We start from the raw sequence: 57,671 nt of genomic DNA on the forward strand, positions 1-57,671 counted from the left end.
GCGAATCCCTGATCCGCCTCACCGAGGACGGACGACGGATCGTCGACGAGGTCACCGCCCGCCGCCGCGAGGACATCGCCGCCATCGTCAGCCGCATGGCCCCCGCCCAGGGCCAAGCCCTGGTCGATGCCCTCACCGCCTTCGCCCAAGCCGCGGACGAACCCGCAGCTCCCAGCACCGGCCCTGACGCCTACCCACTCGGCTGGACCGACGACACCACCCACTGATAGTGGGCAGCGCTCCTGGCCGCGCCTCGACCGTCCTGCGGTGAAGCCGAGCAGGCCACGAGGCGGTGCCGGCACGGCGGCGACGGCGGACCACGGAACGCCACCGGACCCTGCCGCGGCCGCACAGGCAGGGGGCGAGAACCACGACAGCCGGCCAAAGGTGTGACGGCGGACCAGATGGAGTCGCGTTCTTCGCCCGACCCGGCACACGAGGGTGTCCTCGTGTCCGCACCCACCGATCAAGGTCGATCGCAGGTCGGCCCCCTAGGCTCGGGCCATGACGCCACCCCTTGCCAGCAGCGCCTTCGACTCGCTCCGCCTCGATGCCGTGCCCGACCAGGAGGCGCTGCGTCGGGCTTACGCGCTCCCCAGCGACGCGGCCGTACGCAAGCAGATGACGGAACTCACCGAACAGACCCGGCGGTTGATCGGCTGCTCATCGCTGGTCCTGGTCGCCAGCACGGACGCCAAGGGCAATTGTGATGTTTCCCCGCGCGGCGGCCCCGCAGGGTTCGTCGCCGTACTGGACGCACGGACGGTGGCGATACCGGACGCCACCGGCAACAAGCGCCTGGACACCTTGCAGAACGTCGTCGCCACCGGTCGGGCCGGGCTGCTGTTCGTCATCCCGGGGCGCACCACGACGCTCAGGGTGAACGGCCGGGCCTGCGTCTCCACCCGCCCGGAGCTGCTGTCGCAGATGACCGCCGTGGGCAAGCCGCCGGCCAGTGCACTGGTGTTGGGGATCGAGGAGGTCTACCCGCACTGCCCCAAGTCGCTGCTGCGCAGCGGGGCCTGGAAGCCGGAGCAGTGGCTGTCGGCGGACTCCCAGCCGACCTCGGCCGAGGTGACGCTGGCCCAACTGCGGATGCCAGGAATGACGATCGCCGACGTCGAGCAGGCCGAGGTGGATTCGCTGAAGTACCGGTACGAGTAACGGGCCGCAGCACGATGCCGACGCTCGTGCGCCGCGTGCTGCTTGCTGCTTGCTGCTTGCTGCTTGCTGCTTGCTGCTTGCTGCGGGCACGGTGGCAGGCAGGTCGGGTGGGTTGGTCGCCGAGCACGGGCGCGGGGAGGACGAACTGCCCGAAGCCTGGCTCACTGACGGCGTCGGCCCGGCACGGCGAGCGGTGTGGAGCGTACCGGCGGGGAAGAGCCGCGTTGGGCCTCATCCCTCCCAGGCGTACACGCGTATCGGATCGAGGTGCAGTTCGTGCGGCCCCATGCAGTCCGCGGCGAGGGTCGCGATGAGGGCCCCGCAGGTGCAGGCCATGTTGCGGCCGCCGGTGCCCAGGGGGCCGCAACAGCCCCAGTGCTGGCCGTCGGTGTTGACCAAGGTCAGGTCGGACATGTCGTCAGGGTGGACGATCGCAGAGTCCCTGGGGCCAGCGGAGACCAGGTCACACAGGTCCGCCCGCATCAACAGGGCTCGGTTGCCCAGGGGGCGCCTGGGCTCGCTCCCGGCCGGCTCGAAGGGGGCGCCCCAGGGTTCCGGATCGATCGCGTAGTAGCCCTGCGGCACCGTCGAGGGGGCGAGGAGCGTCTTCTTGTCACGGTCCTTGTCGTGCTCCGAAACCTCCGGAACGGCGGGCAGGCGTTGGAGGTCCGGCGTGAGTCGTTTGGAGCACTTTGAGCAGTAGAAGACCGTCATGCCTCCATTTTTACCCCAGTCCTTCCCTCAGCCGCTGCGGCGCATGCGCTTGGAGAGACGGGAGCCAGGCGGCGGTAGGGCAGGCGCCGATTCCCCTCGCCTCGCCAGCGCGCACTGAACACGCCGCGGCTGGCTGATCGCGTTCCGAACTGGCTGCCTGTCCCGAAGACAGGGATGAGAATCGAGGCCCAGGACCGCTGACGAAGGCGAGAAGGCCGTGCGGCACACACTGAACCTATGGCGCCAGGAGCTCGGAGAGGTGCCGGACTCCGTCTGGCAACGGACCGAACTCCGCGCGCTGATCCTTGCGAACAACGGGCTCACGGCCCTGTCGCCACGGATCGGGCGACTGCATCGGCTGACGACCCTGGACCTTGGCCACAACGCGCTCACGTCACTACCCGACGAACTGGGTAATCTCAACGGCCTCAGCGACTGCCTGTACGTGCACGACAACCAGCTGTCAGGCATTCCGGAAAGTCTGGGCAACCTGTCCCGGCTGCGTTACCTCAACATCGGTGAGAACTCCCTCGCCACCCTCCCCGAGGCCATCGGGCGGATGACCGGCCTCATCGAGTTCAGGGCACAGCACAACCGGCTCACCACGCTGCCCTACTCCGTTGGCCGACTCCGTAACCTGCGTGAACTCTGGCTTCGAGGAAACACGATCGAGCACTTGCCGCCGTCGACCGCTGAACTGCACGAACTTCGTCACCTGGACCTCCGCGAGAACTCCGTGGCCGAGCTGCCGCCGTCACTGGCCCGCCTCCCGCGGCTCCGTCAGATCGACCTGCGGAGCAACCGTCTCAGTCAACTGCCGGACTGGCTCACCCTGCTTCCCTCGCTGGAGAAGCTGGATCTGCGATGGAACGAGATCGATCCCTCCCTACCGCTACTGGGAGAACTCGAACGACAGGGCTGCGTCGTCTTGGTGTGAGCGGGACGACACGCGATCTCGCACGAAGCGGTGCTGCCGGGTCGGCGCTGCGGGCAGCCGCCGCTGCCCGCGGCGCACGGCGGCCCTAGCTTCCGAGGAAGCGGAGCACCGCCAGGACCCGCCGGTTCGTGCCGCTGTCCCGTGGCAGCCGCAGCTTGTCGAAAACCGCGTTGGCGTACTTCTCCACGGCGCTCTTGGACACGAACAGTTGCTGTGCGATGGCCGTGTTCGTGTGCCCTTGGGCCATGAGGGCCAGGACGTCCCGTTCACGGGCGGTCAGCAGGCTGAGGTCGTCGGCTCGGCGTGAGCGGGTCAGCAGGCGGCGCACGACCTCCGGGTCGAAAACCGTCTCCCCCGCGTTCACCCGCTCCAGTGCGGACAGGAACTCCTCCACCCTCGCGACTCTGTCCTTCAGCAGATATCCCATGCCGCGAGTGTCTGCGGTCAGCAACTCCGCGGCGTATCTGTGCTCGACGTACTGCGACAGCACCAGGACGCCCACCCCGGGGTGTTCGTCCCGTAGCCGCATGGCGGCTCGCAGGCCCTCGTCGGTGTGACTGGGCGGCATGCGCACGTCCAGGACGACGACGTCCGGTGGCCCGGCGGCGACCGCGGCCAGCAACGCCTCCGCGTCGCCGACCGCGGCGGACACCTCGTGTCCCTCATCGGCCAACAGATGGGTCAGGCCCTGGCGCAGCAGCGCCGAGTCCTCGGCAATCATCAGTCGCACGGCAGCTCCGCAACCACTCGTGTGGGTCCCCCCGGCGGGCTGTCCACGTGCAGGTGTCCGTCCAAGGCACGGATCCGGCGTGCCAATCCAGCCAGCCCCGGACCATGAGGGTCGGCGCCGCCGCATCCGTCGTCCTGCACCGTTACGCGTACCAGCCGGGCCTCCTGGCCGATCTCCACGTCGATTCGGTGGGCACCGGCGTGCTTGGCTGCGTTGGTGAGCGCCTCGCGCACGGCGAAATAGGCGGCCGTCTCCACGGCCGGGGCCGGGCGCCAGGACAGGTCGCCGCTGATGTGGACCGGGACCGGTGAACGCTCCGCGTCGTGCGTGAGGGCCTCACGCAGTCCCAACTCGTCCAGCGTGGCTGGATACACCCGCCAGGCCACCTGACGCAGTTCCTCCACCGCCTGCTCGGCTTCGGCCTGTGCCTGCAAGTAGAGTTTCGCGCTGCCCTTGCGGCGCGCTCGTCCCAACAGCATCGCCACGACGACCAGTCGCTGTTGCAGGCCGTCGTGCAAGTCCCGCTCGATGCGGCGCCGTTCGGCATCGACGGCTGCCACGATCCCCGAACGCGTCGCGGCCAGTTCGTCGATCCTCCGACGCATCCGAGCCAGTTCGTCGGGACCGAGGAAGCGCCGCACCAGGCGCCGCTCCCACTCCACGACCGCGGCCAGTCCGGCCAGGTCGAGGAAGAGCAGGAGCAGGCCGGCGGCGAGGAGGTATCCGACGATCGGCCAGGTGGGGCTCATGCCGTCGACGTCCTGGCCGGTCAGCCAGCGGAAGAGTCCGGCGGCGACCGTCCAGCCACCCGCGGTCAACAGCAGCAGTGTCCCACCGCCGAGTATGCCGACGGGGATGCGGCACCACAGGTACGCGGCGGCCCGCCGCGGCACGATGCCCTCCAGGGGGACGGGTTCGCCGCCGAGCAGGGTGGCGACTCGCCGCTGTTCCCATGCGGCCATGCCGATCAGCGGACCGCTGCATCGCGCCACGCCCCAGGCCGCCAGGACGGCGAGCGCGGCGCACACCGAGAAGGCACCGAGCGTGAGACCGGCGACCGTGCGCACGGGCCTCATGCGCGGTGCCGGGCGCTCGGGCGGCGGCGCAACCGCACCAGGAACCAACGGGCAACGGCCAGCACCGCCAGCGCTGCCACCGCTTTGGACACCATTCCCCCGTACTCCTCCACCAGCCGCCAGTTGTCGCCCAGCCAGTATCCCAACAGCACGAACGCGGTGTTCCACACCAGGCTGCCGCCGGCGGTCAGGGCGGTGAAGGCCGGCAGCGGCATGCGCTGGATCCCGGCCGGAACGGAGATCAGGCTGCGTACCACCGGCACCATGCGCGCGAGCAACACCGCAATGCGGCCGCGCCGTTCGAACCACGCCTCGGCGCGGTCGATCTCGTGCGGGCGGACGAGGGGGACGCGGGCGGCGAGCGCACGGGTGCGGTCGCGCCCCAGGAGGGCGCCGGCCCCGTACACGATCCATGAGCCGACGACGGAGCCAACGGTGGTCCAGGCGATGACGGCCCACAGGCTCAGCCGGCCCTGCCCGGCCGCGAAACCGGCGACGGGCAGGACGATCTCACTGGGAACGAACGGCAGCACGGTGTCAACGAGGTTGGTCACCCCCGCGCCCGGGGCGCCGAGGGCGCCCATGACGTCGACCGCCCAGCCGGCGATGCCGCTGGCGGGTTCGGCAGAGGATGCGAGAAGCGGCGCGGAGGCCGGCGTTGCGATCATGCCGCTCACGCTAGGCAGCAGGTCAGCACCACACCATGCGGTTGACCGCCCGACCGCACTGCGGTTTTCCGCAATGAGGACTTGTCCCGGCGATCACGTACGGAGCCAGCTGACCAGGACTGCTGCGGTGGTGGCGCCGAGGAAGACGGAGCCGTGCCGGTCGCAGTGAGTGGCCACGGCCGGGGTGACTGCATTCCGCTGGTGCCCGTTCGACTGGGCTGCGTGTCTTGTACCGCTCGTCCTCGGCGCCGGGCGGCCGTCCGGCACGTGACCTTTGCGTAGGCGGGCGGCTTGACTTCCGGTTTCTCTGGGAGGGTTCGCCGGATGTCCCGGCGCCGCAGGCACTCACAGAAGGCGCCGGCAGTCGCGGTCCTTACCCGGCCTGCCGACCCAACCCGCGGGATTCGAATCAGATGGCGCGGCATCGGCTGAGCAAGCGGACGCGGTCCGCGACGCCCCCAGGCTGCGCGCGGCGGCCGGGGAGCAGCACCGAGTCAGCCGCATGGTGCGGGTCGGCACGGTGAACGCCGCGACGGTGCCGCTGCTCGTGTCGGTGGTGCGTATGCTCCAACGTCGCAGAGCGGACTCCGTGCCACAGGCCGCACAGGACCTGCACGAGGTCTTCGTCCGCCGGGCCCGCGAACTGAACTGCCCCGTCTGACACTTGAACCTATGGACCTTCGTGACGCGGGAGATCCCCCAAGGCGTCCTCGCAGCCGCGGACCCAGTCGTCAAGGTGCTCCCGCGCGACGCCCTGGGTGACCGTCTCCTGGCCGGAGGCGAGACGGCAGTCGATGCTGACTGTCAAGCCAGAACGGGTGAAGGCGGAGGCGGGTGGCGTCCGTCCGTTACGGGTACCGTCCGTGGGTGTGGTGGGCGTGGTGGGCGTGGTGGGGAAATCGCGCTTGGTGCGCTCCTCGGCTGTGCGTTCTCGCAGCTTGGTGGTGAGCCACTGGTATCCCTGCCGGTACTCCGCGGCCCCGGAGACGCCGGTGTTGAAGACCCCGCCTTCCACGATCGTTGCGGTCAGTGCCGCGGCGAGGATCGCCGCGGCCGTGCAGATCAGTGCCGTGCGCGTCTTGCGCGTCATGCGCGTCATGCGCGTCATGCGCGTCATGCGCGTCATGCGCGTCATGCGCGTCATGCGCGTCATGGTCGGTCCCCCCTTGGCAGCTTGGAAAAGGTACCCCTGGCGTCGCGTTGTTCCTGGCTGATGGTCGGACGGGCGGGCGCCCCGAGGGTTTTCCTCAGGAGCAGTCGCTCGGGGTCCAGGTGCCCTGGACCCAGGTGCAGGTGGCCTTCGGGAGCGCCGACTTGAAGAACGCCTCGTACGCGTCGTACACCGAGCTGTCCTCCAGCTTCACGAAGGCCTCGTCGCTGTAGCGCAGGGAGTTGAAGGTGTAGTTGTGACTGCCGGTCCAGAGGATCTTACGGTCCTTCACCTTCGCCGAGCCGTCGTCGTAACCGCCCTTTACCAGGAGGAACTTGGAGTGGAAGGGCGTGGCACCGTTTGCTGACTCGGGGAAGGTGTGCACGACCGGGCCGTTGTACGCGTTGAACGGGGCGGTGAGGGCCGCCTGGGTCTTGCGGGTCGAGCCGTCGGGGCCCTCGGAGGCGTATCCCTTGGGGAGTTGGTGGAGCACCTCGACCCAGCAGCCCTCTTGGTCGAGGGACTGGAGCTTCTTGGCGATCTCGTACCGGCTGAAGAGGTTCATGCCGACACGCACGACGGTCCGGCCGTCCTCCGTGCCCCAGCCGGGCGTGTTGCCCTTGCAGACCACGCCGTCGAGGCGGCTGATCACGGCGTCGGTGGCCGGCTCGGACGGCCAGTCGGGATTCTGCGATGCCTCGGGGAAGAAGTACGCCTTGGCGTTCCCCGACTGGACCGTGCGGTAGTAGTTGTTGTTGGCCTTCATCGCGGCGAGGTCCGAGTGGTACGACGCGTAGCCGTCGTACAGGGCCGAGTTCGCGTTGATCTGGGCCGCGCTGTTCCACGCGCCGTAACCGCCGACGGACGGCCGGGCGTCGAGGTTCTCCGAGGACTGGAGGACGACGTCGGTGGTGCCGTCGGTGAGCTTGGAGAAGAGGAAGAACTTGTTGTGGTTGATCGAGGCGCCGTTCGTGTCGTTCCCGATGCAGCCACGGTGGGCGGGGCAGGAGACGGCATAGGAAGGGGCCGAAGTCGCGCTTCCCAGACGGGACTTCAGGGCGGCGAAGGCCGCGTAGTGCGTGGAACTCTGCCCCGAGATCGAGTCGACGACCACCTTGACGTGCACCCCGCGGTCGGCGGCGGCGTTCAGGGCGGTGGAGACGTCGGTGTCGTTGAAGATGTACATCGCCACCCGGATGTCGGCGCCGGGCGCGGTGCGGCCGATGAGGTCGAGCAGGCGGTTCTTGATCCCGGCCGGCGCGGCCGGGCTGCTGAACACGGCCGACGCACCGGTCTCGGCGGCCTGTGCGGAAGCCGGGGCCGCGGCGGCCCGCGCCCCGGATGCCTGTGGCAGGAGCGCGGCCGCGACGCACAACGCGAGCGCGCAGGCCGCGCGGACCGGCGTACGGCGCAGACCCGGGGCCGGGGATGTGGGTAGTGACATGGGTCCCTCCCTGATGGCAAAGTCGAGACGATATCGGCAACTGCCCGGTGGAACAGCGGACTTGACCGAGGTGCCGCGATGTCGTTGCCCGGCTCGGCCATGGCCATGGCCGCGGTCGAGCGGAGGGGGTCGGGCTGGGGACCGATGCGTTGTGCACGCTCGTTGTTTCCTGCCAGATTGGCTGCCCGTACTCATCAGGGGAGGGGATGCCGGTGGTGGTCGAGTCGGTGTACCGGAGTGAGGATGTACCGATTGCGGACAGGTTCGACGGCTGGAGCGCGCTCGTTGGCCAAACGCACGCGCCGGTGGAAGTGGTCAGCGACCACCGGGAGGACTTCCGTGTCTTCCAACGCACGTTGAGCCTCGGTGCCGTATCGGTGTGGCCGGCGTCGTTCCAACCGGTGCTCTTTCGGCGCACCCCTCAGCTGATCCGGGAGTCGGACCCCGAACGGCTGCACCTCACGCTCCCGCTCAAGGGGACGCTGCACGTCAGCAGGGAGCGAGACGACACGTCATATGGCCCGTACGGCCTGAACGTCGTCAGAACGTCGCATCCCTTCGAGATCCGTTCCATCGAGGGTTCCGATGGCCTCCACACGGGAGTTGGGCTGGAAGTACCTGCAGCGCTGCTCCCCGTTCCTGGCCGTCAACTCGACCGGTTGACCGGGCTGCGGCTGTCGGCGAAGGAGGGAATCGGCGCTCTGCTGGCGCAGTTGCTCACTCAGCTGGCGAACGGTACGCATGCGTACCAGCCCACCGACGGACCCCGCTTGGGGCAGGTCGTGGTGGACCTCCTGTCCGCACTGTTCGCACACGCCCTCGAGGCCGACGCCCTGCTCCCCCCGGAAACCCACCGGCAGACCCTCGTCCTACGCATCCGTGCATATGTCCGGGCGCACCTGCACGATCCGCACCTGACGCCGGCCGGCATCGCCGCCGCACACCACATCTCCACCAGCTACCTGCACCGCCTCTTCCGGCACGAGGACGAGACGGTCGCGGCGTGGATCCGCCGCCAGCGCCTGGACCGCGCCCGCCGCGACCTCGCCGACCCGGCTCTGCGCACCACCCCCATCCACGCCATCGCCGCCCGTTGGGGCTTCCCCCGCGCTGCCGACTTCACCCGGTCCTTCCGCACCGCGTACGGCGTGCCACCCAGCGACTACCGGTCCACGCTTCGGCGTGAGTAGCCGGGCAGGGAGCGGCCCTCGCACTCCCGCCGCTGCTGGGGCGGACGGGGATTCCGTCGTGCGAGGGCCGTTCTCGTGTCCGCGTGGCCACCGGGAGCGCGTGTTACGTGCGGCCCCGGTGGCCGGGCGGGCGGGCTACGCGGGACTTCTGCGCGTCACGGATTCCCGCCGGTTTCCTTGGTGAGCTGGTGGAATCCGCGGTCCAGGGCGGCGTCGGGCAGCAACCGTGCGAGCAGGGCGGCGGTCCGGGCGTCCTTGCCGACGCAGTAGCGGGTCCGGGGCCGGGCGGAGGTCAGTGCACGGAAGACGGTGCGCGCGAAGTCCTCCGGCTGGGTGCTGCTGGATTGCGCGCGTTCTCCGTTCATCCGCAGGAACTCCTCGAAAGGCAGTCGGTACAGGTCGGCGATGTCGTGGGGAGTCTCGTCCAGGATCTTCTCGCCGGTCTCCCGCACCTTGTGCCATATCGGGGTCGCGATCGCGCCTGGCTTCACGACGGAGACCGAGATCCCGAAGGGCCGCAGTTCGCGCCGGAGCGCGTCGCTCATTCCCTCCTTGGCGAACTGCCCGGTCGCGTACGCGCCGAGGTAGGGAATCGCCACGCTGCCCAGCCCCGAGGAGACGTTGACGATGCGACCGCGGCTGCGGCGCAGTTGCGGGAGGAATGCCTGGGTGACGGCGACGGCGCCGACGACGTTGGTGTCCAGCTGTTGCCGCAGCGACGCGGGCCGCACGCACTCCAGCGGGGCGGAGACGCAGGTGCCGGCGTTGTTGACCAGGCCCCACACGCCGTGTTCGGCCACGGACTCGGCGACTTCGGCGGCAGCGGTGCGGATGCTCTCCTCGTCGGTCACGTCGAGGAGGAGGGGCCGCAGTCGCGCCGAGGACGCCTCGGCGCGCAGCTTCGCAGCGTCTTCGGCCCTGCGGACGCCGGCGAAGACGTGGAAGCCGCGCCGTTCGAGTTGGAACGCGCAGTGCTTGCCGAGTCCGGTGGAGGCTCCGGTGATGACGATGGTGCGTCCGGCGGGGCTCAGTGGCTTGGCCTTCTGGTGGAACACGTGGCTTTCCTTCCGTGGTGGGGGGATGCGGTCGCGGATCTGCCGGTCAGTGGCCGGTGTTGGGGGTGTCGGGGGTGTCCGGGGTGTCGGACGTGATGGCGGAGCGCAGGGCCCGGAGGGACGCGTCGGCGAGGTGGTGGGCGCGGGGGGTGGGAACGATGTCGTCGACGTAGCTGAAGTTCCAGGCGAGTTGGCCGTGGGTGGTGATGGCGGTTGCCACGAGGGCGCCGGTGACGGAGATGCCGGCGACGAGTTGGGTGTGGGACACGCGCCAGGGGCCCATGCGGTCGGGGAAGTCGTGGCGACCGAGGTTGGAGAGGGTGAGGTTGAGCGGGCCCTGTTCGTCCATGTAGCGCATGAACGCCTCGCCGTCGGCCGAGGTCTTGGGCCCTGCCTGGTCCAGGAGGTTGACCAGGGCCAGGTGTTCCTCGCGCTGCCGGCGGTCCACCAGGTCCTGGCTGATGGCGCGGGCCATGTCCCACAGGGGTGCGCCGGGCTGGTACCGGACGTGGGTGGGCAGGGTGGCGGCGTAGGTGCCGGCCTCGTCGTAGGGGACGGCCGGGTCCAGGTCGGAGCGGAAGTCGAGCGGGGAGCCGATGGAGAAGTGGGTGGGCTGTTGGGTACCCGCCTCCTGGGCGACGGCGGTGACCATGGCGGCGGCCAGGGCTCCGTGCACGGTGGCATCGTGCCGTTGGCAGGCGCTCGCCAGGAGCCGCAGTTCGTCGGTGGTGAGGGACCTGTGCACCATGAGGGTGCGCCGCAGGTGGAAGGGGACGGGGTGGCTGGGGGCGATGCGTCGTGGCCGGAGTCGGCGGCGCTGCTCTTCGTCCCGTTGCAGGAGGGCGGTGAGGGGGCCGTCCCCTGCCTGGCCCCGGAGGTGGCGCGGCAGCAGGTCCTCGGCGGCGGGCAGGGGCCGGCGCGACGTGGTCGCCGGTTCGTGTCCGTCGGTGAGCTGCGCGGCGATGTCGATCCACTCCCTGAGCAGGGACAGTCCCGTCATGCCGTCGGCTATGCAGTGCGACGACGTCATGATCAGGTCGTGGACGTCCTCGGCGCGCTCGGCGCCCTCCCGCGTGAGCACGACGGCGCGCAGCAGCGGACCGGTGCGCCAGTCGACGCCTTCGGCGAGTTCGCGCTCGTTGACCTCGTGTTCCCATCGCGTGTCGGCGTCGGGGGCGTCGGCCGGCACCTGGACGTACCGCAGCGGAACGGGCTGCCCGGCCAGTGGCCGGAACGCGGCGGCCGCTCCCCCGTCGTCACCGCTGATCGCGACGCGCAGCAGCGGGTGTCGGGCCTGGAGGACGTCCAACGCGCGCCGCAGGAGCGGCAGTTGCAGGTGGCCGTGGAGCCGGGTTCGGATGACGGCGTTGAGCGGTGCGGTCCGGTCGGCGATCCAGTACCAGCGTTCCAGCGGGCTGAGGGTGCGTCGGACGCGGGGTTGCGGGGAGGGAATGCCGGGGAAGGTGAGGGCCTGGGCGTTCTGCCGGGCCAGGTCTTGACGTGGCGTCAGGCGGAAGTAGTCGTCCCTGGCCTGCCGGGTTGCGGGGGTGTCGGCCTGTTCGAGGTCGCTCATCGACCGGGAGGCTTCGACCATGGTGCGGGTGCGGTCGCGGCGGCGTTCTTCGTACGTGCGCAGGGCGAGCGGCAGGTCGTCGCGGGTTCCCGGCTCGGCCAGGGTGTGTGCGAGGACCACGGCGTCTTCGATGGCCATGCCCGAGCCCTGGCCGAGGGTGGTCAGCATGGGGTGTGCGGCGTCGCCGAGCAGGGTGACGGGGCCCGTTCCCCAGCGTGCCAGGAAGGCGCGGTCGCGGGAGGGCACGGCGAGGATGTCGGCGGCGGGGGTCGCTTCGATGACGGCCCGCACTTCGTCGGCCCAGCCGGCGTATGCCTGGGTGATGTCGTCCTTGGTGCCGTCCCAGGCGTGGGAGCGCTCGGCGGGCATGTTCTTGGTGCCCCACCAGTAGACGCGGCCGTGGCCGATGTCGATGAGGCCGAAGCGCTGGCCGCTGCCCCAGTAGTGGCGTACGCAGCCCGGGGTGAGCCGGGGGTGCTCGAAGGGTACGACGCCGAGCCAGCAGACGTAGCCGCTGTCCTGGGAGGTTTCGGGTCCGACGAGTTGGGCGCGGATGGCCGAGTGGAATCCGTCGGCGCCGATGAGCAGGTCGCCGTGTGCGACGCGCCCGTCGGCGAATCGGACGGTGACCCCGGTGTCGTCGGTGTGGAAGCCGGTGGCGATGGCGCCGAGGTGGAGAGGGCAGTCCGCGGTCGCGTCGAGCAGGGCTTCTTGGAGGTCCGAGCGGCTCAGGCAGACGCTGGGTGCGCCGACCTGGTCGCAGACTTCCTTGAAGGGCAGGTCCCTGATGGTCCGGCCGTGCTCGTCCAGGACCAGGAAGGACCCCGCGACCCGGCCGCGCTTGTCCAGGCCGAGGTCGATGCCCAGGGTGCCGAGTGCGGTGAGGGCGTTGCTCATGACCGACAGGCCGGAGCCGGCGGCCCGCAGCTCGGTGGCGCGCTCGTAGACCGCCACGTCGATGCCGACCTTGCGGAGGGCGGTGGCGCAGGTCAGGCCGCCGATGCCGGCCCCGATGACGAGGGCCTTGAGGGGGTGTTGGTCGGGCATGGTCAGTTCTCCTGGTGGGGCCGGTCGGGGGCGGTGCGGATCAGGTCCGCGACGGTCTTCGCCACGTGCTGGACGTGCGGTTCTTCCATGATCGTGAGGTGGTCGCCGGGTACGTCGACGACGTGGAGCGGGCCGTCGGTCATGTCGCGCCAGCCGTTGGTGGGGTCGGTGTGGCGGCTGCCGGCCGCGCCGTGCATCGCGGTGAGGACGTCGGGCAACGGTTCCAGGGCGCGGATCAGGGTGAGTTCCTGGTCCGTTGCCCGGGGCCGGTAGTCGAGCGCCGCCTGCCAGTTCGCCTGGTAGACGCGGAAGAGCCGGCGGATGACGGCCCCGGAGCTGCCGACCGGTAGTACCCCGGCCTCCGTGGCCAGGCGGGCGATGAAGTCGAACTTCTGCTCCAGCGAGGCCAGTTGGCGCGGAATGGCCTGGAGGGGGGAGTCGCCGCCGCGTTCCAGCCAGAGCAGCTCCCAGAAGAACCAGCCCAGCAGCGCGTCGTCGTCGTGGCGGTGGCGTTCGCCCTGGCTGAGGGCCGTGGTGTCCAGGAGTACCAGGTGGTTCACCTCCTCGCCCGCAGCCCGCAGTTGGCGGGCCATCTCGAACGCGACGAAGCCGCCGAAGGACCATCCGCCGAGGGTGTAGGGGCCGTGCGGCTGTATCCGGCGCAGCGCGGTGAGGTAGTTGTGCGCGATTTCCTCGACCGTGTGCAGCGGCGTGGTGCCGGGGTCCGCTCCGGCCGCTTGGAGGGCGTGGAGCGGTTGGTCGTCCGGGAGGTGCCGGGCGAAGCGCAGATAGCACAGGACGTTGCCGCCCATGGGGTGGACCATGAACAGTGGCGGGCGGGTGCCGTGCGGGCGGATGGGCACCAGGGGGTCGTAGGTGGCGATCGCGCTGCCCGCGCGCAGTCGCGCCGCGAGTCCGGCCACGGTCGGGGTCGCGATGAACTCGGCCAGCGGGATGTTCACCCCGTAGCGCTGCTCGATCTGGACCACCAGGCGCATCGCGGTGAGCGAGGTGCCGCCCAGGTCGAAGAGGCTGTCGTGGACGCCGAGGGCGGGCCGGTGCAGCAGGTCCGCGAGCATCTGCGCCAAGGTGCTTTCGTAGGCGTCGCGCGGTTCGTCCGTGGTGGTGTCGGTGGTGGGGGCCAGCGGGCGGCGGCGCAGGGCGGCGTCGTCCCGTTTCCCGCTGGGGGTCAGTGGGAGGCGCGGCGTCCATTGCAGGTGGGAGGGGACCATGTGGTCCGGCAGGGTGGCGCGCAGGTGCCGGCGGATGTCGGTGAGGTCCGCGCCGGTGTCGTCGTCGCCGACGAGGAAGGCGACGAGGAAGCAGTCGCCGTTGTCGTGGTGCCTGGCCACCACCGCGGCGTCGCGCAGGCCCGGGTACTGGCCGGCGAGGGCGTTGAGGGCCAGTTCGACCTCGGCGGGTTCGACGCGGTGGCCGCGCACCTTGACCTGGTTGTCGGCCCGGCCGGCGTAGGCGATCGTCCCGTCCGCCAGCACCAGGGCGAGGTCGCCGGTGTCGTAGAGCAGCTGGTCGCCGTCGGCGAAGGGGTGCGGGACGAAGCGTTCCTTGGTGAGGTCGCGGCGGCCCTCGTAGCCGTCGGACAGGCAGGCGCCGCCGAGGTAGAGGGTGCCGCGCGCTCCGGCGGGCACCGGGCGCAGCCGGTCGTCCAGGACATGGGCCTCGGCGCCGTCGATGGGGCTGCCGATCGGGGGCAGGGTGGGGAAGCCGGCCGGGTCGCCGCTGAGGGTGAAGGCGGTGGCGACGTGGGTTTCGGTCGGTCCGTATTGGTTTTCCAGGACGGCGCCGGGCAGTGCCGCGCACAGTGCGCGGATCTCCTGGGTGATGCGGAGTTGTTCGCCGGAGGAGATCAGCACCTTCAGCGCCCGGGGGGTGATGTCCAGTGCCTGTGCGGTCTCGGCCAGTTGTTGGAGGGCCACGTAGGGCAGGAAGACCCGTTCGATTCCGTCGCGGTCGATGCGCCGCAGCAGACTGGGCATGTCGCGTCGTTCGGCGTCGCCCATCAGGTGCAGGGTGCCGCCGGAGCACAGGGTGGAGAAGATCTCCTGGAAGGAGACGTCGAAGCTGAGCGGCGCGTACTGCAGGGTGGCGCCGCCCGGGGCACCGGTGACGGCCCGGATCTGCCAGGCGACCAGGTTGGCCAGGGCGCGGTGCGGCATGGTCACGCCCTTGGGCCGGCCGGTGGAGCCGGAGGTGAACAGTACGTACGCGGTGCTGTCGGCGGGGACGTGGGACGGCAGGTCCACGAGTGGGTCGGGGGCCGGTTCGGCCGTCGACTCGGCGGGCAGCAGCAGCGCGGGGTCGGGGAGGAGGTGGGCGTGGGCGGCGTGGGCGATGACGCGGAAGGGCCGGGCCTGTTCGAGCATGTGGGCCAGTCGCCGGGCGGGGTAGCCGACGTCGAGCGGCACCACGGCCGCGCCGGCTCGCAGCACGCCCAGGATGACGGCGATCGTCCGGGGGGAGCGGTCCATGGCGATGCCGATGCGGGCCTGGGGCGGGGCTCCGAGTGCGCGCAGGTGGCGGGCCACCGTGTCGGCCTCCCGGGCCAGTTGGGCGTAGCTCCACCGCTCCTCCCCCATCACCAGGGCCGTGGCGTGCGGGGTGCGGGTGGCCTGTCGGGTGAAGCGGTCGACGACGGTGGGGTGGGGCGTGGCCGGGGCGAGGGCCGGCCGGTCGGCGAGGAAGGCGGAGTCGGGCTCGGCGTGCGGGTCCCGCACCATCGTGGCCAGGATCCGTGCGTAGGCGTGGGCGTACAGGCGGACCTGGTCGGCGCAGAGCGTGTCGCCGTCGGCGTCGATCCGCAGCCATACGCGCCCGCCGTCGGGTTCGGTGACCGCGTTGACCAGCAGCCGGAAGTTGGTCTCCTCCCAGGTGCGGAAGGACCGCAGGTGGACGCCCGGCAGGTCGAGGACTTCGGTCAGTTGGTGGAAGTGCACGTAGTTGAAGGCGGTGTCCAGGACGGGGCCGCCGTGGTCCTCCTGGATGGCGCTGAGCGGGTAGCGGCGGTGGGGGTGCCCGTCCCGTTCCTGGTGGAAGGCTTCGCGTGCTACGTCCAGCCAGGTGGCCTGTGCGACGTCGAGGCGCAGGGGCAGGGTGTTGAGGAAGAGTCCCGCGGTGCGTTCGGCGTGGGCGAGTTCGGGTCGTCCGTGGGTGAGCAGTCCGGTGGTCAGGTCGTGGGTGCCGGCGAACACGGCGAGGGTCAGGCAGTGCGCAGCGAACAGCACGGACTTGACCGGCAGGTGCTGTTCGGCGGCGAACTCCCGTAATTCTGCTACGAGTTCGCCGGGGAGGTCGGCACGGTGCGTGACCGGTGCGCGGTCGGCGGTGGGCAGGTGCGCGGTCAACGCCTCGATCTGCAGGGGTGCACAGTCGGCCAGCTTCTCCCTCCAGTACCGCTGTGCCTGCGGGGAGGCCAGTGCCTCGCGCTCGCGCTGCACGAAGGCGGCCGCGGTGGGTGGTTGCGGGTCGTCGACGGGGTCGATGCCCATTCCCAGCCCGTGCGCGTAGTCCTGGAGGAGTTCCTGTAGGAGGGTGGCCACGCTTCCGCCGTCGAGGAGCGCGTGGTGGAAGCTGAGCACCAGATCGACGCCGTCGGGCCGGACGTGCGCCCGGAAGAGGTAGGGCGGTGCCTGGTCGAAGGCGTAGGCGTGGCGGCGGCGGGCGTCGACGTGCGCGCGGACCTCGGCGTCGGCGGCGGTGCCGTCGAGCGGGCGCAGGTCGACGACGTCCAGGCCGCCGGCCGTCTGAGGGTGCACGATCTGCAACGGTTCGGCGAAGCCGGCCAGGGCGAAGGTCGAGCGCAGGGCCGGATGGCGGGCCACCAGTCCGTCGAAGGACCGCCGCAAGACGTCCTCGTCCCAAGGGAGTTCGAGGGTGTACTGAAAGACGTCCTTGTAGGTGGCGGAGGTGGCGTGCTGGCGGCTGTGGTAGATCAGTCCGAGTTGGAGGCGGGTGAGTGGCCAGGCGTCCTGGGCGTCTTCCAGGCGGGCTCGGTCCACGCCGGATATGAGGGCGAACGGGGCGAGGGCCTGGTCGGCGGTGGTCTCCGTCCGGTCGTCGACGCGGGTGGCCAGTCCGGCGACCGTGGGGTTGCGGAGGAGGTCGGTCAGGGAGAACCGCAGTCCCTGCGCCTCGGCCTGGGCACGCACCTTGAGCATGAGGATCGAGTCCCCGCCGAGGGTGAAGTAGTCGTCGTGGACGCCGACGGTCTCCCGGTCCAGCACCCTGGCCCAGACATCGGCCAGCACGGCCTCGGTGCGGTTGCGCGGCCGCTGACCGCTGGTCGACGGGTCCTCGGGCAGGGGCAGCGCGCGGCGATCGGCCTTGCCGTTGGGGGTCAGGGGCACGGCGTCGATCCGTACGAAGGCGGCGGGGACCATGAACGCCGGCAGCGTCCGTGCGAGCAGCTCGCGCAGGTGTGCCGGGTCGATGGTGGCATCGGCGACGTAGTAGCCGATGAGTCGGGTGCCGCGAGTGGGGGTGGTGTGGTCGGTGACGAGGGCGTCGCGTACGCCGGGGGCCGTGCGCAGGGCGCTGGCGACCTCGCCCAGCTCCACGCGGTTGCCCCGGATCTTCACCTGGCCGTCGATCCGGCCGAGGTATTCCAGGGTGCCGTCCGCCAGCCATCGCGCGAGGTCACCGGTGCGGTAGAGGCGACCACCGGCGGCGAACGGGTCGGGGGTGAACTTCTCGGCGGTCAGTTCCGGGCGGTCCAGATACCCGCGGGCGACGCCGACCCCGCCTATGCACAACTCGCCGGCGACGCCGCTGGGTTGGGGCAGGTCGTCGGGGCCCAGTACGTACAGCTGGGTGTTGTCGATCGGCCGGCCGATCGGGATCCGCTCGATGCCGCGGGCGGGGTCGTCGGGGCAGTCGTGGTACGACACGTCGACGGTGGCCTCGGTCGGTCCGTACAGGTTCACCAGGCGCGGCCGGCACCCCGCACCGGATGTGCCGAAGACGTCGTTGAACTGCTCGACGCGCTCGGGTGGCAGGGCCTCGCCGCTGCAGAAGACATACCGCAGCGAGCGCAAGTCCTCGTGTGCCTGCGGTAACGCCTGGAGCAGGTCGAGGAACGGACCGAGCATCGAGGGCACGAAGTGGACGACGGTGACACGCTGTTCGCGGAGGGTGCGCAGGATCTGTGCCGGATCCTGCTGGTCGCCGGGCGGCAACAGGGCCACCGCGGCGCCCTCGACGGCCCACCAGAACAGTTCCCACACCGAGACGTCGAACGAGACCGGCGTCTTCTGCACCAGGACGTCGCCGTCGCCGAGCGGATGGCGTCGCTGCATCCAGGCCAGGCGGTTGACGACGCTGTGGTGCTCCACCATCACGCCCTTGGGGCGGCCGGTCGATCCGGAGGTGTAGATGACGTAGGCCAGGTCACGGGAGTTGCCGAGCGGCGGGAGCGGCGCGCCGCTGGCACGCAGCAGTTCCTCGACGTGCCGCACCGTCGTCCCCGCGGGCACCTCGGTGGCCGGCCGTTCGCCGTCGGTGATCACCACCTTGGCGCGACTGTCCTGGAGCAGGAACCGCACCCGGTCCGACGGATAGCCGGGGTCCACCGGGACGTAGGCGCCCCCGGACTTCAACGCGCCGAGGAGCGCCACCAGCAGGCGGGGTCCCCGCTGCATCATCACCGCGACCCGGTCGCCCGGGCCGACGCCCGCCTCGCGCAGGGACCGGGCGACGCGGTTGGCCCGTTCGTCCAGTTCGGCGTAGGTCAGGCGCTCGCCCGCGGCGTCGATGACGGCCGCCTGGCCCGGGCGGCGCCTGGCCTGCTCCTCGAACAGGCCCTGGAGCGTGGCCTCTTCCGCATAGGGCACGGTCGGCCCGTGACTGCGCCCCGAGGTGAGGTCCGCGTGTTCGACGGCGGTCAGCATCGGCAGGGCCGTCACGGGCCGGTCCAGCGTGTCCACGCCGTGCGTGAGCAGTGTGCCGAGGTGGCCGGCGACCGAGGCGATGGGCAGGTCCTGGTCGAAGACGTCGTGGGCGTAGTCCAGATCGATGCGGAGGTCGGCGGTGTCCTCGAAGGCGGACACCGTGACGCCCAGGGCGTCCTGTTCGTGCGAGGGGGCCATCATGGCCGTCTGCCGCGCCACTCCGGGCAGGGGTGCCGGCCGCGACCAGTGCAGGTAGGAGAGCGTGACGTCGAAGAGCTGGCGGGGGCCGCCGGCGGTGGTGGGAAGTTCGCGCAGGACATCACCGAGTGAGAGCCGTTCGTGGTGCCGGAGCTCGACGATCGCCTGCTGGGTGTCGGCGACCAGTTCCCGCACGGTCCGCCCTCCGTGCGCCGGCAGCCGCAGCGGCAGCGTGTTGGCGAACTGGCCCAGGGTGGCCTTGTGGTGGCTCTCCGGCCGGTTGAGGAAGGGCACGCCGAGGATCGCCTCCGGGCTGCGGTGCAGCCGCGTCAGCCAGGTGCCGAACATGGCGGCGAGGTAGGCGAACGGCGCGAGTCCGGCGGCCCGGACCTGCTCGACGACGCGGCCGTCGACGACGAACGAGTGGCGGCCGCGGCCGTCCCCGCCGGGGGTGCGGGTGAACAGTGCGGGCTCCACACCGGCGAGGGCGTCCCGATGGAAGGCGCGGTCGCGGTCGCCCGCCGCGCCGGCACGGTAGGCCGCCTCCTCCTCGATGAATGCCAGGTAGGAGGACGACGTGCCAGGGGCGGCGGCGCCCTGTCCGCCGGCGCCCGTGGCCCGCGCGTAGTCCTCGGTGATCTCGTGGCTCAGCCGGTTGACGGTCCAGCCGTCGGCGACGATGTGGTGCGCCTTGACGTGCAGATGCGTGACGTCCGGGCCCTCCAGCAGCAGCGTGGCCTCGACCAGCGCGCCGCCCTCGGTGAGCGGCAGTGCCGTCGCCATCGAGCGCCGCATCCACGCGGCACTGGCCGCTGCTGGTTCGGGCTCGCGCGACAGGTCGACCCGGCCGACCCGGATGCCCTCGTCCGCCACCCACTGCACGGGCCGGCCCGTGTGCTCCGCGAACCGCAGTCGGAACGTCGCGTGGCGGTGCAGTGCGCTCTCGACGCAGGCGGCGAGGACGTCGCGGTCGATCGTGCCGCGTAAGCGTTCGTGGAGGACGCAGTTGAACTGCGGCGACTGCGGAGCCTGCGAACCGGCGGCCCAGATGTCCCGTTGATAGGCGGTCAGCGGGCTCTGCGGATGTTGCTGTGCCTGCGCCTGCGGGTCACGGGGGGCTGCGCCGGCAGCGGCTGTCCTGTTCATGATCAACATCATGCCTACTGCACGACGGAAACCATGACAGGCCCCGACGCCGCCCCGCAAAGACGGACGAGTTCACGCCAATCGTCACGAGCGCCCCCTACGCCCGCATACCGACCCCGGCCCCTCCGGGATCAGCAAAATGATCACTCCCGTCGGCCCGGATCGGAGACCCTTCCCCCACCCACCGCCCCACCAAAAGTTGTCCGAATCCGCAACACAGGCAGGTGACTCCCCTCATCCGACGTGCCCGGGCTCCCCAGGCAGGGCTTGCTTCGCTCCTACTGGCGGGCCTCCCCTCCCCCTCCCGAGACGTTGAGAAGTGTTCCGCGCGCGACCCCACCACCGCCTCGACCGGCCGACAAGCCCTCGGGCACAGGCACCGCCCCGCGCCGGCATCGCCCACACCCCTGTCGACTCAGGAGCCCTCCTCCATCAGCTGAGCGACCTCGAAGGCGATGAACTCCGCCGGCCGGACGAGCGCGACGCCGACCTCGACCCGCAGCCCGGCGACCCCCTCGGGCGGGTTGTCGGACTCGTCGCAGATCACGTAGAACGCCTGCTCAGGCGATGCCCCCACCAACATCCCCCGCCGCCACAAACCCGTCAGGAAGCTGGTGACCATGGCCTTCACAGACGTCCGGAGGCGATCGTCGTTGGCCTCGAAGACCCCCCAGTCAGTGCTCTGGCGGATGGACTGCCTGATGAAGTTCACCGAGCGCCGCACATTGAGGTAGCTGTGCTCGATCTCGGTCTCGTCGGAGGCGGCGAGCGTACGGGCTCCCCAGACCAGCAGGCCCGCGCCGGGGAACTTCCGGATCGCGTTCACACCCTGGTCGTTCAACTCGATCTGCTCGACGTCGTCGAGGTCATGGGTGAGGCCGAGCGCGTCGCGGAGGTTCTCGTTCGCCGGGGCCTTGTGCACACCTCGATCCTCGTCGACCCGCGCCCACACACCCGCTACGTGTCCGGTCGGCGGAACCACCCACGAGTCAACCTGCGGGTCGTGGGCGCGGACGTTGATCCACGGGTGGTAGACGGCCGTGTACCGACGCGCCTCGGCGGTTTCGATGCCCAAGGCTTCCGCGGCGTTCGCCGGCGCGGCCCCGTTGGGAAGATGCAGGACCGCGACCCGGTCGGCCATCCGCCGGCAGTGGTCCGCGATCAGCCCGGCGGCCGTGCGGGCCTCCTCCTTCGTCGGCTCGCTCCACAGGTCCGGGGCGACGACGATGGTGATCTCGTCGTAGGACTCCAGCGATGCGAGCGCTCCGGCGAGACCGCCCCTGCCACCGGCGGGCGCCAGATAGCACTCGCCGCCCCCGTTGCCGAACCAGCCGTAGACCGCCGCCCAGAGTTCCTGGGACACCGGGATCGACCGTGTCGCACCACCCGCACCCGAGGCATCCTCCAGCCTCACCTTGTGCGTGAACTCGCTCCACGAGGCGAACCGTGCGGGATGTACCTCGCCCACCGTGGACCGGGCGAGGAACGCCGCGACGGACGTCTTCACGCCGCCGACGAACCGGACCCCCGCAGACTCCTCCCGCACCCTCACGCCAGGCGGTCGCCCCGGCGTTCCCTGCCCTCCGACCTCCACCACGTTGCTCATGCTCGCCCTCTTCCGATTGAAGATCATCGACGGTCGGGCAGCGTAGGCGACTCCGATACCGCACGAGTCCCACTTGCGGGAAATGTCCCCCGCAGGAGCCGGAAACCGTGACGCCTGACCGAACGGTGTGGGCCAGATGCATGGGCGACCCGGGCGCGGGCGCGGGCACTGGTGTGCTCGACTTCGATCGCAGGCACGACGCGGCCGGGCAGCGGCACCGGCAGCTCCTCGCTGCTCGGCTTGTTGCTCCCGAACGGGGTTCAGCCGGTCCGGCAGGTCAGGTCCTTGGCGGGGAGTCTGCCCGTGGCCAGTACGCCATGGCACTCGCATCCTCGTTGTCCGGGGGAACGTCGCCGGCGGAGGTCGGCGGGAGGGGACCTCGTGCCTGTCCGGACGCTGTGGGCTTCTTGCCGTCGGCCGTCTCCTTCAGCCCGGCGACCGGGACGGCGGCCTTCTGGACGCGGGCGAACACGGCGCGCCGAGTGCGGATGCCGTCACCGGTCAGGAGCGCCCCGCCGTCCTCGACGGGGGTGGCGTCAGCCCTGGCCACGGGGTTCCAGAAGGTGTTGCGGACCTCGGCTGGGGTGCGGCCCAGTCCGAACGTCGTGTGCCGCCGGGCCGGCCACCGGGTCCACCGTGTGAAGGCGGTCTCGGCCCGTTCGGCCTTGGCGAGGAACATGCCGCGCCCGTAGCCCGCGGGGTCGGCCGCGCTGTCCAGTACGAACCGGTCGGTCCGCCGGGGGAACAACTGCGTGTAGACGGCGCCGAGACAGGTGCCGTGGGACATCCCCAGGTACGAGATCTTCTCCTCGCCCAGCGCGGCGCGGATGGCGTCCATGTCGCGTGCGGTGTTGCGGTTGGTGAGGTGGCGCAGTGCGTCGCCCGCCGCGGCTCGGCACTTGGCGGCCACGGTACGGGCCCGCCCCACGTCCCTCGCGAAGGTCCCGGCCTGGTACGGGCGCTCGGTGTCCCGGTCGTCGTCGGTCAGACCGCAGCTGACGGGAGAGCTGTGCCCGACGCCCCTCGGGTCGACCCTCTGTCGGGGATCTTGGTTGCGCCGTGAGGTGCAACCAAGATCCCCGACAGAGCAAGTGAGGAATACGTCCCGGCTGCCGCCGGCGGGGCTGGACGCATTCGGAGCAGCCCGAAGCCCCGGCGATTCCGTCCCTTCCCTGCCGAGCTCAGCTCAGCTCGCGGAGCGAGTCGTCCGGCAGGATCCTGGACTTCCCGTCGGCAGTGGCGATGCGGTACGCCAACGGAGCGGACGGGGCATGGCCCAGAAGGTGTTCGGGGTGCCAGATGACCTCGATCAGCCGACCGGTCCCGCCGTCAACGAGGTATTCGTCACCGAGGCGGATCGCCCTGCCGATCAGGGCGGCGCAGTCCGGTTCTGCCAGAAGCAGAGTGTCGAGCGCCCCGCGGGCAACCCGCAGCCCCGCCTCCCATGCGGCAAGCAAGGTGCAGTCCGGGTGCCCCGGGAAGCGGCTCGTGAGGACCGCCGAGGCGGAGGTCACGTACTCCCAGGCGCGTGCCGCGTGGACCAAGTCCGCCCCATCGGGACCAGAAGCCTCGGCGAGCGGCACCGTCGCGAGACGCGTGTCGCACCAGGCGTACCAAAGGCAGCCGGTGGCAACCCGATGCCGCAGTCGGCCCGGCCGTCCACGGACGGCGTCGGTGTCGTAGCCCTCCAGATGCGTCAGGAGAAGCGTCAGCGCGATGACATCACGGGCGGCTCGGCGGGCAGAGTGGTGCTCGGTTGCGGCGACGTCCTTGAGGTACGCATCGGCGGCCCGCTTGGCCTGGAACCATCTGATCGGTATGTGAACCGAGCCCTCTTCGATCACAGCGCCACCCTCCTGACAGTGCTGACGTACCGGTGCCTGAAAGGCTGGTCGACCGGCCCTTTCCCATGGACACGCGAGGGCCCGGACGCGAGGTTCAGACACCACGCGTGTGTTTCGGAGACGGGCACCCGTAAGCCGGGAGTGAGCGGCCCGGACCGGCCCTTGGGGATGACGGCAGCCCGCTGAACCCGTCGCCAAGCTGCGTCCGTGTACCAGGCGACTGAGCCGCCGGCTCTCCGTCCACCAGGAAAGATTCGCGATGACTCATGCCATGACCATGCGCACCCGCCTGATCGCTGCCGCCCTCTCTGTCCCCGTCGCCATGCTCGCGCTCTCCGCATGCGGTGGCGGCGAGGGCAGCAGCGGCAGCACCCAGGAAAAGCCGCCAGGACGCGCAACGCAGGCCGCGCCCACCAAGGCGGGCGTGCCCGTGAACGACGACCGCGGCGCCGGGCAGACGCCCGTCGCCAAGGGGGACACCTGCAATCCCTCTGACTTCTCGCTGGAGATCACCGCCTCCCCGAAGGCAGACGACGGCGGCCAGAGCCGTCTTGTGCTCGCCGTGAAGAACACCACCGACCACACGTGCGCGGTCAGCGGTGTTCCCACCGTGGAGCTCCATGGGCCCGACGACGCGAAGTACGGGCCGGTGTACGAGGTTCCGAGCGGGCCGAAAACCTCCGCTACGGGCAAGGTCGTACGGATACCGGCGGGGCAGTCGGCGGGCGTCGAACTGACCTACCTCAAGGACGAGAACGCGGGCGCCTGGATGCCCACCGAGATCAGCCTCGCGCTGCCCGGGGCGAAGAACGAACCGCTGAAGGCGGCCTGGCCGTCGGCTGATTCCGGCATCACAGCGGGGGCCGTCCAGCGCCAGGACGCGGCGACCTACCCGGGGACGTTCAGCGGCACGTTCTCGCCGCTGTTCTGACCCGGTATGACGCCACTTTGATCTGCTTCCGCTCCGATAGTCGCGGACCGCGGTCAGGCCCGTGTCCCGGGCCCGTCGACGACCGCGACCGCCCCAAGCGGTGGCCGCGACGCGTCCCTACTGCCCGGCGTGCGCGGCCACGGTCCCGAAAGCCCCCGTGCTCGGGACCACCCCGGCCGACGGTCCCCGCCCGTCGGCCGGGGTCGTCGTGTTGCCGTGCACCAGGCGACGCCATGCCCGGATGAACCGCAGACGCACCTGAACGTATTGTTCGCCGCGGCTCTCCGCGAGCACGAACCCGGCCTGACCGCACTCCAGTTGTGTCCCGGCCGAAGCGTGCCCGGGGCCCACATCGATGCAGACGCCAGCGTGCTGTCAGGCCCGCCCTCGCCTCGATAGACTCCTGGCCGCGCCTCGCGGGCGAGGCGATGTCGGGAGGGAACACATGCACATTCGTCTGCTCGGTCCCATGGAACTGCGGACCGAGGACGGTGGTCTCGCCACGATCGCCGGGGCGAAACGCCGTGGCGTACTGGCCCTCCTGGCAATGGAGTTGGGGCGCAGCGTGCCGGTGGAGCGCTTCTTCGAACTGCTCTGGGGCGAAGAGCCTCCCGCCCAGGCCAAAGCGGCTCTCCAGGGGCATATCGCCGCCCTGCGCAAGGTGCTCGCCGGTTCGTCCTTCGAACTCCTCACGCGTGCGCCGGGTTACGTCCTGACCGGCGACCCGGAGGCCGTGGACGCCCTGCGGTTCCAGACCCTCACCGCCCGGGCGGCAGCGACGCCCGACGACAGGCAGGCTGCCCGGTTGATCCGGGAGGCGCTTGCGATGTGGCAGGACCCGGTGCTGGCGGACCTGCCGGACACCCCGTTGCGCCAAACGCTGGCGGATCGCCTGGACGACTCGCGGGTCCGGGCAACGGAGGCGTGGGCCGCGTGCGAACTGCGTCTGGGCAACGGTGCCGTGGTCATCCCCGCCCTGGAGCTCGTCGCCCGCACCGACGGGCTGCGGGAGCCCTCGCTCGCCCTGCTGATGCGGTGTCTGCACCAGGCAGGGCGCGGCTCCGATGCACTCCAGGTCTTCCAGGAGGCGACGATACGCCTCGACGAGGAACTCGGTATCCCTCCCGGCCCGGTGCTCCAGGCCGCCTACGCCGCCATCCACCGCGCTGAACCACAGGCACAGAGTGCGGCGCTGGTGGCTCCTGCCTCCGCGTCGCCCTCCGCAGCCGAACCGGAAACCCAGCCGGAAAGCTTCCCTGCGGCACCCTCCGACGTGGGTCCGCCGGCCACCCGCGGACCCATCCCGCAGATGCTGCCCCGCCAGACCGCTGGATTCGTCGGTCGCACTCGCGAATCGATGTGGCTGGACCAGGAATTGGGTGCGGAGCGCGCCGGCAGCGGTCTGGCCGTCGTGGTCGGATTGGCAGGTGTGGGGAAGACAGCCACGGTCGTGCGGTGGGCGCATTCGGCGGCGGCCGGATTCCCGGACGGACAGCTGTTCACCGACCTGCGCGGCTTCGACCCCTCCGGCCCGATGGACCCCGCGGATGCTCTCGGTGACTTCCTGCGCGCCCTGCGGGTGCCCGAAGCCCGGATACCGGAGGATCCGGACGCACGGTCGGCGCTCTACCGTGAGCAGACCCAAGACCGCCGTCTGCTGGTCGTGATAGACAACGCCGCCACCGCGGGGGACGTGCTTCCGTTGCTTCCCGCCCACCCCGCGTGCGCGACCGTCGTCACCAGCCGCAACGCCCTTGAAGATCTGATCGTCACGCAGGGTGCGTCCGTGCTGCCCCTGGACGTCCTGGCCCCGAAGGACTCCTGGGCTCTGCTGGGCCGGCTGCTGACACCCGAGCGGGTCCGGGCCGAAGAGGACGCGGCGCGGCGCCTGATCGCCCTCTGCGACCATCTCCCGCTGGCCCTGCGCATCGCGGCCGCCCGTCTGGCCACCCGCCCCGGCTGGACCGTCGCCGACCTCGTCGCCGCCCTCGAAGACGAGCGCACGCGGCTGCTCGCCTTGGACATCCAAGGCGCCGTCAGTGTCCGGACCGCCCTGGCCTTCACCCATCGCCATCTGGCCGCAAAGGCCGCCCACCTCCTCGCCCTCCTCACCGCCCACCCCGGCACCGAGGTGGACGCACCCTCCGCCGCCGCGCTGCTGGGCTCCGACATCGCCACCGCCCGCACCGCGCTCAGCAATTTGGCCGCCTACCACCTCCTCGACGAGACCGCCCCCGGCCGCTACAGCCGCCATGACCTCATTCGCCTTTACGGAGCCGAACTCCTTGCCGAACAGGGGCCCGAGGCCCATAGGGAGGCCGTCGCGCGGCTACTGGACTACTACCTGGCCGCGGTTGCCCACGCGGCCGTCCTGCCGCAGCCGCTCAGCCGGGTCTTTCCCCCGCTGGAGTACCCACCGGGCAGCCTTCCCCGCATCACCGGCGTCAGTTCCGCACTGGCGTGGTTCCGCCTTGAGGAAGCGACCGTTCGCCCCCTGGTGCAGACCGCGGCCCGCAGTGGTGAGTACGAACGCGCGTGGCGTCTGGCCGAGTCGTGCAACGGGCTGTACCACGGCGCGGGCCGGGTCGCGGACCGGCTGAAGTGCCTGCGCTCGGGCCTTGCGGCGGCCCGGCACCTCGCGGACCCGGAGGCAATCGCCACGCTGGAGGCGTCGACCGCCTCCGCCCTCATCGAAAGCGGACGGGAGCAGGACGCCCTGGCCCACGCGGAACAGGCCGTCGGCCGTACGACACCGCAGCACGGCCATGTGCACATCCACGCGCTCGCCACACTCGCCCTGGCCCATGCCGTCGTGGGAAACCTGGACCGTGCCGACGGCCTCTCGGAGTCGGCCCTCGCGCTCATCCGCGACACCGGGCTCATGGAGCGCGCGGCCTTCACGCTCAGTAACGCTTCCGCGATCAAGGGGATGTCCGGAGACGCCGAGACCGCGCTGCGTTACGCCCGCGAAGCACGCCAGGCGCTCCGCGACCACCCGGATGCCACCTACCACCTCTCGGCGATGGTCAACGAGGCTCACGCCTTGCAGGACCTCGGACAGCGGGAGGAGGCCGAGGCGGTCTGGACCGAGACGTTGGCGCGCTGCCGATCAGCGGGGAGTCTGCATCTGCATGCGCTCACCGAGCACCACTTCGCCGACTTCCTGCTGGAGGAGGGACGCACGGCGGAGGCGGTGGACCATCTGCGGGCCGCCATCGCGTTGTACGACGAGCGTGGCAACCGGGCTGTGGCCGAGGAGTTGACGGATCAGCTGGCGGCGCTTGCCCATCAGTGCGGTCCGGAGGCGGGGTAGCGGTCCTTTTCCCTGCGCGGCCGTCGACGAGCCCCGATCGGGGGCTCCGCCCGCCTGCTCTCGCACGGTCAGCGTTCAACTGTCTGCGTGAGCACCGAGATCAGCTGCTGCACACCGTCCTCCCCCAGCCGGTCCATCAGAACGGCCACCCATGCGGCCGTGCGCTGGAGCTCCTGCTCGGACCAGGTGTGCGCGGAAGGGTGTTCACCGATCACCAACGCGTCGGCGAGAAGGCACAGTTGGGAAAAGTCTTCTTCGCCGAGCCGCCCTCGAACCAGCTCCGGCAGCTCCTCGACTTCGTCGTGCCAATACCGGGCGGCAACGGAGCGCGCGGCATCGATCACGGTCGCGGCGTCGGCCGGGGGAACCGGCAAGCCCGTGCCCAGAGGGAGTTCGCTCTCCGGCGCCTCCGGAGGGTCCGGCAACGCATCGAGGAACCGACGGACGGTCTCGCGTCCGCGGGCGTCCCGCTCGGAATGCATCCGCCAGCCCCCCTGGCCGTCGATCGGCGCACGTGATTCGGCCCTGCGGCGCACCACAGCGGGGGCACGATTGCGCCTCCTCCCGAGTGCCACGCCCTTCGTCGGAGGTGCCGCCCTGTGGAAGCCGGCATCGTGCTCACTCACCCACCAAGCATACGACCCCGATATGGACCGCGGAGCGTCGGTGGAGCGGCACCTCCCTCGGGGGAACGGAGGCGGGCACAGGAGCGGTTCACGAGCCCATGCGTCGAACCGCGGGTGGGCACCCGCGGCTCGGTTCGCTCTTGTCTTGGCGCGCTCCCCCGGCCCTCGTCGGGGGAGCGCGCGACGGCTGCCGGGCGTGTGGTCAGTTGCCACAGTTCAGCTTCACGACGTCCGCTGCGTGATGCGCCCCGTCTGCGTCCTCGCCCCTGGTGTGCATCACCACGGCGACCGAACGGCCGGTGGACTTGAGCTGCCCTGTGGTGAACCACTTGCCGCGGTTTTCGACCTGGTCGATGTCGAAGGTCCCCAGAGTGTTCGCGCCGGCGCCGGCGCCTGGGTGGACGCTGTAGAACGTGGACCTGCCGCCGACCCGCTTCACATCGGGGTTGTCGGGAACGTGGACCTGTACCTTGCACGTCGCGCCGTTCAGCGAATCGGCGGTGAACGTCCACACCGCGGAGTTCCCGTCGTCCTTGGCGGCGCTGCCGGACATCGGCACGGCGTCGTACTGTCCGCTGCATCCGTCGCCGGTGTAGCCGCCCGTGGTGTCCCGTATCCAGCCGCTGTCGCCGTCCTCGTAGTAACCGTTCTCCGTGAAGGTGGCGCCCTTGCTGCCGCATCCGCGACCCACGATGCCGCTGTACGCCGAGCCATGGGAGTCAGAACCGGGCATCTGCGAGATCACCACGGTGACACCGACGAGCACGAGGCCCACGGTCGCTGCGGCCGCGATCATCGGCTTGGAGATTCCGCGGCGCCGCGACCGGTTGTCACCGACTCCAGCGGGGGAAGTCTCTTCCGTCCGGGGCCCGGCCGGGCCCATCGTCACCGTGGAGGTCCGCTGGGATTCCTGACGTCCCGTCCCCGGCGCCGCCCCGAAGTAACCCACACCGATGCGTGGCGCCCACCGCTTCCTGCCCGCTGCGTCAGGGGGGCGCTGCGCCGCTCCCCCAGGCGCGGGTGTCTGTGCAGCGGCGGCGGGCTCTTCACCGCCCCATGCCACCGCCGGCAGCTGGTACCCCGCGTCTTCCTGCGGATCGGGCGTGCGCCCACCTCCGACGCGCTCCTTGCCCACTGATGCCCCCTTCAGCGACGTGAACCGGCCGGGACGTCCCGAACGGCACTCCGTGCCTGTGCCCGCCGTAGACGCGCCCGGGGCGTTCCCACTTCTCACAACGGGCCGGCGCCTGCGTGGGGTTCACCGGCGGCGTCCGCTCGGGAGCCGCAGCTCAGCCGTGGTAGCGGGCGAGCGCCCGGCCGTAGACGTACGCCTCCTGCCCGATGCCGCTGCACGCATCGCCGTCGTGGTTGTCCGGTGGGCAGGCGCGGTCGCGGTTGACCGCCCAGAAGGACAGCCGGGCCAGGTGGTGTGCGGAGGCATAGCCGACGATCGTGCGGTAGTCGGCGAGGGTGACCGTTTCGCTGGTGTCGGTGATGCCGTTCATCGACGAGATGCCGGTGTGGGCGTAGGCGGTGGCCCGGTCGTATCCGTAGGCGTCGCGCACCGCCCTGGCCACTCCGTCCGCGCAGGTCGTCGTCACGGCGGCCATGGATCCCCGGTGGGCACCGAAGTCGAAGGTCATGGCGACCCAGCCGTCGATCTCGACGCCGACCGACGCGGCCCTGTTGATGAGGGCGAGTCCGTTTTCGTCGGGGCCGTCGGGCTCGGCGCTGAAGGTCACATACTCCTTGATGCCCGGGTTCTTCTCCTTGACGATCTTCAGCGCGTCGATCGTGTTCGCGCGGGAATCGGCGCTGCGGGCCTCGTCGGCCTCGATGTCGATGTCGATCGCGCGCAGCCGGTAGGCGTCGATGACCTTCTGGTAGGCGCCGGCCAGTTCCTCGGCGGAGCCACACGCCTGGCCCAGTTTCCGGCCCGACCAGCCGCCGAAGGAGACCATCACGTCGCCTCCCGCGGCCCGGATCCTGGTGATCGCCTGCGCTTCGGGACCGCCGTTCAAGGGCCGGGTGTCGTCCCATACGGGATCGCAGCTGCCGTCGCTGGTGACGAAGGCGAGGGCGAAGTGCTTGGTTCCGGTGGTCCGCATGATGTCGAGCGGATCCTGCGGATTGCCCCACCCAAGGTAGAAGTAGGGCGAGTTGCGGCCGACGGGCTCGGCCTGGTGCACCGGGCTCGGGACAGCGGCGGTCGGCGTCGGGCCGGCCGTACGCGTCCGGTCGTGCGCATGGCCCAGGTTGTCTGCGGGGGTCGGGGAGCCGACGGCGGCCTGTCGGTGGCCGGTGGACGCGGGGCCGTCTCCTGGGGCGGGAAGGAGAAGCGCACCGGCGAGGACGGCACAGGTGACGACGGCCAGGGCGAGCAGGCCCGAGTACCCCGGAACGCATTTCTTCACGGCTCCTCCTGGCCTGTCGTCGAACTGTTCCGCCTTCGAGCTGGTTCGTCTTGGGGTCCCACGGCCTGACGCACGGAGCGGTTCATGGGGGCGCCCGGCGGCGCACGGCAACGTGCCGCCCGGCAGGGGGCCGGGCGGCACGTCATGGCTGCGCGCGCCTAGTTCGCCCATTTGCGCATGAGTTGGTCCGCCCTCTGGTCGTGGCTCTGCTGCCAGTTCTTGGCGTTCTCGGCCCCTTCCGGACTGTCCGCGGTGTAGGGGTTCCGGGCGTTCATCTCGTCGAACTCTTCCTGGCTGAGCTCACCGCCGCCCGCGACAGCGTCGAGGTCACCGTCGGTGAGTTCGATCGCGTCAGGGCGAGGCGCCACGTTGTCCGCCATGGTGGTCCTTTCTGTTCGTGAACCGTCCTTGTGGATCTGTGGATCCGGACGTCTGCGACCGACACTGGGCCGCTCGACATCATGAACGGACCGCGGAACGCGTTCAGTTCACGGCGGCGCGGAAATCCGGGGAGCTCGTCAGGGCGTTCCTCCGTGAACCGGCGGAGGTGCGGCACCCGTTCCACGTGACGGGGCCGCGCCTCCCGTGTAGTACGCGCCGGCCTTCAGTGAGCGCGTTGCACCACGCGCCTTTCACTACGCACCAGCCATGTCCGCCGGAGGTCGAGGAAAACGCCGATGAGCGCACGTACGGCAGCCGCATCCACGACGGCTCAGCAGGCGACCGGGCCCGTTCCGTCGTCCGAACTCCGGCCCGTGGGGCCCCATCTCGTCGTCGCGCCCGACAACGCGATCCAGGGACCGCTCGCGGAGTCCCTGGCCGCCCTGTCCACCGGCGCCCGCACCCTGGTGGTGCTCACCGCCGCCCGCGACGCGGCGGCCGTCCTGCGCAGGGAACTCGCCGAGGTGGCCCGGATCGCCAAGGAACGGGGCGTCACCACCCTGGTTCTCGCCACCCCCGGACTGGCCGCCGCAGGCAGTGGCGGACCGCGCCCCGCCGAGCTGCTCGCCGATGTCCTGGGGCTGGCGGTCGTCGCGCCGGACGGCGTGGTCTCCCTGCTGTCCGACGGCAGGCTGAAGGTCGTGGCAGGAGCGACCGGTACGCCGGCCTCGTGGTGGCGGTGCGCACCCGCGCAACCGTCCACGCGGCTGGGCGACACCTGGCCCGAGCCGCAGGCCGTGCGGCAGCACCTTCCCCCGGTCGGCCCCGCCGTCGTCACCGAGATCGCCAACGGCTACTGGATAACCTCCGCCCCCTCGGAGCAGCGGCCCGGTGCGCTCGGTGACGCCTGGGCGGGGGAGGGCACCGTGACCGTGGTCGTCGGCTCGCCGGAGTCGCCCACCGTCCGCCCCGAGCAGCTCGCCGAAGCCGTCCGGCCCCGCACCGGTCAGGGGTCCCAAGTGGTGCTCAGCGCGCCGTGGTCCGCACCGGCGCCGCTGTACGACATGGCGGCCCGCCTGGCGGAAGACCTCGACGAGGAGGTCCTGGTCTCCCTCGGCCTGCCGATGCCCACCGCCTCGGGTGGTCAGCCCGCCGCCTTCCGGTCACTCGGCCTGCAGGGCGGGTGCGCCCCCGTGTATCTCGACGCGGACGGTTGCCCCACCTGGGAGCCGTATCTGACGAAACTCACCGCGGCGCGGGACCGGCGGTGGATCGTCCCGACCAGTTGGCGCCGACCGGTCCCGGGCGCGACCTGTGTCGGCCCGGCGGTGTTCGAAGCCTTTCCCGGCTGGGAACTCGAAGCCGTGCCAAGCGGGTTGTGGCTGCGGCAGGAGGGGGCTGCCGAGGACGGAGAGCCCCGTTTCCGGGCAGCGGACCCGCAGCTGCCGCTGCTCATGGTCGGCGAGAAGGGCCGGTCGCTGCCCACCGACATCTGGGAGAACGTGGGCGAACTGCTCAAACGGCTGCCGCAGCACGCGGAGGAGCCGCTCGGCCTGATGATCCGGGGCACAGCCGACACCGCGTCCCGGTCAGCGAGCCGCCTGACCGTCCGGGCCTTCGATCTGGTGCCGGTGGATCCGGACACGCAGCCGGGCGAGGTCGCACGGCGCTCGACGCCGGCAAGGGCGCGGCGCCAGGGGCAGGTGGCCACGCCTGCGCCAACGGGACCCGCCACGGTGGTCGCTCCGCCGACGGGGATCGTGACCACCGTGCCCGCATCCCATGCCGACGCCGACATACCACGTCCCGTGGCGGACGTGTCCCGTCCCGTCGGGCCGCCATCTGCCGATCCCCCTTCGTCCGTGCCCGCTCCGGCACTTGAGGACGCCGGCGCGCCGTCGCGCAGGCGCGATGCGGGGGACGCAACGGCGTGACGGCTTCTCAAGAAAAGGACGACCATGACGCAGAACGACGACAACGAGGCGATCGAAGCGACCGACGCCGATGACGCCGAGCCGGAAACGGATGACGTCGACCGCGACGGCGACGTAGCGGCTCCGTCAGCGGAACCCGCGCTGGAAAGTTCACCGGAAAGTTCACCGAAGAACGCCGACGAACGCATCAGGAAGCGCACAAAAGGATGGTTGCTGAGCTGATACCGGAACGGGCAGGGCCGGATTGGGAATTGCGCTCCGGCCCTCGTTTCGCGTTTTCCGGGTCCTGACCGAAGAGCGAATCCCAGGCCGGTGAACCAGATCTGCGGCGTGCCCCGTAGTGAAGAGTGCCGGTGCCTTCGACGTCGGCCTGCAAGGTTCCGGAGAAAACGGTTTGACCGCCGATATCGAAAGGACACTCCTTGACGAAGGACAACGAGAATACCGTGGAGCTCTCCGACACTGACCTGGACGGCGTTGCCGGCGGCTGGTCCGGCGCCGGCAACGTCAACGCCACCGCCCCCGTCTCCGAGCACGAGCAGACGCTGGAGCTCCAGGCCGGGATGACGTACGAACAGGCCGGCAACTCCTTCCCCGGCAACGTGGACAACCCCACACCCGCGGGGCCCGCAGAGGGCTGAACCTCTTCCGCACCGCACCCCGTATTCCCTTGTGTGCGTTTCGCATTCGACGCCACTGGCAACGGCCCCGGAAAACCCGAAGCCGTATCGCAGCGAAAGGAACTCTCATGACGAATGACCCGAACCACGATGCCGTCGAACTCACCGATGCCGACCTGGATTCCGTCGCGGGCGGTGACGGCGAGGTGACGATGGACCGGCAGCCGACTGTCCCTTACGAGCAGGAGCCGCAGGGCCAGGTGCTCCCGACTGTCGACCGGGAGTACGGCGAGCCGGCGCTCCTCGCCACCCCGCGCGAACCGAACTGCTGACGAGGGCTGATCTGGGCTGAGGACCGGAGCCGGATCCTGCTCCGGTCCTCAGTCCCTTCCCATCCGGACGACGACACACAACACCAGGAGGGCGGGCGTCATGGAGTACCGCCGCAACGCGTTGGCCCGGCTGGAGCAGCCGGAAGAGCTCGATGTGCCGGTCCGGTTCGCCCACTCGGGAGGCTGGCTGGCGCTCGGCATGCTGGTGGTGGCTCTGCTCGCCGGTGTCGGCTGGGCCTTCGTGGGCACCATCCCCCGCAGCGCCACGGGCGCCGGGATCCTGACCCATCCGCACGGCGGGTTCCCGGTGACCAGCACTGCGGCGGGGCAACTTGTCTCGATCGGCGACAACTTGGCGGTGGGCAAGACCATCAACGCCGGAGACGTCGTGGCCCAGGTGGTGACTCCGGACCAGCAGCGGGTCGATGTCCAGGCGGCCGCCTCGGGCGTGGTGACCTCGGTGGCCGCCCACAACGGCCAGGTCGTCACGGCCAATACGCCGCTCGCCATCGCCGAGCCCGCCTCCGACGCCGACGCGCAGCTGGTGGCGGTGCTCTATCTGCCGCCCGGCAGCATCGCCGGGATCGCCGTCGGCCAGCAGGTCGACCTGACCGTGGCGAGCGCTCCCCCACCCAAGTACGGAAGCATGCGGGGTACGGTCGCGGCCGTCGGCAACGTACCGGAGAGCCGTGCCCAGATCGCCTCGTTCCTCGCCGACGAGGATCTGGCCGCACGCTTCGCCCAGAGCACGCAGCCGGTTCGGGTCGTGGTGCAACTGACACCCGCCAAGGGCCGTACGCCCACCGGACTGGTGTGGTCCAACGGCGCCGAACCGCCCTTCCCACTTCCCTCCAGGTCCCTGGTCAGCGGCTCGGTCCACCTGGCCGGCCTGCGCCCCGTCGACTGGTTCGGGAGCAAGTGATGGCGATCGCGACGAGGGCCGCCGGCGCCGGCGCGGTAAAGCCGGTACGCACCACGCCGACCCTCCAAATGGAGGCCGTCGAGTGCGGTGCCGCATGCCTGACCATGATCCTGGCCCACCACAAGCGGTACGTTCCGCTGGAGGAACTGCGCCTGGTCTGCGGCGTGTCCCGGGACGGCTCGAAGGCGTCCAACCTGGTCAAGGCCGCACGCAGTTACGGGCTTGTCGCCAAGGGACTGCGCGTCGAACCCGACGGCCTCGCCCGCATTCCGGGTCCGGCCATCGTGTTCTGGGAATTCCACCACTTCGTGGTGTACGAGGGCACCGGGCGCCGGTTCGGCCGGCCGGTCGTCTTCCTCGACGACCCGGCCAACGGGCGGCGCACCGTGACCCCCGAGGAGTTCGACGCCTCCTTCACCGGTGTCGTCCTCACCTTCGAGCCCGGGCCCGACTTCCAACCTGGTGGACGCAAGCCCCGCCCCCTCTCCGGGCTGTTCTCGCGGCTGCGCGGCACGGGTTCCCCCTTGGCGCTCGCCATCGTCGCCAGTCTGCTGCTCATCCTCGTCGGTCTGGCCATGCCGGCGTTCACCCAGGCGTTCATCGACGGCGCCCTGCTGCGCGGCGACACCTCGGTACTGGCTCCGCTGTTCGCCGCGATGGTCGCGGTCATCTTGATCGGCACGGGACTGACCGCTCTACAGCAGACCTTTCTGAGTCGGGTTCAGATCATCACCGCGACGCTCAGCCATGCCGGTTTCTTCCGGCACCTGCTGAAACTTCCGGTCCATTTCTTCGCGCAGCGCAGTCCCGCCGAACTCACCCGGAGGCTGGGGACGGCTGATTCGATCGCGCAGATCCTGGCCCGCGATCTGGTCACCACGGCCGTCAACGCGGTGGTTGTGGTCGTCTACGCGTTCCTGATGTGGTCCTACGACCCCCAGCTCACGCTGGTCGGCATCGGCATGGCGCTGCTGAACATCGGCGCTCTCAAAGCCTCCTCCAGGATCCGGGAAAGCCTGGTGGCCAAACTCCGGGCCGACCGCGCCAAGTTCTACGCGGCGTCCTTCGACGGTCTGCAACAGATCGAGACCCTCAAGGCGACCGGCGGCGAGAACTCCCATTTCAGCCGGTGGGCCGGGCACCATGCCTCGCTGCTGGACACCCAGCAGCGGGTGGGCGTGCCCACCTCCCTGCTGGCCACCGTGGCACCGCTGCTCGCCGCGCTCAACAGCGCGCTGGTGCTGTACATCGGCGGTATGCGGGCGGTCGACGGCCATGTGTCCATCGGCATGCTGGTCGCCTTCCAGGCCCTGATGACCGGCTTCTCCCGGCCGGTCGGTGAACTGAGCGGCGTCGCGGCTCGCGTCCAGGACTTCGCCGTCGACGTGGCACGGCTGCGCGATGTCGAGCAGTTCCAGCCGGACGATGCCTTCACCCGGCCCGAACCGGAGCGGATCCGCCGTCTGGTCGGCCACCTCGAACTGGACGACGTCAGCTTCGGCTACAGCCCCCTGGGCCCACCCTTGCTGCAGGGCTTCTCGCTCACCGTCGGCCCCGGCCAGCAGGTCGCCCTGGTCGGCGGATCGGGCAGCGGCAAGTCCACCGTCTCCAAGCTGGTCTCGGGCCTGTACAAGCCCTGGGACGGCGCGATCCGGCTCGACGGACAGCTCCGCGAGGAGGCGCCGCGCAGCGTGCTCGCCGCCTCCGTGGCCTTCGTCGACCAGGACATCTTCCTCTTCGAGGGCAACGTGCGGGACAACGTGGCTCTGTGGGATCCCACCATCCCGGACGAGGCGGTGATCGCCGCGCTGCGGGACGCCGAGGTGTACGAGGTCGTGGCGGCCCGCGGCGGTATCCATGAGTCCCGGGTCGAGGAAGCGGGCCGCAACTTCTCCGGCGGGCAGCGTCAACGCCTGGAGATCGCACGGGCCCTGGTGCGCGACCCCAGCGTGCTCGTGCTCGACGAGGCGACCAGCGCGCTGGACGCCGAGACCGAACGGAAGATCGCCGACAACACACGCCGCCGCGGCTGCGCCTGCCTGGTGATCGCACACCGGCTGAGCACGGTCCGCGACAGCACCGAAATCATCGTCATGGAAAAGGGGCAGGTCGCCGAGCGCGGCACCCACGACGAACTCATCGCGGCGGGCGGCGCCTACGCCGACCTGGTTCGAGGCCACTGAGAGGGAGGCGTCCACCATGACGGAACCACGGATGTCGCCGGTCGCCACCGAGGAACAGCGGGTGGCGGACACGACGGCGCTCGCCCCCTACGCCGGCGAGGCGGCCGACGGCGACACGGTCGCCCTGCTGGGCCCCGGCCCGCTGTGGCTGGTCACGGGCGGCGAGATGGACCTGTACGGGGTGGCCGGCCTCGGGCGCGGTCGTTGGCGTTTCCTGGCCCGGCTCGGCCCCGGCAGTGTGCTGCCCAGCTGCTCCAGCGGGCCCGATCACGTCCTGGTCGGCCGTCCCGCGCCGGGTGCCTCGCTGCACCGCCTGGACCTCGTCCGGCTGCGGGCCGAACTGGCTCGGCACCACGACGAGCACTCCGCCCCCGATGCCCTGCCGCCGCAGCACGAGGCCCTCGCCCGCGGCGTCGGATCGGGACTACAGGGGATGCTCGACTGCCTGAGCACGACCTTCCTCAGCGAGGGGGATGCCGAGGATGATCGCACCCCCCTGACACCGGGCTCCGTGAAACTGCCCGCGGGCCGGGAGGGCGTCTCCGAGAGCGGCCTGCTGTGGGTGGGCATCGGCGGCGGCACAATCAACACCGCGCTCGGCCAGTCCGGCGCGGGCGAGGTGATCCCGCTGGCCGGGGGCGACGTGCTGCGGGCGACCTCGGAGACCGTACTGGGGCTCTGCCGTACCGGCGATCTGCTACTGGACGGTTCGCTCTGGCCGCAGCTCGCCGAGTGCGAGCAGCGGGTGCGGTACCTCTTGGACCGTCAGCGGCGGCACGACGAGGAGAGGCTGCTGGCCGGCCGGACCGCCGCCGCCCAAGCGCTCTCGGGAGCCGTACGGACGCTGCACTCCCAGCTGAAGCCCACCTCCGGTGCCGAAACCGCCGAGCAGCCGGCGACCGTGCCCGACGGCCGGCCCGGCCCGGATGCCGAGCCCCCTGCCGACGACGCGACGTTCGCCGCGGTCACCGTGGTGGCCAAGGCCATGGGGATCACCCTCACTCCCCCACCGAGCGACGCCGACAACCGCCTGGACCCGATCGAACGCATCGCGCTCACCTCCCACTTCCGCCTCCGGCGCGTCGGGCTCAAGGCGCAGTGGTGGCGCAGCGACTCCGGCCCGCTCTTGGGCAGGATCGGCGAGACCGGTGCCCCGGTAGCCCTGCTCCGGCACCGCGGCGGCTATCGGGTCGTAGACCCCGCAACGGCCCGGGCGCGGCGCGTGACGGAGGAGGTCGCCGCGGAGATCGAGCCGACCGCGGTGATGTTCTACCGGCCGCTGACCGCGGAGACCTCCGGTCTCGTCGGCCTGCTGAAGTTCGGTCTGCGCGGCAGCACGCCCGACCTGCTCCGAGTGGCCGCCGCCGGCGGGGTGGCGGTGACCCTGGGTCTGGTCGTGCCGGTGGTGACCGGGAAGGTCCTGGGCACGTTCATTCCGAACGGTGAACGCGGGCAGATCGCGCAGGCATGCCTCGCGGTCGTACTGGCCGCTCTGGTCTCGATGGCGTTCACCGTGGTCAAGAACCTGTCCATGCTCCGTGCCGAGGGACGCTTCGAAGCCTCCCTCCAGGCAGGAGTCTGGGACCGTCTGCTGCGCGCTCCGGCCGGATTCTTCAGCCGGTACTCCACCGGCGAACTCGCCGGAACCGCACTCGGTATCAGCCGCATCCGGATGTCCGTCTCCGGCATCACCACCACCATCACCCAGACGATCCTCCTGGCGATCTCCAACTTCGTTCTCCAACTGACCTACAGTGCATCGCTCACCTTGCTCTCCCTCGGCCTGGTCCTGGTCAACGCGGCGGTCTTCGGCGCCCTGGTCATGCGGCAGCTCAGGTGGCAGCGAGAGCTGATGCAACTCGACGACAAGCTGACCGACAAGGTCTTCCAGACACTTCAGGGGCTGCCCAAACTGCGGGTGGCCGCGGCCGAGAACTTCGCCTACGGCGAGTGGGCCAAGCACTTCGCCCGCAGTCAGGAGCTGACCCGTCGGGTGCTGCGCCTACAGCACGCGGTCACCGTCTTCACGTCGGCGTACGTCCCCCTGAGCACTCTGGCGCTGTACGGGACGCTCGCCGCGTCCGGCCCGGGAAGCCTTTCGGTCAGTGAGTTCCTCAGCTTCTCGGTGGCCTTCTCGATCCAGCTGTCCGCCACCGCTCAACTGGTCGGCGCCGTTGCGTCGCTCGGCTCCATCGTGCCGCTCTTCGAACGGCTCAAGCCGATCCTCGAAGAGCCCAGCGAAGTCCCCGAGGGCGCCGAAGCGCCTCGACCTCCGGGCACGTTGACGGGAAAGATCGAGGTACGCGATGTGTTCTTCAGCTACGGCAAGAACGGCCCGCCCGTACTCCAGAACGTGTCGCTGGAGATCGAGCCCGGGGAGTTCGTTGCGATCGTCGGTCCCAGCGGCAGCGGCAAGTCCTCGCTGCTCCGCCTGCTGATCGGCTTCGAACGCCCCACCACCGGCTCGATCCGCTACGACGACCAGGACATGGCCGGCCTCGACACGGTCGCGACACGGCGCCAGTGCGGTGTCGTCATGCAGCACGCCCGCCCGCTGCGCGGCTCGATCCTCGACAACATCCGGGGCGCCGAACAGCACTCCATGGCCGCGGTGCGGGCCGCAGTCGAGATGTCCGGACTCGCCGACGACATCGAGGCGATGCCGATGGGGCTGCACACCGTGCTCTCCGACGGGGGCAGTTCGCTCTCCGGTGGTCAGCGGCAGCGGTTGATGATCGCCCAGGCGCTGGTCCGCCGCCCGAAGATCCTCTTCTTCGACGAGGCGACCAGCGCCCTGGACAACGAGACCCAGCGGATCGTGACCGAGAGCACCCGCACCCTGCGCGCCACTCGCCTGGTCGTCGCGCACCGCCTCTCGACGGTCCTGGACGCCGACCGTATCGTCGTCCTCGAACAGGGCCGCATCGTCCAGAACGGTTCGCCAGCCGAGCTCCTCGCCGACGAGGACGGTCTCTTCCACCGCCTGGCACGCCGCCAGCAGGGGTAGCCGCTGCCGGTCAACGGCGCGGCGCGCCGCGGACCCCACCGGCGCGGAGCCCCTTGCCCAGGCCAGGGGCTCCGCGGCGTAGGCGCTTCCGGGGCCGCAAAACCCGGCGTCACCTCATCAGTTCGGCGAACGTGGTCTCCATCCAGGCCTCGGCGGCGGTCAACCGAGCAGCGACTCCCTCCGTCCACGCCGCATCGGCAGCCAGCGCGGACCGGGCGTCGGCGAGCAGTCGGCGCCAAGGTCCGGGTAGCTTCGCCGCGCTTGTAGTCGGTCAGTCCTGAACACACGTTGTGCGCGGCGAACGCGGTCGGGACGCCGTCGCCGAGTACCTCGCTGGCCAGCAGCCGGGCCCGGTTCAGTGCGACCGGGTTGCGTTTCTACGGCACCAGGGTGCTTGGCGCGAGCAAGGCGTTGCTGTCCAACTGAATCCACGGCCTGGCGTGGTGGTACTGGGCGTGCACGTCCTACAGGAAGGTGCCGATCGACAGGGCCAGGGTCATCGCGCAGGACGCCGCCTCGAACCCGACGTCGATCAACGGCAACTGGGCGGCATCGAAGGAGTTCTGGACGGGCTCGTCGAATCCGAGCAGTTCGGCCAGTCGGGCCCCGTTGACCGGGAAACCGGACGTCGCCAAAGCGGCGGCACACAGCGGGCAGCTGTTGACCCGCGGACATGCCTCGCCGAATCGGGCGGCCGATCGATACCTGCCCGGCGACGGCATTCATCAAAAGATGGTTGGCCTGGTCCGGGCTGTGCGTGCCGCAACCAGACGCATTCGGGCCGATCACATGGACCGTCATACTGCCCCAGGGAATCCCCTGTGCTCCCCAGATTCTTTCCAGAACACCGAGTCCACGTGGTCCGGCGCCGACAACGCCAACCGAGATGTTCATGAGTTCCCCTGATGGCGAAGCGGTCGGGAATCCGCAGCATGCCACTCGAGACTCACAGTCAACCACCAGTCATTCCATGCGAATTAGGATGAGCTCAAGCATGGGTAGCCGTCAAGAAAAGCCTTGACCGGGCACGTGATCAGCCCGTTGACGTCGACGAGCAGAGGTTCACCGCCGGACCGCATCAGCCATAGCGATACAGCTGAGTTGGGGTCGTTGGCGCTGTCCAGGCCAAGACGATCCAGGTGTTGCCCGAGCGGTCACGGAGTTGGAGCGGCAGTTGGCGCAGGACTCGTCGACGCCCTACCAAGATCCAACCTGGCCAAGCACGGGTTGCGGCGCAGGTTGCGTTCCTTGACGCGTACGGGGTCCTGAAGGGCGGAGTATCCACGGAGGCAACCGGTGAAGAGGCCCACGTCACAAGGGGGTTGGTCGATGACGGGGACGGCGGCGCGAACGAGGGGCGGCTAGAGCCGTCCAGGGGGTGGCCGGCGCCGTCCGGACGGCGTCTGGCACTGACGGCCGTCCGGACGTGTAGCGGGCGCTACGACCGCGTCGTAGCTCCCCGATGCTCGTCGGCCCGTGCGCGTCACCGTCTGGCGCGCGAGCGGCTGCGCATCGGGAAGACGTACCACCAGGCGGCGAACCAGGCCAGAGTCAGCGCCGCGAGGACGGAGGCGGTCCCCCGCCCCAGGACGACGTCGAAGATGAGCAGCAGTGCGGTCACTATCGACGCCATGAGCAGCGTGAGGCCGGCGACGGCAAGGCGACTGGCCAACTTGACGAGCTCTTCCCGCAGCCCACGATTGAGGAGCAGTCGGTGGATCGGCGCCGGGGCAATGAGCATCGCCGTCGCGCCCGCGGCGAGTAGCAGGGCGGTGAGGTAGAGACCACGCTGGAAGGTGCCGAGGGCCTCGAAACGCGGCGTGAACGCCATGGCGAGGAGAAAGGCCATCAGCATCTGAACGCCCGTCTGAGCAACTCGGATCTCCTGGAGGAGTTCGGCGTACTCGCGGTCCAGGTGGGCCCGATGAATTTCTCCTGAGGAGGGTTGCGCGCTAACCGGATCAGGCACGGACTCGTCGGTGGACACCTCGGCTATCGTTTCTGCGACTGCCATCACGGCTCCTATTTCTGGGGAATTCGCTGCCGCCCGTTCTTTGGAGCGCCTACGGCCAGATGCACACTCGGTGATGAAGCGTCTGGCCAGCTGCTCCAACCTCAAGAACGCAAAGCGACACGCGCAGGTTCACCCCATGTTCGCTTTCCGGCCATACAGGTAAAGGTTGCGTCGACCCCCCGGAATTGCTAGCTCAACCCGTCGGTCACCAACGCGGCGCCAATGTCGCCGCAGGTGCGTGCTCGGCCTGGTCGCCACGTAGTGTCCACGGCTTGCCATGGCCGGGTGAACAGATCGGATCCTCCCAGCCGTAGAGGAATAGGGATCCCTTTTGCGGAAATGCCAGAGATTCCCGACACCAGCGTACTCGCGTGGCGTCAGTCCGCAGTTGCCGCGCCCTCGCTTCGCTCACTCGGAAAGGAATCCGACATGACGCAACGCCCGCCCGACACGTCCCTGTTGTCAGCGGCGTGTGCCGATGCTGATCCCGAGCTCTTCTACCCGCCGACGTATGCCGGACCGTGGAGTGGACGCATTAGGGCAGCCAAGATCATCTGCTCGACGTGCGCCATGCGACTCGCGTGCCTGAGGCAGGCGCTCCGGGACTCGGAGAACACCGGCATATGGGGCGGGCTCACGCCGGAGGAGCGGCGCAAAGTCCGTCGGGATCGGCCCGATGTGTAGGGCACGGACGAGCTGCGGAGCACGCGCCCGCCGCCGCGGCGGCGGGAATGGACGGCCTCCCGCCGAGGGCTGACGGCATCGGGGATCAGGCCGCGTAGGCCATTCCACAAGCTTCCAGCACCTGCCTGAAGGCTCGTACCGCGTAGAAGTTGCGGGACTTGACGGTGCCGACGGGAATTCCGAGGGCCTCGGCGGCCTGGGCCATCGAGCGGCCCTTCATATGCAGTTCGACCAGGATCTCACGCTGCTGTGGCTGGAGCTCCTTCAGTGCCACCTGCATGTCATGCGCGAGGAGCACGCCGTCGTAGGGGTCGGCTCCGTTGCGGCGCTGCTCGGGAATCTCGTCGGTGGTCGTCTGCGGACGGGCCGCCTGCATCCGGAAGTGGTCGATGGCGATGCGCCGGGCAACGGTGAACAGCCACGGACGCGCATGCTCCGGGCCGCTCGCAATCGCTTCCGGGTGCTGCCATGCGCGCACCATCGTCTCCTGAAGGATGTCCTCAGCCCGCGCCCGGTCCCCCTTGGTGATCTTCATCAGAGCGCCTCGCAGATAGCTGCCATGCAGCCGGATCAGCTCAGCCAGCGTCTCGTCGTCGAGCGTGACCAGCTCGGTGGACTTCTTGCAGCTCTTGGTCGGCGCCTGCATGTCGCTCATGCCCCCTGGGAATTGGCCCTGTCGATTCCGGTGTCAACAGACTGTCCGCTGCGACCAACACGGCCCCAATGAAGCACCAACGCCGCCACGTGGGCGGCGTTGGTGCCGGTCGGCATTCCGTGCGTCGGGGGCTCCCCGAGCGAGCAGCTACGTGACCAGCCGCCGACGGGTGTGGATCAGCCGTGGACCGCCCGTTCCCACACCTTGTAGGTGAAGGCGTGGCGGAAGCCGCAGCGCCCATAGATCTCGGACGCTCGCGTCGAACTCCCGCCGTCCGCGAAAAGCACGACCCGGGGGATCTGCTGCGTCTGGAAACGGGCGAGGGCGCATCGCACGAGGTACTCGGCAACCCCCTGCCGTCGGTACCCCGGCCGGGTCCCCACCACCTCGATGAAGCCGACGGGTTGTGCTCCCCCGTCGTCCCGGAGTCCGGTGTTGCCCAGCAGCACCCCGGCCACGCCGCCGCGTCGACTGGCAATGAGCTGGATTCCGCCGGAGACCTCCGGCAGCCGGGCCTGCCAGCGCCGGACCGTCCAAGACTGGTAGCCGCCCCACTGGTCGGCCAAGGAGTCGTTGATCGCACCGACCCAGGTCGGGTCCGGGTGGATGAGGTCCGCGTAGTCGGCGACCTCAAGGTCGGGGTGGATCGGCTGCGGGTGCGGGCCCGTGAGCACGCAGTCCATCCGCAGCAGCCGGCGCGCCTCGGTGAATCCCGGCGGGGCGGGGAACGTGCCGCCACGCAGTGTCCGGATCTTGCGGCCGCCGTGGAGCCGGGCCGTCGTCGCCGCGGCCCAGTCGGTCAGGGGCTGCTGCAGCGCGGCGTCCGCGGCGACGATGTCCGCGAAGACCGCCTCGGTGGACGGTGGCCCGGCCAGCCCGAGGGGGCCGAGCGAGACGAAACCGGTGATCCGGTCCGCGTCCCGCAGCACGCCGGCACACGCACGGTCCGCGGCGAGGACGGCGTCCAGCCGTTCCGGCGTCGGGGCCGCGTCGAACTGCCCGGCTCGCCAGGCCGCTTCCAGCAGCCGGAGCACCGCTGGAAGGTCGTCGGGTGTGACCGGTTGGAGTTCCGTAGGGGTTCCGATTATCCGTGTCACTGTCAACTCCCCTTTTCTGCCCGTCTCTTCAGCGGTGGTGCCGTCGGGCAGGCTTCGAGGCCGCCTGCCTTGACGCGCCCATCGCGCCGGTGTCCGGGATGCGGATGGCGGTGCCCGCGGGCGGGCGGAGCAGGCGTGGCAGCCTGAGGTTCACCAGCGATGCGGCTCATGAGCGGGCGGTCCCCACGGGGCGGTGGAGACCGCGGCCACCGGCTCGGGATGAGTTTCGCACTCCCGGATTCCTCCTCCGTAGGACAGGGCTGTTCGCTCTTTGGCAACGGGTTCCGAATTTCGGAGATCTGATGCCGATTCACCTCCCGTTTACCGAAGGTAGGTACGCTCAACACGCCCGGTCAAGGGACTGGATTCGGAGAATCGGTGAAGTATGGACGATGTCGACCGCGCGATCGTGCACTGCCTGCGGCGAGATGCCCGGATGTCCAACGTCGCGCTCGCCCGAGAGCTGGGCGTGTCCGAGAAGACGGTGCGCAACCGCATCACCCGCCTGCTGGGCAGCCGTGCCGTCCGGCTCGACGTCAAGGTGACGGAGGACGGCCGGCCCACCCGCTTGTTGCTCCTGGTGCAGGCGGAACCAGGGCGCCGTTTCGAGGTCGCCCGAGCGCTCGCCGAGCGCGTCGAAGTGGATCACATCCACCTGACGACCGGCGCCTACGACATCGCCCTGGTGGCCTCGTTTCCGGACGGCGCGGCGGCGTTGGAATTCGTCGTCCGCGCGGTCGAGGGGCGGGCGGACGTCCAGAGTGCGGAGTCCTGCCATCTGATCTCCGAGGTCCATCCCACCGGCGAGTCAGGGTCCGCGACCGACAGTCCGGCCGTCGACACCGAGCTGATCGGCGCGTTCCTGCTCAGGCGGCCCGGCTTCGCCACCTCCCGGCACCTGCTCGACGAAGCGTGCGCACTCGCCCTCGACGGGCTGCACGCAGACCGAGCGCTCGCCTCGATCTTCGCCGGGCCTTCGCCGGCCGACGGGCTGCTCGCCACGCGGTATCGCGGGTTGTCCCAGGCGTACGTCGCGGAGACCATCCGACGGGCGGAGCGCGAGAAGGTGACCACGGTGGTGTCCCGTGTCGTCGCGACGGGCCGGCCTGCGCTCATAGCGGACTGCCGCACCGATCCCTTGATGGCGTGGGCGGCGGACCTGGTGCTCAGCGAGGGGTACATCACGCTCCTGACCGTGCCGATGATGCATGGCAAGCGTGTCGTGGGAGTCCTCTCCGTCTATCTGGACAAGCCCACGCACGTCAGCGACAGCTACGTGGCCACCACCCAAGCCCTGGCCGATCACCTGGGCATCGCCTGGGGCCGGTTGGACGCGCCGTCGGCGCCGTGAACGCGCTCGGGCCACCGGGCACGCGGGTCTTCCCTACGCCTCCCGCTCGTCCTGCGCGTCCGTATCGGCGGGGACGACCGGAGCGACCGGGACGGACCACAGCGCGACGGCTGGGGAGGTCCGCTCGACCGTCCAGCTATCGGGCTCTCCCTCGGACAACTCTTCCGCGACCGCACGCTGCACGTCGGCCTCGTGGTCTCGTCCGAGTCCCTCCAGCAGGTCGGCATACCAGTGCGTGGCGCTCACGAGATAGCCGAGGTAGTCGTACACCCGGCACAGGTGGATGCTCTCCCGAAGGCGCTCTTCCGCCTCCGCCACCGCGCCGAGCCGGAGCAGGGCCTCGCACAGTGTGAGCAGCGCCGCCAGGTAGGCCCGGCACACCGGCTGCGCGGACAGCAGGGCCACCGCCTGTCTCGCCGCATCCCTGGCCTCGTCGAAGCGGGCGCCCTTGAGCAGCGCATACGCCAGGTTGTTGAGGGTCAGCGCCTCGGCCGGTATGTGGCCCAGTGCCCGGCTCTCGGCCAGTGCCGACTCCAAACACGCCAGGCCCTCGGCGTCCTCGCCGAGCGTGATGTGGATCAGCGCGACGGCCAGCCCACTGCGTACACGGACCAGGCCGAGCGGCAAGTCGCGGGCGAACCGTAGCGCCGCGCGCAAGTGATGTTGTGCCTCCGGAAGACGCCCACGGGCCTGCTGAGCCGAGCCGACCGCATAGTGCAGCCTGGTCAGCGCGTAGGGGTCCGCCAGGTGCTCGGCCGCGCCCAACCCCGCTTGCGCGCACTCCAGCCAGGTTCCCGGGGCCTCCCGCGCCAGGTAGAGGTTGACGCAGTTGTCCGCGAGTTTCCAGGCGGCCTCGTATTCCGATGCCTTGGTGGCGTGCCCGATCAACGACTGAACGGCGCTCTCCTCCTCGCGGTACCAGGCCAGGGCCTCGGCCGCGCAGGCGAACCGCGGTACGGCCTCAGGCGGCACACCGCCCGGGCCGAAACCGACGTCCGCGCTGCTTCGGGTGAAGGTGCCCGCCTCCGCGGTGGCCGCAAGGTAGTAGTCCAGCAGCCGGGTCGTCGCGCGGCCCCGCTCGTCGTCTCCCACCTCGCCGTCCAGCAGCTCGCCGCAATAGAGCCGCACCAGGTCATGCCAGCCGAAGCGCCCCGGGCTGGCCTCCTCCACGAGGTGGTAGACGCCAAGAGTGCCCAGCGCCTCGTGGGCTCGCGGCGCGCCGCACCCCAGGAGGGCCGCGGCCGCCAGAGCGTCGATCTGGGGGCCGGGGTGCAGCGCGAGCAGGGTCAACAGCCGGTCGGCGTCCGGCGCCAACAGCCTTCGCGTCGCGCTGAGGGCCGCGGCCACGCCGTGGTCTTCCGCCATCCGCAGCATGCCCAGGCGCTGCCGCTCGTCCTCAAGTTCGGCAGCCAGGTCCGCGATCGACCAGTTCGGCCGGGCGGCCAGCCGGGCACCTGCGATGCGCAGCGCCAACGGAAGCCTGCCGCACAGCTCCAGCAGCCGGCGCGCCGCACCTGGTTCTGCGGCGACGCGGTGGGCCCCGGTCATGGCTTCGACCAGCTGCAAAGCCTCATCGCGGGACAGCGTCGCCAAGGCCAGCGGGGCGACCCCGTCCAGGATCACGAGGTCGGCCAGCACGCTGCGGCCGGTCACCACCGTGGCGCAGCCGGAACCGGTCGGCAGGAGGGGCCGGACCGACTCCGCCGAGGGTGCGTTGTCCAGGACGACGAGGAGGCGCAACGGCTGGGTGATGTCGCGGAAGTACGCCTGCCGATGGCCGATGTCCTCGGGTATGCGGGCCGCAGGTACACCGAGCGCCTCCAGGAACCCGCTGAGTACGGCGGCGGAGCTCGTCGGCCCGCCCGGGTCGAAGCCGCGCAGATCCGCGAAGAGTTGGCCGTCCGGGTAACGTTCCGCCACGCCATGGGCCCAGCGCACCACCAGTGCCGTCTTGCCCACCCCGGCGGGACCGGTGACCAGCGCCATTCCGTAGCCGTCCCGGGCGGCGTCGCACTCCCGGTCCAGCCATGCCAACTCCGCGGACCGGCCCACCAGTTTGCCGGGGAGCCGGGGCAGCTGACGGGGGATCACACAAGGCGTCGGGCGTCGATTTCCCGGACTTTGTTGCGGGCTGTGCCGAGCGCCGGCCGCGGGGCCGGGGGCGGCCGTGGACGTTGAGGGCCGGTGCCGCTGCTGTGGGGCGGCGGGCGCGTCGTCGTGTCCGCGCAGTACCGCTTCGAACGTCTTCAGCAGTCTCTGCCCCGGGGCCACGCCCAGTTCGTCCCGCAACCGTTGTCGCGTCTCGTGGTACACCTCCAGCGCCTCGGCCTGCCTGCCCTCCTGGCTCAAGGCCCGCATCAAGGCGCCCGTCAGTGGCTCGCGCAGTCTGTTGGAGGCGAGGGTCTCCTCCAAGAGCCGCACCACCGCGGCTCCCCGTCCGGACCGCAATTCGTGCTCCGCCAGGGTCTCCACCGCCCACAGGCGGGCCTCGTCGAGCTCCGCGCCCAGCGTGCTGCGCAGCTCCCCTTCCGGTACCCCCGTCAGCGCGTCGCCCTGCCACAGTCCCAGAGCCGCCCGCAGCAGTGCCGCCGCGGGCTCGTCCTCCGGCTCCGCGTCGGCCGCGGCGACCAGTCGGCGGAACTCCTCCGTGTCCACCGCAGCGGCAGAGCCGCGCAGCACGTACCCCGCCCCCTGGCGAAGCACGGACCAGTCGCTGCCCTCCAGTGCCTTGCGCAGTCCGGCGATGTGGCCCTGAAGCGCCTCCCGGACCCGTGGCGGTGGCATACCGTCCCACACCATGTCGAAGCACCGTTCCAACGGCACGACGTGGTTCACTCTCGATGCCAGGAGAGCCAGGACCGCCGACCGTTTTCCTGCGGTGACGGCACGCTCCCTCCCGTCCACGGAGGTCAATCCAACCCGGCCGAGCAGCACGATCCGCACACGTCACCCCCAAGTGCGGACCAAGATTCCTGTTCGACTCGTCGGCGTCAAGGAGGCCGCCGGGGTGATCACCGCCGCATTGCGGGCCGTGCCTTCCGCTGGGGATCACCAGCGCACGGGGAGTTCCTTCAGCCCGTGGACGCTCGCGGGCTCACGGAAGGCGAGTTCCTCGAAGGGCACGGCGAGCCGCAGACGCGGCAGCCGCCGGAACAGCGTCTCAAGGGCGATTTCGATTTCGAGCCGGGCGAGCGACGCTCCGAGGCAGTAGTGCGGGCCGTACCCGAGAGCGATATGGCTGGCGGTGCTGCCCGGTTCGCCGCCGAGGAGTTCGCCCGCGTTCTCCCAGACCCGGCCGTCGCGGTTGGCGGCGGGCAGCACCACCAGTGCGCCCTCTCCGGCGCGGATCGTCCGGCCGTCGATCACCACGTCTTCGGTGGCGACGCGCCCTACGCCGTGGTGGCCCACGGGCGACAGATAACGCAGGAGTTCGGCGGCCGCTTCGGCATACCGTTCCGGGTGCGCCCGGAGCTCTGCCGCCTTCTCCGGTTCGCGCAGCAGCGCCGCCACGGACATGGCGATGGCCTCGGCCGTGGTGTCGTGGCCGGCGACCAGCAACGTGCGGCACATGGAGGCCACTTCGGAATGCGTCAGGTCCGCACGCTCGACGAGGAGGCTGACGACGCGGTCGTCGGGAGTGCGCAGTTTGCTGACCGCGAGACGTTGCAGATAGTCGTGGAGGTCGGTCCAGGCCGCCAGCGTCTCGTCCTGGGTGGCGTTCCATCGCAGCATCGCCTGGCTGGTGCGCTCGAAGTACGCGTGGTCCTCGTAGGGAACTCCCAGGATGTCGCATATGACCAGGGAGGAGAGGGGCAGTGCGAACTCCTCGACCAGTTCGGCCTGCCCGCGCGGTGCGATCCGGTCGATGCGCGCGTCGGCGAAGGACTGGATCTTCGGCCGCATTTCCCGGATGCGGCGGGCCGTGAACCATTTGGTCAGCATCCCGCGCTGCCGGGTGTGTTCGGGGGCGTCCATCCGCACGAAGCTCGGCTCGCCCTGGAGCAGGAAGCGCTGCCGCTCGTTGGCCATGGGAAAGCCCGGGGTGCGCACGTCGGCACTGAACCGCGGGTCGGAGAGGACGAATCGGGCGTCGGCGTGACGGGTGATCAGCCACGCCTTCCGCCCGTCGTAGAGCGTCACCTGCGTCAGCGGCAGCTCGTCGCGTGCCGTCTCGTACGCGGGGGCCGGTGCGAAGGGGCAGCCGCCCCGGGGCGCCGGGAAGGGGAGCGGGTCGGACGCACCGGGTGTGGAGGTGGTGGTCGTCATCGTGGGGGCCTGTCTCTCCTTCCGTGTCGGTGGTTCTGCGCGGAACCGTGGGGTCGGTCCGGACATGTCGATCATGCCTCTCCTCAGCCGTTGTGGCAGGTGATCTGGATCTGGGCGGCAGCGTGGTGGGGGGTTACTCCTTCGGCCCAGTTGTTGTCGCCTCGGTCGAGCAGCATCACGGCGAGCTGCCCGCCGTGGACCTGGAAGGGGCCGGCGGGGACGGGCTTGCCGGTGTTGTCGGCCTGCTCGACCTGGAAGGTGTCGTACTTGGAGTCCTCGGAGTTCGGGTCGGAGAGGACGGCGTACGTCGTGGGGTGTCCGCCCACGTCGTTGTTGTTGGCGTCGTCCGGCACGTAGACGGCCAGGTCGCAGTTTTGGGCGTCCCCCACCGACCACCACCAGACCGCGCGGCCGTTGCCGTCCTGGTTCGGGTCTCCCGACATCGGTACGGCGGTGAAGCTTCCGTCGCAGCCGTTGTCGGTCAGGCCGCCTTGTTTGACGGTGTACCAGGCGTTGTTGCTGTCGTCGCGGTTTTCCTCGCGGTAGCCGCCGCCGTCCGGGGCGGGGCAGCCGGGGCCCGCCCAGGCGGTGTAGGAGGCGTTCGCGGTCGACGCGGCGTTCGCGGTCGAGGAGGGGTCAGGGGTGGCCGGAGCGTGGGGGGCCGGGTGAGCCGCGGCCGGGGCCCGCCCGGCCTGCCGGGCGACGTGGAGGAGCCGGAAGAGGTCCGGTGCGAAGACGACCGCGGTGGCCAGTGACCCGGCGAGGAAGGTCGCGAGCCACACCCGGCGGCCGGGCAGGAGATGCCGGACCGACGGGCGGTTGTACCGCGCGAAGGTGCGCGCGAAGCCTTCGCTGCCGGGGCGGCTGGGCGGGGGCTTGAGGGTGACGGCGGTGTCGGGGAGTGGTTCGAGCGCGAGGGATTCGGGTCCGGGCATGGCGGTGCTCCTAAGCGGTGGGCAGGTCCTCGGCCTTGAGCAGGACGAGGTCGGCGTCGCCGGGCGCGTCGAGTTCGGCGACGCGGTATGCCTGACGCTCCGTCATGGTCTGGAAGGTCTGGCGCGCGGTGCGGCCGTTGCCGAACCGGCGATCACGCGGGGTGGCGTCGAAGAGCTGGTGCAGCGCCTCGCGCGCCGATTCGGTGAGCTCGTAGCGATGGTGGGTCGCCTGGCGCTCGACGATGGACACCAGCTCCGGCGTCTCGTAGTTCTCGAACAGCAGGGTGCGGGTGAAGCGCGAGGCCAGGCCGGGGTTGGAGTCGATGAAGGTCTCCATCTCCTCCGAGTAGCCGGCCACGATCACCACCACGGCGTCGCGGTGGTCCTCCATCAGCTTCACCAGGGTGGCGATCGCCTCCTGGCCGAAGTCGTTGCCGATGCCGGGCGGGACGAGCGAGTACGCCTCGTCGATGAACAGCACACCGCCCATGGCCTCTTGGAAGACGCGCTGTGTCTTGGGGCCGGTGTGGCCCACGTACTCGCCGACCAGGGAGGAACGGTCGGCCTCGACCAGGTGGCCGCGCTCCAGCAGGCCGACCGCGGCCAGGATGCGGCCGTACAGCCGGGCGACGGTGGTCTTTCCGGTGCCCGGGTTGCCCGCGAAGACCAGGTGCCGGCTGAGCGGCGGAGCGGGCAGGCCCATCTCCTCCCGCCGCCGGACCATCTGCATCAGCTTCACCAGCGACGAGACATCGTGCTTGACGCGCTCCAGGCCCACCAGTTGGTCCAGTTCGGCGAGCAGGTCGTCCAGGCTCTCCTCGGGCGGGTCATCGGGGGCCGCGGGGGCCGCCGGCTCCGGCTGACCCGCGGAACCCGCGGCGGGAACGGCACGCGTCGAGCCGCCCGGCTGGGGCCACCGGGCGGACTTCACCTGCTGCGAGGTGCAGTCCTCGATGGTCGGCTCAGCACCGTCCGCCAAGTCGAGGTCCTGATCGGTGTGCTGGACGCGCAGGCCGCGCAGCACCGGCTTGGCCCCGGAACCCACGTGGACGGCGGGGAATCCGGTGGACGAGATGGTGCAGCCCTCGAAGGTGCCCCGGCCGCGCTCGTCGACATACAGGCCGTTCTTGCCGCTGCCGGCCACCGTGGTGTCGGTGACGGTCGGGTCGGCGTCGCCGCCGACGACCAGCCCGCTGCCCTGGGTGTCGCGTACGGTGCAGTTCTCCACCGTGGCGTTGCTGCCGCCCTCGATCACCAGGCCCGCCGTGCCGGTCTCGGTGATGCGGCAGTTGCGGAGGATGGCGGTCGATCCGCGGCTGAGCGACATCCCGGCCCGCTCGACGCGCCTGATGTCGCAGTCGGCGAGCAGGAGGTCGCCGGACGAGGTGGTGGTGACGCCGCTCCTGCCGCGCAGGACGGTCAGGCCGTCCACGGTGGCGGTCGCCTCGGCCTCCAGGTGCAGTCCGGACATGGCGCAGTCCACGGTCCGGCCGCCGAGCAGGGACAGTTCGGCCTGGTCGGTGGCCCGGACGCCGTGCTCAGGGGTGGGCCCGACCCGGATCGTCTCCAGGGTCGCCCGGGCCTGCCCGCCGAGGTGCACGGCGGTGAAGGCGCAGTCCGCCAGGGCGCTCTCCGCCAGCTGCAGCTGTGCACTGTCCATCGCCAGCACGCCGTTGGCAGCGCTGCCCCGTACCGAGGTGCCGCGGACCGAAAGGCGCGCCCGGGCGCCGGCAAACAGGCCGGAGCCGCCGGGGCGGGAAACCTGGCAGTCCACCACCTCCACCCCGCAGTCCTCGGCCGCGGTGACGCCGGAGCCGGCGGTGTGCCGTACCTGGCAGTCCCTCAGCAGCACGTCGGCGTCGCGGGACACGGCCACGCCGTCGCCGCCGGTGCGCAGCACCTCGCAGCCCACCAGCACCACGCCGCCCTCGGCCGCGCCGGGCCGCTCATGGTCCGGGCCGACCCGTGGCGAACTGCCGGTGACCTGGACGCCGTCGCCGGCGGTGTCCCGCAGCCGGCAGTCGAGCAGCAGTACGCTCGCCCGCTCCTCCACCAGCAGTCCGTTGCGTCCCGCGCCGACCGTGTCGCAGTCGCGGAAGGCGGCTCTGGCCTCGCCGCGCACCCTCAGCCCCGAGCCGGTGACGCGGCGTACCTCGGTCTCGGTGAGCGTGGCGGCCGCCTGACCGTCGACCACCACGCCGGTGCCGTCGATGTCCTCGATGGTGCACTGCTCCAGGACCACGGGTCCGCTGGTGGTCAGATGCACCCCGGCCAGCGCGGCCCGGTGAATGCGGCTGGTGCGCAGGAGGGCCGAGGCGGATCCTGCGACCTCGATCCGACCGCCACTGATCTGACAGTCCGTCAGTTCCGCCGAGCCGGAGAGCATCACGACGGCGGGCCTGGCGGGATCGGCGCCTTCCACGACGATGCCGTTCAGGACCGCGTGCGGAGCAGCCAACTCGACGACGGGTAGGCCGGGTTCGGGTGTGGTGAGGCGGACCGTGCCGGTGCCCTGCTCCGGGAGCAGCGAGACCGAACGGTCCAGCAGGACCCGCTCCCGGTACGCGCCGGGGGCGAGGCGGATCTCGTCGCCGTCCGCGGCGGCGCTCAGCGCCTGGGCGATGGTGCGGTGTGCGCCCCGCCCTTTGGGCGCCACGAGCTGGACCCGGGGGGTCATGATGCCTCCGTGAGGTCGGGGGAGTTGAGGAAGGTGTCGGGGATGTCGGCTGCCGTCCGGGTCGGGACGTCGACGGGGGGCGGGATGTCGGCGGGGGGCCGGGCGTCGGCGGGGGGCGGGGGCGGCGGAACCGCCCGGCTGGAGCCGATGTTGACCGCGTTGAGGAGGGCCCGGGAGATGCCGGACTGGATGGTCGAGAAGCCCAGGCCTGCGAACTGCTCGCCGACGCCGCCGCGGTGGTACCACCGCGAGCCCTCGAATGTCTTGAGGGCGTTGCCGGCCAGGCCGACCGTCACTCCGGTCACCGCGGTCCCGGCCGCACCCCAGCCGCCCGCCAGCGCGGCGTCGGCACCGGTGAGTTTCACGCCCTTGACCCCGAACACCGCGGCGTTGACGGTGTTGCTGACGAAGGAGCTGAGCGTCGAATTGACCACGCCGGTGCTGATGTCGTAGGTCGCGGTCCGCCAGCGCACCGGGAACTCGTGGGAGGACCACTCGCTGCCCCAGTCATCCACCGAGGCGTAGTTGTGGCGGTTGTAGTTCTTTCCGAAGTCGACGTTCCACGTGCCGTAGCGCACCTCGCCGATCGGAGTGCGGTCGTGCAGCACGGTGTTCAGCGTCCGGAAGGCGCCGCCGACCATGCCGCTGACCAGGGACTTTTCCACGTCCTGGAGGGTGAACTGCTTGTGGTTCACCAGGTCGTCGGCGCCGTTGACGATCAGGCTGGAGACGAAGTCGGTCGCGAAGCCGGCGCCGAAGTCGATGCCGGCCTTGCGGACCGTCTTCTCGAAGTTGGACATGAAGACCGACTCGCCGCCGCCCGGGGCCAGCCCGGTCCACTGCTCGTGCCACGGGTCGCGCATCTGCCGGTAGAAGCCGCGGAACTCGCTCGCTCCGCCCTTGAAGGTCATGTCGCGGCCGGCGAATCGCCAGCCCGTGTCGCCGGGGTTGCCGACGTTTCCGTGCACCGGGTCGACCTTGGGGAACTGCCGGAACTCGCCGAAGGTCTTCGCCGCGCTCCACTGCCCGAAGGCATCGGTCTCCCAGACCCGGCCGGAGATCGTCTTCTGGGCGACCAGGTTGCCGTTCTGGTAATCGCGCCACTGCCCCCACAGGTGGTCGGTCTCGCGGTAGCGGCCGTTGATCCCGGGGACGGCCGTCTTTTCGCGGACCACCTTGCCCTGGTCGAACTCCTTCCAGACGTTGTTGTCGACCCCGTTGACCGTCCGGGTGGCGGTGCCGTGCGGATTGGCGTTCGCGATCGTGGTCTGGTCGAACTCCCGGATCCGGCCGCCGTTCCTGGTCCGGGTGACCAAGCCGTCCACCGCGTCGGTCCAGCGATCGCCGCCCGCTTTACCTGCGTAGATCCGGTGGCCCTCGGTGAGCACGTTCCCGTTGGCGTCGAACTCCTTGACCCGGAAGATCGGGGCGGTGCCGCGGGGACCCGCGTCGGTGGTGACGTCGGTCCAGTGATTCGGGTCGAAGACGTTGCGCTCACGCACGAGGTTGCCGTTGCGGTCGAAGTCCTTGAACGAGTCGTCCCAGGTGGGCGAGTGGGCAGAGCCGCGGTTGTTCAGACGCTTTCCGCTGTCGGCCACCGCTGTCGGATTGTTCTGGTCGTACGAGGTCCAGGTCCAGTTGTTCTTCCGCGGATTGCCGTGGCTCTCGACGTAGAGGTTGTCCCAGTGGTCGCGCCGGCCGGTGATCTGGTTCAGGTCGTTCTTGTCCACCCAGACGCCCCGGTTGTCGTCGGGCGCGTTCCGCAGCGGGAACTCGTCCTTGTACTCGCGCCACCCGCCGTCCTGAGAGCGGTGCATGACGAACTCGCGGTTGTCCCCCGCGTTGGTGAAGGTGTCCTTCCAGTTCCCGTTCGCCTCCACGTGCCGGGTGCCGTTCAGGGTGCCGTCCGTGTAGCGCCAGTTGACCGTGTAGGCGTGGTCGCCCCCGGGCGCCGGGCGCGGCGGGGCGGCCTCCCAATGGGTGCCCGTGACGTCCTTGCCCAGCTCGACGATCTTGCCGTTGTCGAGCTTGCGGGTCCCCCGGACGACCCGGCCGGCCTGGTCGATGTCCGCCCAGCTGCCGTCCGGGGCGGTCTTGCGGATACCGGTCAGGGTGACGTTGCCGGCGCCGTCGTGCTCGGTCCACCTGAAGACCTGGTTGAGCGAGTCCTTGGTGAACGTGGAGTTGGCGAAGCCGCCGTGGAACGTGTCCAGCCCCGCCTCCCTGTGCCACCACGCGGCGGGGATCCGCTGCTCGGCGATCCGGCGGACCTCCAGGGTGTTCCCGTTGGCCAGTGCCTCCTTGCTCGCCGTCGGCTTGTTCTGGACGCTGAACTCCTTGTACGCGTTGTCGTCCACATGCGCCAGGTTGTTGGCGTCCACCGTCATCCCGTACTCGCGGAACTTTCCGGAGAGGTCGAAGTTGCTGCCGAAGCCCTCCGGGAACTTCTGCTGCGCGAGGTGCGTCGTGCCGGTGGTCGGATCGACGTAGTGGTCCTTCCAGCCGTTCCCCAACAGCATCTGGCGATTGCCTGACGCGACCTCGGTGCCGTTGTTGTCGAAGCGCTGCCAGGTCCAGTGGCCGTCCGCGCCCTTCTCCGAGCGGATCCAGCCGCCGTTGGAGAGGGTGTGGTACTGGCGGCTGTCCGCCGAGCCGTGGAACATGTTGCTTCCGCCGACCCTGGTGTCGTGGATGGTCTGCCGGTCCGGGTCGAAGATCCGGTCGCCGTGCCTGACGGCGTTGCCGCTGGAGTCGAACGACATCCAGTGGGTGGCCTTGCCGGTCCCGCTCGCGTCCACGTGCAGGACGCGGTCGCCGGAGAGGCTCTCGCGCTGGAACTGGATCACACCGTCGCTGGTGATCGTCAGGCGGTCACCGACCCGCTGGGGCCGGCCGGTCGTAAACAGGCCCCGGTCTCGGACACCGTGCCCGTCCACCTTGAACGCGGCGCCGTTGGCGTGGTCGACCAGCCAGTACTTCCCCGTGGGACGGCCGTCGGCGTGGATCGCGATCCGCTCCGCGCTCAGGGTTCCGTCCTGCCCGAACACCTGATAGTCGTTGCCGCGCACCGCGTGGGTCGGTTGAGTGACGGTGTACTCGCCGGACACCGCGTTGTGCGTGACCCGGAAGTCGGTGTCCACCACACCGGTCCCACTGTTGGCCAGACTGTGCCCGGTCGCGTTCCCTGCCGCGTCGTAGTCCGTCGTCAGGTGGGTGTTCTGGCCGGTGATCCCGTTTCTGAGGTTCAGCGGCACTTCCTCCCGGGTCAGCCGGCCGTCCGTGGTGTAGTGCCAGACATTGCCGTGCGTGCCGGCCGCGGTGTTCTGTCGGAGTTCGAAGCCGGTGACGTTGCCCCGGGCGTCGGTGACCGGGGTGACGGTGTGACCGGTCCCACCGGGGGTCCGGTAGGCGGGGGCAGGCCCGCCGTGGTCGACGATGATGTGGCTGTGACCGGCGGGGTTGGCGCCGTTGCCGGCGTTGAGGTTGATGCGCTGACTGTTCAGGCTGCCGTCGCCGCCGAAGTTCCAGTGGTTGCCGGTGGCGTTGTGGGTGACGGTGTGGCCTGCGAGCGGGGTGCCGTCCGTCCCGGCGCCGCCGCGCGGGGCCACGTCGTAGCCGCCCACCGCGGCTCCGTTGCGGTCGACCAGCGTGTAGTTGGTGCCCCCTGGGGTGTGGGTCTCGTGAATGAACCTGCTGCCGTCGGGTCCGTGCCCGTCGAGGGCGAGCGCGTGGGTGTTGACGGTGCCGTCCGGGTTGATGTGCCAGACGTGGCCGCCGGGCTCGGTGATGGTGTGGCCGCCACCGAGGCCGCCCGCCGCGACGTCGTGCCTGAGGACGCGCGCGCTGTCGTCGTTCGTCAGCGTGAGCGTGGCGCGGCCGTCGCG

At 70.4% G+C, this 57,671-nt stretch carries 38 protein-coding genes and 4 pseudogenes (1 of these 42 running past the window's edge); 16 read left to right on the forward strand and 26 right to left on the reverse strand.

The window, feature by feature from the left end; translation table 11 throughout:
- Together ABD385_RS29545 and ABD385_RS29550 are read left to right on the forward strand one after the other, a co-directional pair.
- Nucleotides 1-227, forward strand: a pseudogene (locus ABD385_RS29545) (MarR family transcriptional regulator); the annotation flags it as partial.
- A 277-nt stretch (nt 228-504) separates the two neighbouring features.
- Nucleotides 505-1,164 carry an MSMEG_1061 family FMN-dependent PPOX-type flavoprotein gene (locus tag ABD385_RS29550; RefSeq protein ID WP_344581829.1) on the forward strand — a complete coding sequence of 220 codons (660 nt, stop codon included), beginning with the start codon at nt 505-507 and terminating at the stop codon, nt 1,162-1,164.
- A gap of 231 nt (nt 1,165-1,395) precedes the next feature.
- On the opposite strand, the gene ABD385_RS29555 is transcribed toward ABD385_RS29550, so the two are convergent.
- Nucleotides 1,396-1,878 (reverse strand): hypothetical protein, encoded by a 483-nt coding sequence (locus tag ABD385_RS29555; RefSeq protein ID WP_344581831.1) that lies wholly within the window; start codon nt 1,876-1,878, stop codon nt 1,396-1,398.
- Nucleotides 1,879-2,137: 259 nt separating this feature from the next.
- On the opposite strand from ABD385_RS29555, the gene ABD385_RS29560 reads away from it, so the two are divergent.
- Nucleotides 2,138-2,815 (forward strand): leucine-rich repeat domain-containing protein, encoded by a 678-nt coding sequence (locus ABD385_RS29560; RefSeq protein ID WP_344581833.1) that lies wholly within the window; start codon nt 2,138-2,140, stop codon nt 2,813-2,815.
- 85 nt (nt 2,816-2,900) lie between these two features.
- Here ABD385_RS29560 and ABD385_RS29565 read toward each other — a convergent pair whose 3' ends face one another.
- From ABD385_RS29565 to ABD385_RS29575, 3 genes are read right to left on the reverse strand one after another with little or no spacing between them, the layout of a single operon-like run.
- A complete protein-coding gene (locus ABD385_RS29565; RefSeq protein WP_344581955.1) occupies nt 2,901-3,536 on the reverse strand; it encodes a response regulator in 636 nt (211 codons plus the stop codon).
- Complete coding sequence (locus ABD385_RS29570; protein ID WP_425585508.1) at nt 3,536-4,621, reverse strand: sensor histidine kinase; 1,086 nt, start codon at nt 4,619-4,621, stop codon at nt 3,536-3,538. Before ABD385_RS29570 ends, ABD385_RS29565 begins: the two co-directional genes overlap by 1 nt.
- On the reverse strand, nt 4,618-5,289 hold the full coding sequence (locus tag ABD385_RS29575) for a DedA family protein (RefSeq protein WP_344581835.1): 672 nt from the start codon (nt 5,287-5,289) through the stop codon (nt 4,618-4,620). Before ABD385_RS29575 ends, ABD385_RS29570 begins: the two co-directional genes overlap by 4 nt.
- A gap of 460 nt (nt 5,290-5,749) precedes the next feature.
- Here ABD385_RS29575 and ABD385_RS29580 point away from each other — a divergent pair.
- A pseudogene (locus tag ABD385_RS29580) lies at nt 5,750-5,851 on the forward strand (LysR family transcriptional regulator); the annotation flags it as partial.
- 108 nt (nt 5,852-5,959) lie between these two features.
- On the opposite strand, the gene ABD385_RS29585 reads toward ABD385_RS29580, so the two are convergent.
- Nucleotides 5,960-6,442, reverse strand: a complete 483-nt coding sequence (locus ABD385_RS29585; RefSeq protein ID WP_344581837.1) for a hypothetical protein — start codon at nt 6,440-6,442, stop codon at nt 5,960-5,962.
- A gap of 94 nt (nt 6,443-6,536) precedes the next feature.
- Nucleotides 6,537-7,883 (reverse strand): phospholipase D-like domain-containing protein, encoded by a 1,347-nt coding sequence (locus ABD385_RS29590; RefSeq protein WP_344581838.1) that lies wholly within the window; start codon nt 7,881-7,883, stop codon nt 6,537-6,539.
- A gap of 212 nt (nt 7,884-8,095) precedes the next feature.
- Between ABD385_RS29590 and ABD385_RS29595 the strand changes: the two genes are divergently transcribed.
- Nucleotides 8,096-9,073: a helix-turn-helix domain-containing protein gene (locus tag ABD385_RS29595; RefSeq protein WP_425585510.1), complete on the forward strand. Its 978-nt coding sequence runs from the start codon at nt 8,096-8,098 to the stop codon at nt 9,071-9,073.
- 155 nt (nt 9,074-9,228) lie between these two features.
- Here the strand turns inward: ABD385_RS29595 and ABD385_RS29600 are convergent, their stop codons facing one another.
- The 6 genes and pseudogenes from ABD385_RS29600 to ABD385_RS29625 form a co-directional block, all read right to left on the reverse strand.
- Nucleotides 9,229-10,128, reverse strand: coding sequence for an SDR family oxidoreductase (locus ABD385_RS29600; RefSeq protein WP_344581841.1), 900 nt, complete (start codon nt 10,126-10,128; stop codon nt 9,229-9,231).
- Nucleotides 10,129-10,174: 46 nt separating this feature from the next.
- Nucleotides 10,175-12,748 (reverse strand): FAD-dependent monooxygenase, encoded by a 2,574-nt coding sequence (locus ABD385_RS29605; RefSeq protein WP_344581843.1) that lies wholly within the window; start codon nt 12,746-12,748, stop codon nt 10,175-10,177.
- A 2-nt stretch (nt 12,749-12,750) separates the two neighbouring features.
- Nucleotides 12,751-19,995, reverse strand: coding sequence for an amino acid adenylation domain-containing protein (locus ABD385_RS29610; protein WP_344581845.1), 7,245 nt, complete (start codon nt 19,993-19,995; stop codon nt 12,751-12,753).
- A 415-nt stretch (nt 19,996-20,410) separates the two neighbouring features.
- A complete protein-coding gene (locus ABD385_RS29615) occupies nt 20,411-21,628 on the reverse strand; it encodes a phage tail sheath family protein (RefSeq protein WP_344581847.1) in 1,218 nt (405 codons plus the stop codon).
- Nucleotides 21,629-21,878: 250 nt separating this feature from the next.
- Nucleotides 21,879-22,622: pseudogene (locus tag ABD385_RS29620) on the reverse strand (alpha/beta fold hydrolase); the annotation flags it as partial.
- Nucleotides 22,623-22,782: 160 nt separating this feature from the next.
- Nucleotides 22,783-23,445: a hypothetical protein gene (locus ABD385_RS29625; RefSeq protein WP_344581849.1), complete on the reverse strand. Its 663-nt coding sequence runs from the start codon at nt 23,443-23,445 to the stop codon at nt 22,783-22,785.
- 271 nt (nt 23,446-23,716) lie between these two features.
- Here ABD385_RS29625 and ABD385_RS29630 point away from each other — a divergent pair, with 271 nt between their 5' ends.
- Nucleotides 23,717-24,376 carry a DUF4232 domain-containing protein gene (locus tag ABD385_RS29630; protein ID WP_344581851.1) on the forward strand — a complete coding sequence of 220 codons (660 nt, stop codon included), beginning with the start codon at nt 23,717-23,719 and terminating at the stop codon, nt 24,374-24,376.
- Between the two features lie 445 nt (nt 24,377-24,821).
- The gene (locus ABD385_RS29635) at nt 24,822-27,689 is read left to right on the forward strand and encodes an AfsR/SARP family transcriptional regulator (protein WP_344581852.1); all 2,868 of its coding nucleotides are present in this window, start codon (nt 24,822-24,824) and stop codon (nt 27,687-27,689) included.
- A gap of 68 nt (nt 27,690-27,757) precedes the next feature.
- Here ABD385_RS29635 and ABD385_RS29640 read toward each other — a convergent pair whose 3' ends face one another.
- From ABD385_RS29640 to ABD385_RS29655, 4 genes are all read right to left on the reverse strand, one after another.
- On the reverse strand, nt 27,758-28,315 hold the full coding sequence (locus ABD385_RS29640) for a hypothetical protein (RefSeq protein ID WP_344581854.1): 558 nt from the start codon (nt 28,313-28,315) through the stop codon (nt 27,758-27,760).
- Nucleotides 28,316-28,517: 202 nt separating this feature from the next.
- Complete coding sequence (locus ABD385_RS29645) at nt 28,518-29,111, reverse strand: hypothetical protein (RefSeq protein ID WP_344581856.1); 594 nt, start codon at nt 29,109-29,111, stop codon at nt 28,518-28,520.
- A gap of 493 nt (nt 29,112-29,604) precedes the next feature.
- Nucleotides 29,605-30,729 carry a chitinase gene (locus ABD385_RS29650; protein ID WP_344581858.1) on the reverse strand — a complete coding sequence of 375 codons (1,125 nt, stop codon included), beginning with the start codon at nt 30,727-30,729 and terminating at the stop codon, nt 29,605-29,607.
- 158 nt (nt 30,730-30,887) lie between these two features.
- The gene (locus ABD385_RS29655) at nt 30,888-31,109 is read right to left on the reverse strand and encodes a hypothetical protein (RefSeq protein WP_344581859.1); all 222 of its coding nucleotides are present in this window, start codon (nt 31,107-31,109) and stop codon (nt 30,888-30,890) included.
- A gap of 297 nt (nt 31,110-31,406) precedes the next feature.
- Between ABD385_RS29655 and ABD385_RS29660 the strand changes: the two genes are divergently transcribed.
- The 7 genes from ABD385_RS29660 to ABD385_RS29690 all read left to right on the forward strand — a co-directional run bounded on the left by ABD385_RS29660 (nt 31,407) and on the right by ABD385_RS29690 (nt 40,108).
- Nucleotides 31,407-33,044, forward strand: coding sequence for a RodZ family helix-turn-helix domain-containing protein (locus tag ABD385_RS29660; protein WP_344581860.1), 1,638 nt, complete (start codon nt 31,407-31,409; stop codon nt 33,042-33,044).
- 24 nt (nt 33,045-33,068) lie between these two features.
- On the forward strand, nt 33,069-33,266 hold the full coding sequence (locus ABD385_RS29665) for a hypothetical protein (protein WP_344581861.1): 198 nt from the start codon (nt 33,069-33,071) through the stop codon (nt 33,264-33,266).
- Between the two features lie 200 nt (nt 33,267-33,466).
- The gene (locus tag ABD385_RS29670; protein ID WP_344581863.1) at nt 33,467-33,685 is read left to right on the forward strand and encodes a hypothetical protein; all 219 of its coding nucleotides are present in this window, start codon (nt 33,467-33,469) and stop codon (nt 33,683-33,685) included.
- Between the two features lie 107 nt (nt 33,686-33,792).
- Nucleotides 33,793-33,996 carry a hypothetical protein gene (locus tag ABD385_RS29675; protein WP_344581865.1) on the forward strand — a complete coding sequence of 68 codons (204 nt, stop codon included), beginning with the start codon at nt 33,793-33,795 and terminating at the stop codon, nt 33,994-33,996.
- Between the two features lie 100 nt (nt 33,997-34,096).
- Nucleotides 34,097-34,918 (forward strand): biotin/lipoyl-containing protein, encoded by an 822-nt coding sequence (locus ABD385_RS29680; protein ID WP_344581866.1) that lies wholly within the window; start codon nt 34,097-34,099, stop codon nt 34,916-34,918.
- Nucleotides 34,918-37,101, forward strand: a complete 2,184-nt coding sequence (locus ABD385_RS29685) for an NHLP family bacteriocin export ABC transporter peptidase/permease/ATPase subunit (protein WP_344581868.1) — start codon at nt 34,918-34,920, stop codon at nt 37,099-37,101. The genes ABD385_RS29680 and ABD385_RS29685 overlap by 1 nt, the downstream gene beginning before the upstream one ends.
- A gap of 16 nt (nt 37,102-37,117) precedes the next feature.
- Nucleotides 37,118-40,108, forward strand: a complete 2,991-nt coding sequence (locus tag ABD385_RS29690) for an NHLP bacteriocin export ABC transporter permease/ATPase subunit (protein ID WP_344581869.1) — start codon at nt 37,118-37,120, stop codon at nt 40,106-40,108.
- Nucleotides 40,109-40,572: 464 nt separating this feature from the next.
- Here the strand turns inward: ABD385_RS29690 and ABD385_RS29695 are convergent, their stop codons facing one another.
- From ABD385_RS29695 to ABD385_RS29700, 3 genes and pseudogenes are all read right to left on the reverse strand, one after another.
- Nucleotides 40,573-40,743: a hypothetical protein gene (locus ABD385_RS29695; RefSeq protein ID WP_344581871.1), complete on the reverse strand. Its 171-nt coding sequence runs from the start codon at nt 40,741-40,743 to the stop codon at nt 40,573-40,575.
- 73 nt (nt 40,744-40,816) lie between these two features.
- Nucleotides 40,817-41,002, reverse strand: a pseudogene (locus ABD385_RS41420) (FAD/NAD(P)-binding protein); the annotation flags it as partial.
- A 589-nt stretch (nt 41,003-41,591) separates the two neighbouring features.
- Nucleotides 41,592-42,122 (reverse strand): DUF6328 family protein, encoded by a 531-nt coding sequence (locus ABD385_RS29700; RefSeq protein ID WP_344581873.1) that lies wholly within the window; start codon nt 42,120-42,122, stop codon nt 41,592-41,594.
- Between the two features lie 429 nt (nt 42,123-42,551).
- Between ABD385_RS29700 and ABD385_RS41425 the strand changes: the two genes are divergently transcribed.
- Nucleotides 42,552-42,806 (forward strand): WhiB family transcriptional regulator, encoded by a 255-nt coding sequence (locus tag ABD385_RS41425; protein WP_425585509.1) that lies wholly within the window; start codon nt 42,552-42,554, stop codon nt 42,804-42,806.
- Nucleotides 42,807-42,891: 85 nt separating this feature from the next.
- Here the strand turns inward: ABD385_RS41425 and ABD385_RS29705 are convergent, their stop codons facing one another.
- Together ABD385_RS29705 and ABD385_RS29710 are read right to left on the reverse strand one after the other, a co-directional pair.
- Nucleotides 42,892-43,461, reverse strand: a complete 570-nt coding sequence (locus ABD385_RS29705) for a sigma-70 family RNA polymerase sigma factor (RefSeq protein ID WP_344581875.1) — start codon at nt 43,459-43,461, stop codon at nt 42,892-42,894.
- Nucleotides 43,462-43,637: 176 nt separating this feature from the next.
- Nucleotides 43,638-44,558 carry a GNAT family N-acetyltransferase gene (locus tag ABD385_RS29710; protein WP_344581877.1) on the reverse strand — a complete coding sequence of 307 codons (921 nt, stop codon included), beginning with the start codon at nt 44,556-44,558 and terminating at the stop codon, nt 43,638-43,640.
- 385 nt (nt 44,559-44,943) lie between these two features.
- Between ABD385_RS29710 and ABD385_RS29715 the strand changes: the two genes are divergently transcribed.
- Entirely contained in the window at nt 44,944-45,909 is a 966-nt protein-coding gene (locus ABD385_RS29715) for an AsnC family transcriptional regulator (RefSeq protein ID WP_344581879.1), read from the forward strand.
- Nucleotides 45,910-45,942: 33 nt separating this feature from the next.
- On the opposite strand, the gene ABD385_RS29720 is transcribed toward ABD385_RS29715, so the two are convergent.
- From ABD385_RS29720 to ABD385_RS29740, 5 genes are all read right to left on the reverse strand, one after another.
- Nucleotides 45,943-48,693, reverse strand: coding sequence for an AfsR/SARP family transcriptional regulator (locus ABD385_RS29720; protein WP_344581881.1), 2,751 nt, complete (start codon nt 48,691-48,693; stop codon nt 45,943-45,945).
- Between the two features lie 264 nt (nt 48,694-48,957).
- Nucleotides 48,958-50,175 carry a cytochrome P450 gene (locus tag ABD385_RS29725; RefSeq protein WP_344581883.1) on the reverse strand — a complete coding sequence of 406 codons (1,218 nt, stop codon included), beginning with the start codon at nt 50,173-50,175 and terminating at the stop codon, nt 48,958-48,960.
- Between the two features lie 83 nt (nt 50,176-50,258).
- A complete protein-coding gene (locus ABD385_RS29730) occupies nt 50,259-51,110 on the reverse strand; it encodes an adhesin (RefSeq protein ID WP_344581885.1) in 852 nt (283 codons plus the stop codon).
- Nucleotides 51,111-51,120: 10 nt separating this feature from the next.
- Nucleotides 51,121-53,787 carry a right-handed parallel beta-helix repeat-containing protein gene (locus ABD385_RS29735; protein WP_344581886.1) on the reverse strand — a complete coding sequence of 889 codons (2,667 nt, stop codon included), beginning with the start codon at nt 53,785-53,787 and terminating at the stop codon, nt 51,121-51,123.
- A protein-coding gene (locus ABD385_RS29740; protein ID WP_344581888.1) for an RHS repeat domain-containing protein crosses the window boundary here: on the reverse strand, nt 53,784-57,671 show its 3' end. 3,948 nt of this gene lie beyond the right edge of the window; the window shows 3,888 of its 7,836 coding nt (coding positions 3,949-7,836); its start codon lies beyond the right edge, outside the window; the stop codon is at nt 53,784-53,786. The genes ABD385_RS29735 and ABD385_RS29740 overlap by 4 nt, the downstream gene beginning before the upstream one ends.

Source organism: Streptomyces lunalinharesii (assembly GCF_039532155.1).
Classification (GTDB): domain Bacteria; phylum Actinomycetota; class Actinomycetes; order Streptomycetales; family Streptomycetaceae; genus Streptomyces; species Streptomyces lunalinharesii.

Excerpts from the sequence above, each read along its gene's own strand:
- ABD385_RS29550 (WP_344581829.1), top strand. The coding sequence starts at position 505 with ATGACGCCACCCCTTGCCAGCAGCGCCTTCGACTCGCTCCGCCTCGAT.
- ABD385_RS29555 (WP_344581831.1), bottom strand. The coding sequence starts at position 1,878 with ATGACGGTCTTCTACTGCTCAAAGTGCTCCAAACGACTCACGCCGGAC.
- ABD385_RS29565 (WP_344581955.1), bottom strand. The coding sequence starts at position 3,536 with ATGATTGCCGAGGACTCGGCGCTGCTGCGCCAGGGCCTGACCCATCTG.
- ABD385_RS29570 (WP_425585508.1), bottom strand. The coding sequence starts at position 4,621 with ATGAGGCCCGTGCGCACGGTCGCCGGTCTCACGCTCGGTGCCTTCTCG.
- ABD385_RS29575 (WP_344581835.1), bottom strand. The coding sequence starts at position 5,289 with ATGATCGCAACGCCGGCCTCCGCGCCGCTTCTCGCATCCTCTGCCGAA.
- ABD385_RS29585 (WP_344581837.1), bottom strand. The coding sequence starts at position 6,442 with ATGACGCGCATGACGCGCATGACGCGCATGACGCGCATGACGCGCATG.
- ABD385_RS29590 (WP_344581838.1), bottom strand. The coding sequence starts at position 7,883 with ATGTCACTACCCACATCCCCGGCCCCGGGTCTGCGCCGTACGCCGGTC.
- ABD385_RS29605 (WP_344581843.1), bottom strand. The coding sequence starts at position 12,748 with ATGCCCGACCAACACCCCCTCAAGGCCCTCGTCATCGGGGCCGGCATC.
- ABD385_RS29610 (WP_344581845.1), bottom strand. The coding sequence starts at position 19,995 with ATGAACAGGACAGCCGCTGCCGGCGCAGCCCCCCGTGACCCGCAGGCG.
- ABD385_RS29615 (WP_344581847.1), bottom strand. The coding sequence starts at position 21,628 with ATGATCTTCAATCGGAAGAGGGCGAGCATGAGCAACGTGGTGGAGGTC.
- ABD385_RS29630 (WP_344581851.1), top strand. The coding sequence starts at position 23,717 with ATGACCATGCGCACCCGCCTGATCGCTGCCGCCCTCTCTGTCCCCGTC.
- ABD385_RS29635 (WP_344581852.1), top strand. The coding sequence starts at position 24,822 with ATGCACATTCGTCTGCTCGGTCCCATGGAACTGCGGACCGAGGACGGT.
- ABD385_RS29645 (WP_344581856.1), bottom strand. The coding sequence starts at position 29,111 with ATGATCGCGGCCGCAGCGACCGTGGGCCTCGTGCTCGTCGGTGTCACC.
- ABD385_RS29655 (WP_344581859.1), bottom strand. The coding sequence starts at position 31,109 with ATGGCGGACAACGTGGCGCCTCGCCCTGACGCGATCGAACTCACCGAC.
- ABD385_RS29660 (WP_344581860.1), top strand. The coding sequence starts at position 31,407 with ATGAGCGCACGTACGGCAGCCGCATCCACGACGGCTCAGCAGGCGACC.
- ABD385_RS29665 (WP_344581861.1), top strand. The coding sequence starts at position 33,069 with ATGACGCAGAACGACGACAACGAGGCGATCGAAGCGACCGACGCCGAT.
- ABD385_RS29675 (WP_344581865.1), top strand. The coding sequence starts at position 33,793 with ATGACGAATGACCCGAACCACGATGCCGTCGAACTCACCGATGCCGAC.
- ABD385_RS29680 (WP_344581866.1), top strand. The coding sequence starts at position 34,097 with ATGGAGTACCGCCGCAACGCGTTGGCCCGGCTGGAGCAGCCGGAAGAG.
- ABD385_RS29685 (WP_344581868.1), top strand. The coding sequence starts at position 34,918 with ATGGCGATCGCGACGAGGGCCGCCGGCGCCGGCGCGGTAAAGCCGGTA.
- ABD385_RS29690 (WP_344581869.1), top strand. The coding sequence starts at position 37,118 with ATGACGGAACCACGGATGTCGCCGGTCGCCACCGAGGAACAGCGGGTG.
- ABD385_RS29700 (WP_344581873.1), bottom strand. The coding sequence starts at position 42,122 with ATGGCAGTCGCAGAAACGATAGCCGAGGTGTCCACCGACGAGTCCGTG.
- ABD385_RS41425 (WP_425585509.1), top strand. The coding sequence starts at position 42,552 with ATGACGCAACGCCCGCCCGACACGTCCCTGTTGTCAGCGGCGTGTGCC.
- ABD385_RS29705 (WP_344581875.1), bottom strand. The coding sequence starts at position 43,461 with ATGAGCGACATGCAGGCGCCGACCAAGAGCTGCAAGAAGTCCACCGAG.
- ABD385_RS29715 (WP_344581879.1), top strand. The coding sequence starts at position 44,944 with ATGGACGATGTCGACCGCGCGATCGTGCACTGCCTGCGGCGAGATGCC.
- ABD385_RS29720 (WP_344581881.1), bottom strand. The coding sequence starts at position 48,693 with ATGCCACCGCCACGGGTCCGGGAGGCGCTTCAGGGCCACATCGCCGGA.
- ABD385_RS29725 (WP_344581883.1), bottom strand. The coding sequence starts at position 50,175 with ATGACGACCACCACCTCCACACCCGGTGCGTCCGACCCGCTCCCCTTC.
- ABD385_RS29730 (WP_344581885.1), bottom strand. The coding sequence starts at position 51,110 with ATGCCCGGACCCGAATCCCTCGCGCTCGAACCACTCCCCGACACCGCC.
- ABD385_RS29735 (WP_344581886.1), bottom strand. The coding sequence starts at position 53,787 with ATGACCCCCCGGGTCCAGCTCGTGGCGCCCAAAGGGCGGGGCGCACAC.